Source organism: Mesorhizobium sp. WSM4836 (genome assembly GCF_055811815.1).
Genome location: NZ_JBVVQF010000006.1, coordinates 173,805 through 229,810 on the forward strand (window position 1 = coordinate 173,805; position 56,006 = coordinate 229,810).

Annotated in this window: 53 protein-coding genes, 2 tRNA genes and 1 pseudogene (2 of these 56 cut by a window edge); 27 read left to right on the forward strand and 29 right to left on the reverse strand. The window is 63.3% G+C overall.

Features of this window, described 5'->3' with window-relative positions:
• Together AC0L2P_RS10345 and AC0L2P_RS10350 are read left to right on the forward strand one after the other, a co-directional pair.
• Positions 1-1,611, forward strand: partial view of a sarcosine oxidase subunit alpha gene (locus AC0L2P_RS10345; RefSeq protein WP_473501121.1) — the 3' portion only. Its footprint begins 1,386 nt before the window's first position; the window shows 1,611 of its 2,997 coding nt (coding positions 1,387-2,997); its start codon lies off the left edge, out of view; it ends in the stop codon at positions 1,609-1,611.
• Positions 1,604-2,191 carry a sarcosine oxidase subunit gamma gene (locus tag AC0L2P_RS10350; protein ID WP_473501122.1) on the forward strand — a complete coding sequence of 196 codons (588 nt, stop codon included), beginning with the start codon at positions 1,604-1,606 and terminating at the stop codon, positions 2,189-2,191. Before AC0L2P_RS10345 ends, AC0L2P_RS10350 begins: the two co-directional genes overlap by 8 nt.
• Positions 2,192-2,207: 16 nt before the next feature.
• On the opposite strand, the gene AC0L2P_RS10355 is transcribed toward AC0L2P_RS10350, so the two are convergent.
• Complete coding sequence (locus AC0L2P_RS10355) at positions 2,208-2,906, reverse strand: nitroreductase (RefSeq protein WP_473501123.1); 699 nt, start codon at positions 2,904-2,906, stop codon at positions 2,208-2,210.
• A gap of 269 nt (positions 2,907-3,175) precedes the next feature.
• On the opposite strand from AC0L2P_RS10355, the gene AC0L2P_RS10360 reads away from it, so the two are divergent.
• From AC0L2P_RS10360 to AC0L2P_RS10375, 4 genes are read left to right on the forward strand one after another with little or no spacing between them, the layout of a single operon-like run.
• On the forward strand, positions 3,176-3,769 hold the full coding sequence (locus AC0L2P_RS10360) for a helix-turn-helix domain-containing protein (RefSeq protein ID WP_473501124.1): 594 nt from the start codon (positions 3,176-3,178) through the stop codon (positions 3,767-3,769).
• Positions 3,770-3,782: 13 nt separating this feature from the next.
• Complete coding sequence (locus tag AC0L2P_RS10365) at positions 3,783-6,236, forward strand: GcvT family protein (protein WP_473501125.1); 2,454 nt, start codon at positions 3,783-3,785, stop codon at positions 6,234-6,236.
• Positions 6,236-7,417, forward strand: coding sequence for a pyridoxal phosphate-dependent aminotransferase (locus tag AC0L2P_RS10370; protein WP_473501126.1), 1,182 nt, complete (start codon positions 6,236-6,238; stop codon positions 7,415-7,417). The genes AC0L2P_RS10365 and AC0L2P_RS10370 overlap by 1 nt, the downstream gene beginning before the upstream one ends.
• Entirely contained in the window at positions 7,414-9,873 is a 2,460-nt protein-coding gene (locus AC0L2P_RS10375) for a GcvT family protein (RefSeq protein WP_473501127.1), read from the forward strand. Before AC0L2P_RS10370 ends, AC0L2P_RS10375 begins: the two co-directional genes overlap by 4 nt.
• 6 nt (positions 9,874-9,879) lie before the next feature.
• Here AC0L2P_RS10375 and AC0L2P_RS10380 read toward each other — a convergent pair whose 3' ends face one another.
• Genes AC0L2P_RS10380 through AC0L2P_RS10405 form a run of 6 tightly spaced genes read right to left on the reverse strand, consistent with a single transcriptional unit; the run spans position 9,880 to position 15,850 of the window.
• Positions 9,880-10,461: an NAD(P)H-dependent oxidoreductase gene (locus AC0L2P_RS10380; RefSeq protein WP_473501128.1), complete on the reverse strand. Its 582-nt coding sequence runs from the start codon at positions 10,459-10,461 to the stop codon at positions 9,880-9,882.
• Complete coding sequence (locus AC0L2P_RS10385; protein WP_473501129.1) at positions 10,458-11,858, reverse strand: FAD-binding oxidoreductase; 1,401 nt, start codon at positions 11,856-11,858, stop codon at positions 10,458-10,460. The genes AC0L2P_RS10380 and AC0L2P_RS10385 overlap by 4 nt, the downstream gene beginning before the upstream one ends.
• Positions 11,855-13,150, reverse strand: coding sequence for a cytosine deaminase (locus AC0L2P_RS10390; RefSeq protein ID WP_473501185.1), 1,296 nt, complete (start codon positions 13,148-13,150; stop codon positions 11,855-11,857). The genes AC0L2P_RS10385 and AC0L2P_RS10390 overlap by 4 nt, the downstream gene beginning before the upstream one ends.
• A gap of 17 nt (positions 13,151-13,167) precedes the next feature.
• Positions 13,168-14,013 carry an ABC transporter permease gene (locus AC0L2P_RS10395; protein ID WP_473501130.1) on the reverse strand — a complete coding sequence of 282 codons (846 nt, stop codon included), beginning with the start codon at positions 14,011-14,013 and terminating at the stop codon, positions 13,168-13,170.
• The gene (locus tag AC0L2P_RS10400) at positions 14,000-14,842 is read right to left on the reverse strand and encodes an ABC transporter ATP-binding protein (protein ID WP_473501131.1); all 843 of its coding nucleotides are present in this window, start codon (positions 14,840-14,842) and stop codon (positions 14,000-14,002) included. Before AC0L2P_RS10400 ends, AC0L2P_RS10395 begins: the two co-directional genes overlap by 14 nt.
• A 3-nt stretch (positions 14,843-14,845) precedes the next feature.
• On the reverse strand, positions 14,846-15,850 hold the full coding sequence (locus AC0L2P_RS10405) for an ABC transporter substrate-binding protein (RefSeq protein WP_473501186.1): 1,005 nt from the start codon (positions 15,848-15,850) through the stop codon (positions 14,846-14,848).
• Positions 15,851-16,125: 275 nt separating this feature from the next.
• On the opposite strand from AC0L2P_RS10405, the gene AC0L2P_RS10410 reads away from it, so the two are divergent.
• Both AC0L2P_RS10410 and AC0L2P_RS10415 read left to right on the forward strand, forming a co-directional pair.
• Positions 16,126-16,509, forward strand: a complete 384-nt coding sequence (locus AC0L2P_RS10410; protein WP_473501132.1) for a RidA family protein — start codon at positions 16,126-16,128, stop codon at positions 16,507-16,509.
• Between the two features lie 107 nt (positions 16,510-16,616).
• The gene (locus AC0L2P_RS10415) at positions 16,617-17,420 is read left to right on the forward strand and encodes a creatininase family protein (protein ID WP_473501133.1); all 804 of its coding nucleotides are present in this window, start codon (positions 16,617-16,619) and stop codon (positions 17,418-17,420) included.
• A 78-nt stretch (positions 17,421-17,498) separates the two neighbouring features.
• Here AC0L2P_RS10415 and AC0L2P_RS10420 read toward each other — a convergent pair whose 3' ends face one another.
• Together AC0L2P_RS10420 and cobD are read right to left on the reverse strand one after the other, a co-directional pair.
• Entirely contained in the window at positions 17,499-18,008 is a 510-nt protein-coding gene (locus AC0L2P_RS10420; protein WP_473501134.1) for a tyrosine phosphatase family protein, read from the reverse strand.
• Positions 18,005-19,060, reverse strand: a complete 1,056-nt coding sequence (gene cobD, locus AC0L2P_RS10425) for a threonine-phosphate decarboxylase CobD (protein ID WP_473501135.1) — start codon at positions 19,058-19,060, stop codon at positions 18,005-18,007. Before cobD ends, AC0L2P_RS10420 begins: the two co-directional genes overlap by 4 nt.
• Between cobD and cbiB the strand changes: the two genes are divergently transcribed.
• From cbiB to AC0L2P_RS10445, 4 genes are all read left to right on the forward strand, one after another.
• Complete coding sequence (cbiB, locus tag AC0L2P_RS10430) at positions 19,059-20,030, forward strand: adenosylcobinamide-phosphate synthase CbiB (RefSeq protein ID WP_473501136.1); 972 nt, start codon at positions 19,059-19,061, stop codon at positions 20,028-20,030. The genes cobD and cbiB overlap by 2 nt on opposite strands.
• 344 nt (positions 20,031-20,374) lie before the next feature.
• A complete protein-coding gene (gene fumC / locus AC0L2P_RS10435) occupies positions 20,375-21,772 on the forward strand; it encodes a class II fumarate hydratase (protein WP_473501137.1) in 1,398 nt (465 codons plus the stop codon).
• Positions 21,773-21,900: 128 nt separating this feature from the next.
• Positions 21,901-22,335 carry a DoxX family protein gene (locus AC0L2P_RS10440; protein ID WP_473501138.1) on the forward strand — a complete coding sequence of 145 codons (435 nt, stop codon included), beginning with the start codon at positions 21,901-21,903 and terminating at the stop codon, positions 22,333-22,335.
• A gap of 120 nt (positions 22,336-22,455) precedes the next feature.
• On the forward strand, positions 22,456-22,881 hold the full coding sequence (locus AC0L2P_RS10445; RefSeq protein ID WP_473501139.1) for a DoxX family protein: 426 nt from the start codon (positions 22,456-22,458) through the stop codon (positions 22,879-22,881).
• Positions 22,882-22,985: 104 nt separating this feature from the next.
• Here the strand turns inward: AC0L2P_RS10445 and ppx are convergent, their stop codons facing one another.
• Complete coding sequence (gene ppx / locus AC0L2P_RS10450) at positions 22,986-24,518, reverse strand: exopolyphosphatase (protein ID WP_473501140.1); 1,533 nt, start codon at positions 24,516-24,518, stop codon at positions 22,986-22,988.
• On the reverse strand, positions 24,518-26,719 hold the full coding sequence (locus AC0L2P_RS10455; RefSeq protein WP_473501141.1) for an RNA degradosome polyphosphate kinase: 2,202 nt from the start codon (positions 26,717-26,719) through the stop codon (positions 24,518-24,520). The genes ppx and AC0L2P_RS10455 overlap by 1 nt, the downstream gene beginning before the upstream one ends.
• A gap of 149 nt (positions 26,720-26,868) precedes the next feature.
• On the opposite strand from AC0L2P_RS10455, the gene AC0L2P_RS10460 reads away from it, so the two are divergent.
• Entirely contained in the window at positions 26,869-27,114 is a 246-nt protein-coding gene (locus AC0L2P_RS10460) for a zinc-finger domain-containing protein (RefSeq protein ID WP_473501142.1), read from the forward strand.
• 19 nt (positions 27,115-27,133) lie between these two features.
• A complete protein-coding gene (locus tag AC0L2P_RS10465; RefSeq protein ID WP_473501143.1) occupies positions 27,134-28,369 on the forward strand; it encodes an FAD-dependent monooxygenase in 1,236 nt (411 codons plus the stop codon).
• Positions 28,370-28,459: 90 nt separating this feature from the next.
• Here the strand turns inward: AC0L2P_RS10465 and AC0L2P_RS10470 are convergent, their stop codons facing one another.
• Complete coding sequence (locus tag AC0L2P_RS10470) at positions 28,460-29,131, reverse strand: TIGR02117 family protein (protein ID WP_473501144.1); 672 nt, start codon at positions 29,129-29,131, stop codon at positions 28,460-28,462.
• 104 nt (positions 29,132-29,235) lie between these two features.
• On the opposite strand from AC0L2P_RS10470, the gene AC0L2P_RS10475 reads away from it, so the two are divergent.
• Both AC0L2P_RS10475 and AC0L2P_RS10480 read left to right on the forward strand, forming a co-directional pair.
• Positions 29,236-29,499: a metal-sensing transcriptional repressor gene (locus AC0L2P_RS10475; protein WP_473501145.1), complete on the forward strand. Its 264-nt coding sequence runs from the start codon at positions 29,236-29,238 to the stop codon at positions 29,497-29,499.
• Positions 29,496-30,527, forward strand: a pseudogene (locus AC0L2P_RS10480) (cation diffusion facilitator family transporter); the annotation flags it as partial. The gene AC0L2P_RS10475 and the pseudogene AC0L2P_RS10480, both read left to right, overlap by 4 nt.
• Positions 30,528-30,547: 20 nt before the next feature.
• Here the strand turns inward: AC0L2P_RS10480 and AC0L2P_RS10485 are convergent.
• Entirely contained in the window at positions 30,548-32,467 is a 1,920-nt protein-coding gene (locus AC0L2P_RS10485) for a multicopper oxidase domain-containing protein (protein WP_473501146.1), read from the reverse strand.
• A 650-nt stretch (positions 32,468-33,117) separates the two neighbouring features.
• Between AC0L2P_RS10485 and AC0L2P_RS10490 the strand changes: the two genes are divergently transcribed.
• Together AC0L2P_RS10490 and AC0L2P_RS10495 are read left to right on the forward strand one after the other, a co-directional pair.
• Positions 33,118-34,623 (forward strand): multicopper oxidase family protein, encoded by a 1,506-nt coding sequence (locus AC0L2P_RS10490; RefSeq protein ID WP_473501147.1) that lies wholly within the window; start codon positions 33,118-33,120, stop codon positions 34,621-34,623.
• A 13-nt stretch (positions 34,624-34,636) separates the two neighbouring features.
• A complete protein-coding gene (locus AC0L2P_RS10495; RefSeq protein WP_473501148.1) occupies positions 34,637-35,077 on the forward strand; it encodes a YqaA family protein in 441 nt (146 codons plus the stop codon).
• 123 nt (positions 35,078-35,200) lie between these two features.
• Here AC0L2P_RS10495 and AC0L2P_RS10500 read toward each other — a convergent pair whose 3' ends face one another.
• The 4 genes from AC0L2P_RS10500 to AC0L2P_RS10515 all read right to left on the reverse strand — a co-directional run bounded on the left by AC0L2P_RS10500 (position 35,201) and on the right by AC0L2P_RS10515 (position 39,461).
• Positions 35,201-35,950 carry an amino acid ABC transporter ATP-binding protein gene (locus AC0L2P_RS10500; protein ID WP_031194215.1) on the reverse strand — a complete coding sequence of 250 codons (750 nt, stop codon included), beginning with the start codon at positions 35,948-35,950 and terminating at the stop codon, positions 35,201-35,203.
• Between the two features lie 69 nt (positions 35,951-36,019).
• A complete protein-coding gene (locus AC0L2P_RS10505; protein WP_473501149.1) occupies positions 36,020-37,177 on the reverse strand; it encodes an amino acid ABC transporter permease in 1,158 nt (385 codons plus the stop codon).
• 4 nt (positions 37,178-37,181) lie between these two features.
• Positions 37,182-38,369, reverse strand: a complete 1,188-nt coding sequence (locus tag AC0L2P_RS10510; protein WP_473501150.1) for an amino acid ABC transporter permease — start codon at positions 38,367-38,369, stop codon at positions 37,182-37,184.
• A gap of 63 nt (positions 38,370-38,432) precedes the next feature.
• Positions 38,433-39,461: an amino acid ABC transporter substrate-binding protein gene (locus AC0L2P_RS10515; protein ID WP_473501151.1), complete on the reverse strand. Its 1,029-nt coding sequence runs from the start codon at positions 39,459-39,461 to the stop codon at positions 38,433-38,435.
• Positions 39,462-39,888: 427 nt separating this feature from the next.
• Between AC0L2P_RS10515 and AC0L2P_RS10520 the strand changes: the two genes are divergently transcribed.
• From AC0L2P_RS10520 to AC0L2P_RS10535, 4 genes are all read left to right on the forward strand, one after another.
• Positions 39,889-41,058, forward strand: a complete 1,170-nt coding sequence (locus AC0L2P_RS10520) for a cystathionine beta-lyase (protein WP_473501152.1) — start codon at positions 39,889-39,891, stop codon at positions 41,056-41,058.
• Positions 41,059-41,312: 254 nt separating this feature from the next.
• A complete protein-coding gene (locus AC0L2P_RS10525) occupies positions 41,313-41,984 on the forward strand; it encodes an RNA polymerase sigma factor (RefSeq protein ID WP_473501153.1) in 672 nt (223 codons plus the stop codon).
• A 104-nt stretch (positions 41,985-42,088) separates the two neighbouring features.
• The gene (locus AC0L2P_RS10530; protein ID WP_473501154.1) at positions 42,089-42,613 is read left to right on the forward strand and encodes a DUF4142 domain-containing protein; all 525 of its coding nucleotides are present in this window, start codon (positions 42,089-42,091) and stop codon (positions 42,611-42,613) included.
• Positions 42,614-42,627: 14 nt separating this feature from the next.
• Positions 42,628-42,939, forward strand: a complete 312-nt coding sequence (locus AC0L2P_RS10535; protein ID WP_473501155.1) for a cupredoxin domain-containing protein — start codon at positions 42,628-42,630, stop codon at positions 42,937-42,939.
• A gap of 10 nt (positions 42,940-42,949) precedes the next feature.
• On the opposite strand, the gene AC0L2P_RS10540 is transcribed toward AC0L2P_RS10535, so the two are convergent.
• The 3 genes from AC0L2P_RS10540 to AC0L2P_RS10550 form a co-directional block, all read right to left on the reverse strand.
• Positions 42,950-44,170: an anion transporter gene (locus AC0L2P_RS10540; protein WP_473501156.1), complete on the reverse strand. Its 1,221-nt coding sequence runs from the start codon at positions 44,168-44,170 to the stop codon at positions 42,950-42,952.
• A 59-nt stretch (positions 44,171-44,229) separates the two neighbouring features.
• Positions 44,230-44,306, reverse strand: a tRNA-Arg gene (locus AC0L2P_RS10545).
• A gap of 50 nt (positions 44,307-44,356) precedes the next feature.
• Positions 44,357-44,662 carry an ETC complex I subunit gene (locus AC0L2P_RS10550; RefSeq protein WP_023677641.1) on the reverse strand — a complete coding sequence of 102 codons (306 nt, stop codon included), beginning with the start codon at positions 44,660-44,662 and terminating at the stop codon, positions 44,357-44,359.
• A gap of 160 nt (positions 44,663-44,822) precedes the next feature.
• Here AC0L2P_RS10550 and AC0L2P_RS10555 point away from each other — a divergent pair.
• Positions 44,823-44,899, forward strand: a tRNA-Pro gene (locus tag AC0L2P_RS10555).
• A 140-nt stretch (positions 44,900-45,039) separates the two neighbouring features.
• Here the strand turns inward: AC0L2P_RS10555 and AC0L2P_RS10560 are convergent.
• Positions 45,040-45,867: an alpha/beta fold hydrolase gene (locus AC0L2P_RS10560; protein WP_473501157.1), complete on the reverse strand. Its 828-nt coding sequence runs from the start codon at positions 45,865-45,867 to the stop codon at positions 45,040-45,042.
• Positions 45,868-45,996: 129 nt separating this feature from the next.
• On the opposite strand from AC0L2P_RS10560, the gene AC0L2P_RS10565 reads away from it, so the two are divergent.
• Positions 45,997-46,998, forward strand: coding sequence for a GlxA family transcriptional regulator (locus tag AC0L2P_RS10565; protein ID WP_473501158.1), 1,002 nt, complete (start codon positions 45,997-45,999; stop codon positions 46,996-46,998).
• Positions 46,999-47,052: 54 nt separating this feature from the next.
• Here AC0L2P_RS10565 and AC0L2P_RS10570 read toward each other — a convergent pair whose 3' ends face one another.
• From AC0L2P_RS10570 to AC0L2P_RS10595, 6 genes are all read right to left on the reverse strand, one after another.
• On the reverse strand, positions 47,053-47,436 hold the full coding sequence (locus AC0L2P_RS10570) for a type II toxin-antitoxin system VapC family toxin (protein ID WP_473501159.1): 384 nt from the start codon (positions 47,434-47,436) through the stop codon (positions 47,053-47,055).
• Positions 47,433-47,690 (reverse strand): type II toxin-antitoxin system Phd/YefM family antitoxin, encoded by a 258-nt coding sequence (locus tag AC0L2P_RS10575; protein WP_473501160.1) that lies wholly within the window; start codon positions 47,688-47,690, stop codon positions 47,433-47,435. The genes AC0L2P_RS10570 and AC0L2P_RS10575 overlap by 4 nt, the downstream gene beginning before the upstream one ends.
• Before the next feature lie 247 nt (positions 47,691-47,937).
• A complete protein-coding gene (hdaA, locus tag AC0L2P_RS10580) occupies positions 47,938-48,639 on the reverse strand; it encodes a DnaA regulatory inactivator HdaA (protein WP_473501161.1) in 702 nt (233 codons plus the stop codon).
• A gap of 5 nt (positions 48,640-48,644) precedes the next feature.
• A complete protein-coding gene (locus AC0L2P_RS10585; protein WP_473501162.1) occupies positions 48,645-49,886 on the reverse strand; it encodes an AI-2E family transporter in 1,242 nt (413 codons plus the stop codon).
• Positions 49,858-50,415 (reverse strand): CDP-alcohol phosphatidyltransferase family protein, encoded by a 558-nt coding sequence (locus tag AC0L2P_RS10590; RefSeq protein ID WP_473501187.1) that lies wholly within the window; start codon positions 50,413-50,415, stop codon positions 49,858-49,860. The genes AC0L2P_RS10585 and AC0L2P_RS10590 overlap by 29 nt, the downstream gene beginning before the upstream one ends.
• A 517-nt stretch (positions 50,416-50,932) precedes the next feature.
• Complete coding sequence (locus AC0L2P_RS10595) at positions 50,933-51,109, reverse strand: hypothetical protein (protein WP_473501163.1); 177 nt, start codon at positions 51,107-51,109, stop codon at positions 50,933-50,935.
• Between the two features lie 65 nt (positions 51,110-51,174).
• On the opposite strand from AC0L2P_RS10595, the gene purM reads away from it, so the two are divergent.
• From purM to AC0L2P_RS10610, 3 genes are all read left to right on the forward strand, one after another.
• Positions 51,175-52,239 carry a phosphoribosylformylglycinamidine cyclo-ligase gene (purM, locus tag AC0L2P_RS10600; protein WP_473501164.1) on the forward strand — a complete coding sequence of 355 codons (1,065 nt, stop codon included), beginning with the start codon at positions 51,175-51,177 and terminating at the stop codon, positions 52,237-52,239.
• A complete protein-coding gene (gene purN / locus AC0L2P_RS10605; RefSeq protein ID WP_473501165.1) occupies positions 52,236-52,943 on the forward strand; it encodes a phosphoribosylglycinamide formyltransferase in 708 nt (235 codons plus the stop codon). The genes purM and purN overlap by 4 nt, the downstream gene beginning before the upstream one ends.
• A gap of 391 nt (positions 52,944-53,334) precedes the next feature.
• Positions 53,335-53,850, forward strand: coding sequence for a SixA phosphatase family protein (locus AC0L2P_RS10610; RefSeq protein ID WP_473501166.1), 516 nt, complete (start codon positions 53,335-53,337; stop codon positions 53,848-53,850).
• Positions 53,851-53,962: 112 nt separating this feature from the next.
• On the opposite strand, the gene AC0L2P_RS10615 is transcribed toward AC0L2P_RS10610, so the two are convergent.
• A complete protein-coding gene (locus AC0L2P_RS10615) occupies positions 53,963-54,232 on the reverse strand; it encodes a DUF680 domain-containing protein (protein ID WP_473501167.1) in 270 nt (89 codons plus the stop codon).
• Between the two features lie 378 nt (positions 54,233-54,610).
• On the reverse strand, positions 54,611-56,006 hold the 3' portion of the coding sequence (locus AC0L2P_RS10620; protein WP_473501168.1) for a cation:proton antiporter domain-containing protein. Its footprint extends 941 nt past the window's final position; 1,396 of the gene's 2,337 nt are visible here — the last part of the coding sequence; its start codon lies off the right edge, out of view — the gene reads right to left on this strand; the stop codon is at positions 54,611-54,613.

The following is a 56,006-nucleotide window of genomic DNA, read 5'->3' on the forward strand; positions in this document are numbered from 1 at the left end:
GCCGGCGCCTTCACCGGCAGTTTCTCCACCGCCGAGGCGATCGCCGAAGGCCGCGCCGCCGGCCTTTCCGCAGCGGGCGCAACCGCCACGCCGGCGGCCTTGCCTGCGATCGAGGCAGCACCTGGTGATCCCGATCCGGCGCCGGTGTTCGAGATCAAGGCCGAAGGAAAGAGCTTCGTCGACTTCCAGCATGACGTTACGGCGGATGACGTGCGGCTGGCGCATCGCGAAGGCTTCGTCTCGGTCGAGCATCTGAAGCGCTACACCACACTCGGCATGGCAACCGACCAGGGCAAGAGCTCCAACATACCCGGCCTCGCCATCATGGCCGAGGCGCTGGGCAAGCCGATCCCGGAAGTCGGCACGACACGCTTTCGCCCGCCTTTTTCGGCGGTGTCGATCGGCTCGCTTGCCGCCGAACGCTTCGGCGATCTGAAGCCCGAGCGGCTGACGCCGATGCATGACTGGCACGTCGCCAACGGCGCCACCATGTATTCGGCCGGCCTCTGGTATCGACCGATGATCTACGGCCATCCCGGCGAGACGATCGAGCAGGCCTATGTGCGTGAGGCGAGGGCCACGCGCGAGAGCGCCGGCATCGTCGATGTCTCGACACTGGGCAAGATCGCGGTGCAAGGCCCGGACGCTGGGGAATTCCTCGACCGCGTCTACACCAACATGTTTTCGACGCTGGCCGTCGGCAAGGCGCGCTACGGGCTGATGCTGCGCGAGGACGGTCTCGCCTTCGACGACGGCACCACGTGGCGCCTCGGCGAACATGATTTCCTGATGACCACCACCACGGCCAATGCCGGCAAGGTGATGCAGCATCTGGAGTATTTCCTCGACGTGATCTGGCCGGAGCTGAAGGTCCACGTCACCTCGGTGACCGACCAATGGGCCGGTGCCGCCATCGGCGGGCCGAAGGCCAGGCAAATACTGGCCGCTTGCGTCAGCGGCACCGCCGTCGACAATGCCGCCCTGCCCTTCATGGGCATCGTCCACGGCGAGATCGCCGGCGTGCCGGTGATGATCTGCCGGCTGTCCTTCTCCGGCGAAATGGCCTTCGAGGTCTATTCCGGCGCCGGTTACGGCACCCATGTCTGGGAGGCGCTGATCGAAGCCGGCAAGCCGTTCGGGCTGGTGACCTACGGGCTGGAGGCGCTGGGCACCATGCGCATCGAGAAAGGCCACGTCACCGGTGCCGAGATCGACGGCCGTACCACGGCACGCGACCTGCATCTCGACTGGATGCTGTCGAAGAAGAAGCCGTTCATCGGTTCGGCGATGATGGACCGCGAGGGGCTGATCGCACCCGACCGCCTGGAACTCGTCGGTATTGTCTCGCTCGACAACCAGCCGCTCAGTGGCGGCGCGCACATCGTCGAGGAGCTTGATGAAGCCAATCCGCACGGCTCGGTTGGCCACATCACCGCCTGCTGCTATTCGCCGGCGCTCGGCAAATATATCGCACTTGCCCTAGTCAAGGGCGGCAAAGCGCGGCGCGGCTCGCGCGCTTATGTCTCCGATCCGCTGCGCAACCGGTTCGGGCCGGTCGAGATCGTCTCCAACCATTTCTTCGATCCGGACGGGAGCCGCATGCATGGTTGAACGCCAATCACCGCTTGAGCCGGTGCTGCATCCGGGCTCGCACGGCAATTTCGAGCACGGCGTCGAGATCATCCTCTCCGAAACCAGGCCGGGGTCGATCCTGCAGCTCGCCGCCTGGCCCGGCGAGGAGAAGACGTTGATGGCTGGCATCCATACGGTCACCGGCCTGGCTTTGCCCGACGGCGCCGGCGGCGGTGTCACGGACGGCGTCAGATCGGTGTTCGGCTTTGCGCCGGGAAAGTTCACAATAGTCGATGAGGCCGAGGGATTGGCGCCGGCCTTTGCCAATGTCGTCACCCCGGCCATCGGTACGGTGACCGACCTTTCGCACGGCCGCACCGCGATCCGTATCGCCGGGCCAAAGGCCGAGTGGGTCCTGGCAAAATTCTTCGCCATCGACTTCGCGCTGCCGGCCTTCCCGATCGGCGCCGGCCGCTCAACCATGCATCACGACGTCTTCGCCCAGATCCAGCGCACCGGCGCCGATCAGTTCGACATCTATGTGTTCCGCTCGTTTGCCCGCTCGTTCTGGAAGGCGCTCTGCCACGCCAGCGAGGAAGTCGGCTACGAAGTGCAGTAGGCCGAGGCGCGTTGCGTCAGCTGGCGAACGTCACCCACTCTTCCAGCGGCGCGCGGTCGGTGCGGAAGGCGTTTTCGGGCTTGGACGTGTCCTCGTGGCCGAGCGCCATGCCGCAGACGACGATCTCCTCGTCGGGGATGTTGAGCACCGTCCTGATCTGCCGGTGATAGGGCGCGAAGGCAGCTTGCGGACAGGTGTGCAGGCCCCTCCCCCGCGCCGCGACCATGATGTTCTGCAGGAACATGCCGTAGTCGATCCACGACCCCTTGTTCAGCCGCCGGTCGACGGTGAAGATCATGCCGACCGGCGCATCGAAGAAGACGAAGTTGCGGTCGTGCTGGGCACGCATCCTGTCGACCTCGCGCCGGCCGATGCCGAGCACGCCGTAGAGGCCGAAACCGTTGGCCCGCCGTCGCGTCAGATAGGGTTCGAAGAACTGGTCGGGATAGTAGCGGTACTCGTCCCACTCGGCCTTTTCCGCGCGAACGCCCGAGCTGAGGATGGCGTCGGTGATGCGCTGCTTGACCTCGCCCTTGGTCACATAGACTTTCCAGGGTTGCATGTTGGTGCCTGAAGGCGCGCGCGCGGCAACGGCGAGAATATCGCGGATGGTCTCGTCGTCGACCATATCGGGCAAGAAGGCGCGTACCGACCGCCGCGAGGTGATCGCGTCATCGACGATCGCCGCCGCAATCCGGGAGTTCTTTTCCAGCATGGCCGTCCCTTTGCGTATGATCCCGAACCCGATTTTCCGGCAGAATCATGCGCCGACTAGAAGTGATGGAGCATCCTTGCGAGTTTCTACGAACGCTCGACGCCATATCCGCCTCGACCGGACGCCCCACTCGCCGCTCGTGCGCCGAGCCTTTGCCTGAACGGTCAAAATGGCGCAAGTAAATCTTGTAGGTGCGTGAAAATTCTCTTGATTTTTTCATGGACCTGCCATCACATGAAATTTGCAGGGAATTTTTCACCGAGACAGGGATGGCTTTGCCCTCGACCGCCGCCAGATCGGAACAGGAAAACAGCGAGCGGCTGCTGGCCGGCGACATTCGCGCGTTGCGCAAGGCGCGCGGCCTGACGCTTGCCGAAATCGGGCTGAAGCTCGGCCGTTCCGTCGGCTGGGTCAGTCAGGTCGAGCGCGGCCTCTCGATCCCGTCTCTCGGCGATCTCAGGGCCTTCGCCGAATTGTTCGGCGTGCCGGTCAGCCTCTTCTTCAGCCATGACGTGCCTGTCGAGAACGAACGCGGCGTGGTCGTGCGCGCCGGCAACCGGCGCACGCTTGGCACAAGCGATTCCGGCCTGGTGGAGGAGCTTCTGTCGCCGGATCTCGGCGGTAGCTTCGAGATGCTGCGTTCGGTCTTCGCCCCGGGTGCCGAGCTGAAGACCGAGGCGCGCCGGCCGACCGAGGAAGCCGGCTACGTCGCGTCCGGCAGCTTCGACATCGAAATTGCCGGCGTCTGGCACCGGCTTGGCGAAGGCGACTCCTTCCGCTTCGACGGCAAGCCGTTCCGCTGGCGCAATCCTGGAGCGGAACCGGCTGTGGTGATCTGGGTGGTTTCGCCGCCCGTCTATTGATCTGGAGAAGAACATGGCAGGTTTCCCGACCACGGCACGCGTGGTGATCATCGGAGGCGGTGCCGTCGGCGCCTCCTCGCTCTACCATCTCGCCAAGGCGGGCTGGACCGACTGTGTGCTTCTGGAGAAGAACGAGCTGACTTCCGGCTCGACCTGGCATGCCGCCGGCAACGTGCCGACGTTCTCCTCGTCATGGTCGCTGATGAATATGCAGCGTTATTCGACCGAGCTCTATCGCCGGCTGCCCGACGAGGTCGGCTATCCCATGAACTACCACGTCACCGGCTCGCTTAGGCTGGCCCATACGACCGAGCGTATGCAGGAATTCCAGCGCGCCAAGGGCATGGGCCGCTACCAGGGCATGGATATCGACGTAGTCGGGCTCGACGAGATCAAGCGCCGTTATCCCTTCATCGAGACGCATGAGCTGAAAGGCGCCCTCTACGATCCGAGCGACGGCGATATCGACCCGGCGCAATTGACCCAGGCACTGGCCAAGGGCGCCCGTGACATGGGCGCGAAGATCATCCGCTTCTGTCCGGTCACCGGCGTGCGCCGCGAGAATGACGAGTGGGTGGTCGAGACGCCGCAGGGCGAAATCCGCTGCGAGATCGTCGTCAACGCCGCCGGCTACCGCGCCGCCGAGGTCGGCAGGATGTTCGGCCGCGAGGTGCCGATGATGGTGATGAGCCATCAATACATCTTGTTTGAGGAAATCCCCGAACTGGCGGCGTGGTCGAAGGAACAAGGCAAGAAGCTGCCGCTGCTGCGCGACGTCGATACGTCCTATTATCTGCGCCAGGAAAAGAACGGCATGAACCTCGGCCCCTATGAGCGCAATTGCCGCGCCCACTGGGTCGGCCACAACGACCAGATGCCGGACGACTTTTCGTTCCAGCTGTTTCCCGACGACCTCGACCGGCTGGAACATTACCTGGCCGATGCTGTCGCCCGCGTGCCGATCCTCGGCACCGCCGGCCTGTCCAAGGTCATCAACGGGCCGATCCCCTATGCGCCGGACGGCAACCCGCTGATCGGCCCGATGCCCGGCGTGCCCAACGCCTTCGAGGCCTGCGTCTTCACCTTCGGCATCGCCCAGGGCGGCGGTGCCGGCAAGGTGCTGGCCGAATGGGTGACGCAAGGCCAGACCGAATGGGACATGTGGTCCTGCGACCCGCGCCGTTTCACCGCCTTTGCCTCGGCCCCGGATTATTGCGTCGCCAAGGGCATGGAAATCTACGGCAATGAATATGCCATCCAGTTCCCGCGCCATGCCTGGCCGGCTGGGCGCGACCGCAAGCTGTCGCCGATCCACGACCGCCTTAAGGCGCTCGGCGCCCGGTTCGACGCCTATAATGGCTGGGAACGCGCCACCTGGTATGCGCAGCCCGGCGACGACATCTCCGAACAATCCACGCTGACCTTCCGCCGCGACGGGCCGTGGCAGCATCGTGTGCGGGAGGAATGCCTCGCCGTGCGCGATGCCGCCGGCATTCTGGACCTGCCGGGGTTCTCCCGCTTCAATCTCGACGGTCCGGGTGCCGCCGAATGGCTGAGCCTGCAGGTGACAGGCCTGGTGCCGAAACCCGGCCGTATCGGCCTCGTCTATTTTGCCGACGACAAGGGCCGCATCGTCACCGAAATGTCGGTGGTCCGCCACGGCGAAGAGTTGATGACGCTGATCACCGCCGCGGTGGCTCAGTGGCATGATTTCGAATGGCTGAAGTCGCGCATGCCGAAGGACGCCACATTCAAGCTGGTCGACAGGACGGAGGAATACTCCACACAGATCCTCGCCGGCCCCAACTCGCGAAAAATCCTCGCCGAACTCTGCACAGCCGACCTCACGCTGCCCTGGCTGACGCATCAGGAGACCAGTATCGCTGGCCGCTGGGCAAAGCTGGTGCGTGTCTCCTTCGCCGGCGAGCTCGGCTGGGAAATCCACAGCAAGGTCGGCGATACCGCAGCCATCTTCGACGCCGTCTGGGCAGCCGGGCAGAGGCATGGCCTGAAGCCGTTCGGCATGTACGCGCTGGATTCGCTGCGGCTCGAAAAAGGCTACCGCACCTGGAAGGGCGACCTGTCGAGCGACTATTCGATCCTGCAGGGCGGGTTGGAGCGCTTCGTCAGATGGGACAAGCCCGACTTCCGCGGCAAGGCGGCGCTGCAGAACGAAAAGCAGCAGGGCATCAAGAAGCGCTTCGTCACACTGGTCCTCGAAAACCCCGGCGATTGCGACGCGCCCTACATGTCGACGCTTTGGCATGACGGCCGGATCGTCGGCGAGACGACATCCGGCAGCTGGGGTCATCGCATCGACAAGTCGATCGCGCTCGGCATGCTGCGCGCCGACCTCGCCGAGCCGGGAACCGCGGTCGAGGTCGAGATCTTCGGCGAACGTTTTCGGGCGGTCGTGCAGAAGGATGAGCCGTTATGGGATCCGAAGAACGAGAGGCTCAGAGCATAATGCCCAGACCATCATCGCGCATTTCCAGCATCGTGCCTTCGGGCAAGGATGGCTGGGAGGTTCATTCCGCTGCCTGGGCGCGCAAGCAGGCCGGCGAGGACATTATCATGCTGTCCGTCGGCGACCATGATTTCGATACGCCGAGCGAGACGATCGAAGCCTGCGTGACGGCGGTTCGCGCCAGCAATCACCACTACACGCCGCTTGCCGGCGTTCCGCGCCTGCGCAAGGCTATGGCGGCGGCCTCGACGCTGTGCACCGGCGTTGTGACCAATCCCGACCAGGTCATCGCCACGCCGGGCGGGCAGGCAGCGCTTTACGCAGCCATTCAAGCGGTTCTCGACCAGGGCGACCATGCGATCGTCGTCGCGCCCTATTACGCCACCTATCCCAACACCTTCAGTGCGGCGGGCGCCGCGTTCAGCGTCGTCGAGACGCCCGCCGAGGATGGTTTTCAGCCGCGCGCCGCCGACATCCGCGCCGCCCTTCGGCCGAACACCCGCGCCATCCTGATCAACACGCCCAACAACCCGACCGGTGCCGTCTATTCGCGCGAGCGCCTGGAAGAGCTGGCGCAAATCTGCCGCGAACATGACCTCTGGCTGCTGTCGGACGAGGTCTACTGGACGCTCGGCGGCGGCGAGCACATTTCACCGCGCTCGCTGCCCGGCATGGCGGAACGTACGCTGGTCATCAATTCCATGTCGAAGAGCCACGGTATGACCGGCTGGCGCATGGGCTGGCTGACCGGGCCGGAACCTATGGTCGCGCTGCTGACCGATCTCAATCTGGTGATGACCTACGGGCTGCCGGCCTTCATCAGCCTCGCCTGCGCTGAGGCGCTCGAAAACGGCTACGGCGTCAAGGAGATCGCCGAGCGCTATGCCGCAAGGCGCGCCGTCGTTCTCGATGCCATGCGCGGTATAAACAACGTCACCGTGCGCGGCTCCGAAGGCGGCATGTATGTCATGCTCGACATTTCGGCGATCGAGCCGGACGACGAAAAATTCGCCTGGGCCTTCCTCCACCAGGAAAAGGTCGGCGTCATGCCCGGCTCGAGCTTCGGCGAGGCTGCAGCCGGCCACATCCGCTTCAGCCTCTGCCAGCCTGAGCCGGTACTGATGGAGGCTGCCACGCGCCTGCGCCGCTTTGCCTCGAGCTATCGCCGCGAGGCCGCATGAACGCCTTGCCCCTGAAAGCCGTCCCCACCAAAGCTAGGGCGGTCATCATCGGTGGCGGCGTCTCCGGCTGCTCGGTCGCCTATCATCTGGCCAAGCTCGGCTGGACCGATGTCGTGCTGCTCGAGCGCAAGCAGCTGACGTCGGGCACGACATGGCACGCCGCCGGCCTGATCGGCCAGCTGCGCGGCTCGCAGAACATGACCCGGCTGGCGAAATACTCGGCCGACCTCTACGTCAAGCTCGAGGCCGAGACCGATGTTGGCACCGGCATGCGCCAGGTTGGCTCGATCACGGTGGCGCTGACCGAGGAGCGCAAGCACGAGATCTATCGGCAGGCGTCTCTCGCCCGCGCCTTCGATGTCGATGTGCGCGAGATTTCGCCTGGTGAAGTCAAGCAGATGTACTCGCATCTCAATGTTTCCGACGTGGTCGGCGCCGTGCATCTGCCGCTCGACGGCCAGTGCGACCCGGCCAACATCGCCATGGCGCTGGCCAAGGGCGCGCGCCAACGCGGTGCGACGATCGTCGAGAATGTGAAGGTCACCAAGGTCCACACCAAGGCCGGCCACGTCACCGGCGTCTCCTGGGCGCAAGGCGACGAGCAAGGCCTGATCGAGGCCGATATCGTCGTCAACTGCGCCGGCATGTGGGCACGCGAACTTGGCGCCCAGAACGGCGTCACCATCCCGTTGCACGCCTGCGAACATTTCTATCTTGTCACCGAGCCGATCCCCGGGCTTTCCCGCCTGCCGGTGCTGCGCGTCCCGGACGAGTGCGCCTACTACAAGGAAGATGCCGGCAAGATGATGCTCGGCGCCTTCGAGCCGGTGGCCAAGCCTTGGGGCATGAACGGCATAAGCGAGGAGTTCTGCTTCGACCAGTTGCCCCAGGACATGGACCATTTCGAGCCGATCCTCGAAATGGGCGTCAACCGCATGCCGATGCTGGCGACGGCAGGCATCCACACTTTCTTCAACGGCCCCGAGAGCTTTACCCCCGACGATCGCTATTATCTCGGCGAGGCGCCGGAGCTTTCCGGCTACTGGATGGCAACCGGCTACAATTCGATCGGCATCGTCTCCTCCGGCGGCGCCGGCATGGCGCTGGCGCAATGGATCAATGACGGCGAAGCGCCCTTCGATCTCTGGGAGGTCGACATCCGCCGCGCCCAGCCCTTCCAGAAGAACCGCCGCTATCTCAAGGAGCGCGTTTCCGAAACGCTCGGCCTGCTCTATGCCGATCATTTTCCTTACCGGCAGATGGTAACGTCGCGAAACGTCCGCCGTTCGCCGCTGCACGAGCATCTGAAGGCGCGCGGCGCCGTCTTTGGCGAGGTCGCCGGCTGGGAGCGCGCCAACTGGTTCGCTAGGCCCGGCCAGAAGCGCGAATACCGCTATTCCTGGAAGCGGCAGAACTGGTTCGACAACCAGCGCGACGAACATCTGGCGGTCAGGAAAGGCGTTGGCCTATTCGACATGACCTCGTTCGGCAAGATCCGCGTCGAAGGCCGCGACGCCTGCGCCTTCCTGCAAAGGCTCTGCGCCAATGACATGGACGTTACGCCGGGCAAGATCGTCTACACCCAGATGCTCAACCAGCGCGGCGGCATCGAGAGCGATCTCACCGTGTCGCGGCTGTCCGAAACCGCCTTCTTCCTCGTCGTGCCCGGCGCAACGCTGCAGCGCGATCTGGCCTGGCTGAGAAGACACCTTGCCGACGAGTTCGTCGTCATCACCGATGTGACCGCGGCCGAAGCCGTGCTTTGCCTGATGGGTCCGGATTCGAGAAAGCTGATCCAAAAGGTCAGCCCGAATGATTTCTCCAATGACAACAATCCGTTCGGAACGTTTCAGGAGATCGAGATAGGCATGGGCCTGGCCCGCGCCCACCGCGTTACCTATGTCGGCGAACTCGGCTGGGAGCTTTATGTCTCGACCGACCAGGCCGTCCATGTCTTCGAGGCGATCGCGGAGGCAGGCACGGATGTCGGGCTAAAACTATGCGGCCTGCACACGCTGGATTCCTGCCGTATCGAAAAGGCTTTCAGGCATTTCGGCCACGACATCACCGACGAAGACAATGTGCTGGAGGCTGGCCTCGGCTTCGCCGTGAAGACGGCCAAGGGCGACTTTCTCGGCCGCGATGCCGTGCTGAGGAAGAAAGAAAGCGGATTGAACCGGCGGCTGGTGCAGTTCCGCATGAAAGACACGCAACCCTTGCTCTTCCACAATGAGGCGATCCTGCGCGACGGCAAGATCGTCGGCCCGATCACCTCGGGCAATTACGGCCATCATCTCGGCGGCGCCATCGGGCTTGGTTACGTGCCTTGCAAGGGCGAGAGCGAGGCGGATGTGCTGTCGTCAAACTACGAGATCGAGATCGCCGGCGAGCGCTTTGCGGCGGAAGCGTCGCTCAAGCCGATGTACGATCCAAAGGCCGAGCGAGTACGGATATAGCCTTCATCAGAACGCGTCCATCCTGGCCGCGACCTTCGCCACGAACCTCGTCCGCGTCTCGTCGGTCGACAGGTTCATCGAGTAAAGCGCGAGGTAGGAAACCGACCCGCCGGGCTTGATGGTCGCACGCAGCACCCGCTTGACCAGCTTGCGCGGCGGATCGCCCATCAGCATGGCTCGGAACCGGCTGCCGCCATAGGTCGTGACCGCGACCACCTTGCGGATGTTGTTCAGCGACGGCTGCACCTTGCCGTCGACCAGCTTGAACGACACACCGGGCAGGAAGACGCGATCGAAAAAGCCTTTCAAAATGGCCGGATAGCCGAAGTTCCACACCGGAAACGACAGCACCAGCGCCTCGGCTCGCAGCAAGCGCTCGACGTAAGCCGACGCTGGATCGCCGTCACTGCGCACTTTGTGATAGAACAGCCGTTCGGCCCGCGTCAGCCTGGGATCGAAACCCTCGGCATAGAGATCGCAATCGTCGACCGCATGGCCGGCCGCCTTCAGGCGCTCGACGATGGTCCGGTGCAGGCCGGCATTGAAGCTGGTCTCGACCGGATGAGCGTAGAGAACGAGGATGTTCAACCCGCCTTCTCCAGCCCCTTGAACAGGAACGACTTGCCCGAGCGGTAGTCATAGTCCGGGTTTTCCCAGGCGATCATCTTGCCGGGGTTGAGCAGCCCTTGCGGGTCGGTCTCGCGTTTGAAGGCAAGCTGCACCTCATCCGTCCGTTTCATGCCGCCTTCTTCCAGCGTGTAGCGGTGCGGGTTGAAAATCCAGCAGCCATTATCCTCGTGGATGCGGATGATCTCGTTCAGCCGCTCTGCCGTGGTGAAGCGCACCAGCGGCAGCCCGGCGATGCCGATCGCGCCGTCGAAGCGGATGAATTCAAGATGCGCCGGCACCTCGTCGCCGAAGCGGTCGACCATCGCCTTGACGTGACCGAGGTGGTCCGGCGACGGGTAGCGGGTCTGCAGATAGGTGATCGTCGGATCGACCCGGATGGCACGCAGCGTGGTGTGGTTCCAGGTCAGCTCATAGGCCGGCGGCAGCCCCTTGAGATCGGCCTCCTTGTCGGCGCGGAAGACGATCTCGCCCTTGCTGCGCGCCGAGAAGGCAAGGAAGGCATCCATCGCATGCGGCGCGATCATCAGGACGACGATGCTTTGGCCGCGCCGGAAAAACCGCTGGTGACGTTTGAAATAATCGTAGGGGATGGGTGCGGCGATCGGCGTGATGAGTTTCGCCAATATGCCGTCCTGGATGGCCAGGTCGTTGCCGAAGCCGGCCGCATCCATGAAATCATCGAAGCCGACGATGACGTCGATCCAGTCATAGCTCGCGGTCAGCGGCATCTCGACTTCGGTGATGATGCCATTGGTGCCGTAGGCGTGCATCACCTTCAGCACGTCCTCGCCGGTGAGCTCCATGACACGCGGCTCAGCCTCCATCGTCACGGTCCTCAGTCGGATGACGTTGCCGAGGTCGCGCAAGCCGCCCCAGCGGATCGAGCCGATACCGCCAGAGCCGCCTGCGACGAAACCGCCGATCGATGCGGTGTTGTAGGTCGACGGCGACATACGGAGCTCCTGGCCGGAATGCGCCCGCGTCGCTCTGTCGATGTCGGCGAGCACGGCGCCGGGGCCGGTGACGACACGGCCCGGCGCGATCGTCTTGATCGCGTTCATCTCAGCGAGATTGAGCACGACGCCGCCCGACAGCGGCATCGCCTGCCCGTAATTGCCGGTGCCACTGCCGCGCGGCGTCACCGGCACGCCATGCCGGTGGCAGGCGGCGAGAATGCGGACGACCTCGTCTTCGGTTTTCGGCGTCACGATCAGGTCACCGGTGACGTGCTCGAGCTGCTGCTTCAACACCGGGCTGTACCAGTAGAAGTCGCGGCTCTTTTGCTGGACGATCGCCGGATGGTCGTCGATCTTCAAGCCGTCCAGGTCACGCTTGAGCGCCGCAATATCCATCATTCCACCATCAGATCATCGAGTTCGGCATAATCGGGCAGCTGGCGCTCGATCGCCTGGCCGTCGCGCACCACGATGCGATCCGATTCGGGCCGCGACAACAATTCCGTCCAGCTCCGCCCCCTGAAGACGACGAAATCGGCCGCCTCTCCCGCGGCAAGCGTGCCGAAACCGTCGAGCCGCATCACCTTGGCCGGCGTCGCGGTCACAGCTTGCGGCCAGTCGGCGACGGGATGGTCGAGATGCAGGATGCGCGTCGCCATGCGATAGACCTCCAGCATGTCGAGATCGCCATAGGCGTAGAACGGGTCGCGGGTATTGTCGGAGGCGACGGCGACGGCAATGCCGCGCGCCTTCATCTCGTGCAGCAGGGTCACCCCACGCCAGCGCGGCGTGGTGTTGTCGCCGCGCCGGTCCTGCAAATAGAGATTGCACATCGGCAGCGACACCACCGCCAAGCCGGCCTTGGCGACCTTGTCCAGCGTGTCGAGCACGTCGAGATCGGGCTGGCGCGCCAGCGAGCAGCAATGGCCGACCAGGGTGTTCCCGTCAAAACCGTTCCAAAGGGCGGCTTCGGCGATTTTCTTCAGCGAGATCGCCGCGACATCGTCGGTCTCGTCGGCATGGAAATCGAGGTCGAGGCCGTGCTCGATCGCCTGCGCAAAGACCTGGTCAAGCAGTTCTTCGAGATCCGGCACCATATAGGTGACGACGCCGAGCACGCCCTTGGCGGCAGCCACCCGCTTGGCCAGCCTCTCGAACCAGTTCTTGTCGCGCACGCCCTCGATGCCGAGCAGGCAAGCGCCCTGCAGTTCGATGCGACCGCGCCATTTCTCCCGCATCGTCTCGAACACCGGCCAGGAGATCTCTTCCTGCGGCGCAACGCTGTCGAGATGCGTGCGCAGCGCCTTGGTGCCGTGCGCATAGGCCGAGCGCAGTGAAAAATCCATGCGGCGGGCAACGTCGTCGGCGCTCCAGCGCGCCGCGCGGTCGGCGCCGGTCGCATTCAGGGCGGCCATGAAGGTCCCGTCCGGGTTGGGCTTTCGAGGCCAGATATGGCCCTTGTCGATATGGGTGTGGCAGTCGACGAAGCAGGGCAGCACGATCCGGCCGCCGAGATTGGTGGCATCTGCATTGGATCGGCGGTGCGGGACGATGCTGGAGATTTTTCCTTCTACGACGACGATATCGGCGAGTGCAAAACCGTTGGTGTCAAAGGCTCCAGCAAAGCCCGGCGTCAGTGAGGCATGGAGCCGGACGTTGGCAAGATTGTAGGAACCAGAGGCTGGTATCAAGGCGGCGCTGTCCTCCATCACCGCTCCTGCCTCAGCGCGCTCTCGTGCCAGCGCCGCAAAATGAGATGCGAAATCAGCGACAGCACCAGGAAGATCAGGATGCCCGTGAGCGAGATCAGGATCAGGGCCGCGAACAGTCTTGGCGCGTTGAGCCGGTAGCCAGCCTCGATGATGCGCGAGGCAAGGCCGGACGACTGGCCGGTGGCGCCGGCGACGAACTCGGCCACCACCGCGCCGATCAGCGACAGGCCGCCGGCGATCTTCAGCCCGCCGAGGAAATAAGGCATCGCCGCCGGCAGCCGCAGATAGCGCAATTGCTGCCAGCGGGTCGCGCCGTTGAGCTTGAACAAATCGCGCAGATTGCGGTCGACGGAATTGAGCCCGAGCGTGGTGTTGGACAGGATCGGAAAAAAGGCGACGATCCAGGCGCAAAGCAAAAGCTTCGTCGTCTGGTTGTCGACATAGATGTTGATCAGTGGAAAGATCGCGACGATCGGCGTCACCTGCAGTACGATGGCGAAGGGAAAGAACGACATCTCCACCCATTTCGATTGAGCGAACAGCACCGCCAGCCCGACCCCGCCGACCACGGCTAAGAGAAGGCTGAAGAAGGTGATCCTGAGTGTCACCAGCAGCGAGGAGAACAGCAGGCCGGCATCGTCGTGCAGCGTCTGCAGCACCACGCCGGGGCGCGGCAGGATATATTTCGGGATGTCGTTCCAGACGCAAATGCGGTCCCACAGCCAGATCGCCAGGATCATGATCGCCAGCGGCAGCAGCCATTTGCCGATGCGCTCGAACCGCTCCTGGCGAACGCGACGCGCCTCCTCCGGGTCGAGCGCCAGGTCTTCAATGGCCGTCATGATGCGGTCCGCCGGTTGAGTTGATAGCGCCGATCAGCACGTCGGATGCCTGGCGGCAGAGCGCGGCATAGTCGGGCGAGGTGCGAAACGCCTCGTCGCGCGGATAGGGTGCATCGACGCCAAGCTCGGCAAACACCCGACCCGGCCGCGCTGCCATGACGACGATCCGGTTGGAGAGGAATACGCTTTCGAAGACGCTGTGGGTGACGAAAACGACGGTGAAACGCTCATCCTGCCACAGCTCCAGAAGATCGTTGTTGAGCTTGAAGCGGGTGATCTCGTCGAGTGCCGCGAACGGCTCGTCCATCAGCAGAATCCGCGGCTTGGTCACCATGGCGCGGGCGATCGAGACGCGCATCTTCATGCCGCCCGACAGTTCGCGCGGCACCGCGTTCTCGAAACCGGTCAGGTGAACCCGCGCCAGCATCTCCATCACCGCCGGCGCCGCCTTGGCCCGCGACACGCCCTTCAGCCGCAGCGGCAGCCAGACATTGTCGAAGACGTCGGCCCAGGGCAGCAGCGTCGGCTCCTGGAAAACGAAGCCGATATTCGAACGGTCGCCGCCATTCGAACGATCGGGGGCGCCGCTGCCGCGCCAGTCGAGCACGCCCGAGGTCGGCGTCGACAGGCCGGCAATCAACCGCAGCGCCGTCGACTTGCCGCAGCCCGACGGTCCGAGCAGGCTGACGAAATCGCCCTCCCGGATCGTCAGTTCGACATTGCTGAGCGCGGTGACGCCGTTGGAAAAAACCTTGCCGACGCCGCGCAGCGCCAACAGCCTCGGCCCCGGTACACTTCCTGGCTGCTGCGCCACTTTCTCCAGCTTCACGGCCTACTTCTTCAGGTCGAGCCCGACGCTCTTGTTGACGAAGGCCAGCGTGTAGGCCTTCTTGATGTCGATGCCCGCCGGCGTGACCTTGGCCTTGACCATCTTGTCGTAAAAACTCTGGATGCGCGCATCGGTCATGGCGCCGATGCCGAGCTTTTCGCTGTCGCCGGAATCGACCACGCCGAACTTCTTCAGCTGCTCGATCGAGAAGGCGATCTGCTCATCCGTCATATCCGGATTTTCCTTCTTGATCATCTCGTTGGCGGCCTTGTTGTCGCCGTAGAGGTAGTTGTACCAGCCCTTGGCCGAGCCATCGACGAAGCACTGGACCACCTCGGGCCGCTTGTCGATCGTCTCCTGCATGGTCTCGACCGTCGTTGCATATGTGTCCCAGCCAAAGTCGGCCAGCAGGAACTGGTTCGGCGTGAAACCGCCCTGCTTCTGCACGGCGAATGGCTCGGAAGTGACGTAACCCTGCTGGATCGACTTCTTGTTGGCGATGAACGGCGCCGGGTTGAAGGTGTAGGGCACGCGTTTTGCGGCATCGAAGCCGAGGTCGGTGACCATCCACTGGAAGAAGGTCTGCGCACCTTCGTCGCCGAGGATGTACTGGTCGGCGTTCTTCAGGTCTTCCCATTTGTCCAGCCCCTGGCCGGGATGCGACATGATGACCTGCGGATCCTTCTGGAAGTCGGCGGCCACGACGCGCATCGGTATGCCTTGCTGCACGGCATCGAAGGCCGACAGCAAATTGCCGCCCATGTAGAAATCGATCTTGCCGGCCAGTAGCAGCGGCCGGCCGCTGACCTGTGGGCCGCCCTGCATGATCGTCACGTCGATGCCGCAGGCCGTATAGGTGCCGTCCACCACCGCCTGGTAGTAGCCGCCATGCTCCGGCTCGGCCAGCCAGTTGGTGCCGAAGGTGACTTTTTCGTTCGCTGCCGCGGCAAGCGTACCTGCGCCAAGCAGCACGATCACGCCCGCCGAAATCTTGAGCCTTCCGTACACCACACCACCCTTTGTTCGCTCCGGCGCGTCACGCGCCGGGCTCGACACCATTGTTTCAAGAAGCAAGACACATGCCACCGGCGCGTTGCGCCGGGACCGCCCGCTTGTGCAGTGCCCGCCTGTGCAATGGCGGCGCGAAGGCCGGACGGGTCATGCTGTACGAAAGGCATCGTGCCTATTTTTTGGTCGCCTGTCCACAATCGCCCTCGTGACATGCACCGCCACCTTGATGCGCGCCTCGATCCGGCTTTACGCTGCGGAGAACGGAGATTGCCATGTTCAAATTTCTCACGCCGAAGTCCATCAAGCCCCCCTTCGCCCGCTACAGCCATGGCGTCGAGCTACCGCCCGGCAAGCGGCTGGTTCTGTGTTCCGGCCAGGTCGCGATCACAGCGCACGACCAGATCCCGGAAGAGGCCGGCGCCCAGGCCGAGCTCTGTTTCCACAACATATCGGCGATTCTCGGCGAGGCCGGACTCGGCCTTTCCGACATCGTCCGCATCAACGCCTACGTCACCGACCGCGCCTTCCTGCGCCCCTACATGGAGGTTCGCGACCGGCTGTTCGCCAGCCCTGCGCCCGCCTCGACGCTGATGATCGTGTCCGGTTTTGCCCGGCCGGAATTCAAGGTCGAGATCGAGGTCATCGCGGCGGGTTGAGCAGCTAACCGGAGGGTACGAATCGACAGGCCGATGATCTCAAGTTACACGACAAAGATTGGCGCTGCCCCTCATCAAGCGCGGATCCAGTCTCTTCGAGGTTCAAAATGGCCGCAACACAAAAACGCGTATGGTGGGGTGACTACCGGACCACCGAATATGCGACCGTCGATCCTGAGGCAACCATTGCCGTTCTGCCGCTGGCGGCGATCGAACAGCACGGGCCACATCTGCCGGTTTCGACCGACACCTCCATCATGAACGGCATGCTGGAAACGGTGATCGCCCGCCTCCCCGGCGATCTCGACATCCGCATCCTGCCGGTGCAGGCGGTGGGCAAGTCGAACGAGCATTTGCATGCGCCCGGCACCCTCACTTTGCCCGCGACGACCTTGGTCGAGGCGTGGACCGAACTCGGCTTGTCGGTGGCGCGGGCCGGCGTCCGAAAACTGATTGTCGTCAACTCGCATGGCGGCAATGAGGAGATCATGGGCATCGTCACCCGCGAATTGCGCGTGCGGGCAAAGATGCTGGCGGTAAAGACCAGCTGGCAGCGTTTTGGCCGGCCGGCCGGCATGTACACCGACCTCGAAGACCGCCACGGCATCCATGGCGGCGACGTCGAGACCTCGCTGATGCTGCATTTCCGGCCCAACCTCGTCGACATGGCCAAGGCCGACAATTTCGTGTCCAAGGTCGCGCGCGCCGAAAAGGAATTTTCGCTGCTGCGCCACACCGGAACGCACGCCTTCGCCTGGATCGCTAGCGACCTCAACCCGAATGGTGTGGTCGGCGACGCCAGTATAGCCACCGCCGAAAAAGGCCGGCTCACCGCCGAACATCAGGCCGACGGCTTCATCAGCCTGCTGAGGGACCTGCGCAAGGCCAAGCTGGCGGATTGGCTGGCGTAAGAGGCTATCCGCCAGCGCCGCGACATCGGCAATATTCTCCGGCGATCGCCACACCATCAGGGCCTATAAGACCGGGAATCACCCCTCTATCCTGAGCGCAAACGGCGTGCCCTCAAACGCTTCGGCGCCGCGCCCGATCTTCTCGACGGCGCGGCTCATGCGGCCGTTGCGCTTGAGCAGTGCGTCGGCGATGGCGATCAGCCGCGGATTGGGCGTTGCCGTAGGCGACAGCCTGCGCAAAGTCTCGGCCAGTTCGGCCTCGTCACGCTGCGGCGCCAGCGCTGCCGCGATGATGTAGGCCGAGGCGGTCGAACGGCTGATGCCGGCATAGCAGTGCACCACCAGCGGCCGCGAGCGGTCCCATTGGCGGGCGAAATCGAGCAGGTTCACGACATGGGCCTCGCCCGGCATCGTCATGCCCTCCTGCGCTACCGCAATGTCGTGCATGACCAGATGCAGATGGTTTTCCCTGGTGATCGAGGCCGGTCGCACCACCTCCGTTCCGGCGGCAAGCAGCGAAAGCAGCCGCCCGGCCCCTGTCTTCGTTACCGTTTCCTCGACCTTGGACAGCGAGCAGACGTGGATCATTGAGTTTCTCCCTTGGCATCATCGTCGCGCCGCGAGGCCCGGCCGGCAAGTGCGGATTCGAGCCGCCGCCATTCTTCGTCGGCCCCCGGCAGGCCGGCGCGCAGCACATCCGGACGATCGGCGAAATGCCGAAGCAGGATGCCGCGCTGGCCGAGCACCGAAAACAGGCCGGCGGCGCCCGCCAGCCTGATATAGCGGAACAGCGCGGTGCCACCGGCGACAGGCACGCCAAAGCGGGAAAACAGCGTATCGAGCCGCGCGGAATCCTCGGCCAGACGGCGCCGCATCCCGGCCTGCCAGCCGGTGTCGGCAAGCGCCCTTATGCCATATTCGAGCGCCGGCCCGGCAACCGCCCATGGCCCCAATTGCGCCAGCAGCCGCTCGACCGTCAGCGCGTCGGCCAGTGCAAAGCCAAGCCGCAGGCCAGCCAGGCCGAAGAACTTGCCGAACGAGCGCAGCACGACAATGCCGCCCTGGTCGACGTCGCCGGCCAGGCTTTCGCTGCGCGGGCCGACATCCATGAAGGCCTCGTCGACGACCAGCAGCCCGCCTCTGGCGCGCAATTTTGCGGCAAGTCGAAGCAATCTTTCGCGCTCGACGACGCGCCCGTCCGGGTTGTTGGGATTGACGACGACGGCGAGGTCGACCGCCGCCAAGGCTTCGAAATCATCGACTTCAGCCGCCGCATGGCCGGCGATCGCCGCTGCCCGCAAATGCTCGGCATAAGTCGGCCCGAGCACCAGCGCCTTGCCCGGGCTGACCAGCGAAGCGACGCGCGGCAACAGGATCTGCGTGCCGGGCGCCGCAGCGACATCCGCCGCCGACGGGGCGCCATAGGCGCTTGCCGCGACCGCGGCCAATTCACGGGCACGCGCGGCTTCCGGCAATCGCGACAGGACGGTGGCGGGCAAATCGAAAAGCGGATAGGAGTGCGGATTGATCCCGGTCGAGAGATCGACGAAAGGCAGTGGCGCGTGAGGGAAAAGCGCCCTCGCCCGGCCAAGGCTTCCGCCGTGATCCACTGCCGCCGTCACTCCATCAAGAGACTTCATGTCGATCCTGATCACCTTTCTGTCGCTGGCCATCGAACTTGTACTCGGCTACCCGGCCCCGCTCTTCGATGCCATTGGCCACCCCGTCACCTGGTTCGGCAGGCTGATATCCTTTCTCGACCGCAGGCTCAACCGCGCCACTGATTCCGACGCCGACCGTCGCCGCTGGGGCGTCGTCGCGCTGCTGGTGATCGTCCTGGTGCCGGCCGCCGTCGCCCTCTGGCTCGAAACCTTGCTTTGGAGCATTCCCCTCGGCTTGTTGATCACCGCAATTCTGGCGACGTCGCTGCTGTCGCAGAAGAGCCTGGCCGAGCATGTCGAAGCGGTGGCCGACGCACTCGACAGCGGCGGACTGGACATGGGCCGCATTGCCGTCTCCAGGATCGTCGGCCGCGACCCGGAAAAGCTCGACAGGGCCGCTGTCTGCCGCGCCGCAATCGAAAGCCTGGCCGAGAATTTCTCCGACGGCGTCGTCGCGCCGGCGTTCTGGATCGGTATTGGCGGGCTCGCCGGCGGCGTCGCCTACAAGGCCGCCAACACCGCCGATTCGATGATCGGCCACCGCACCCCGCGCCACGAAGCCTTCGGCTGGGCGGCGGCGCGCTTCGACGACTGGATCAACCTGCCGGCGTCGCGGCTGACGGCGCTGCTGATCGTACTCGCCGCTTTCCTGGTCAAGGAAGCCGACGCCAAGGCCGCCTGGCATGCCGTGCGGCGCGATGCGAAAAAACACCGCTCGCCGAACGCCGGCTGGCCGGAAGCAGCGATGGCCGGCGCGCTCGGCCTGGCGCTCGCCGGCCCCCGTTCCTATGACGGCGTCATGGTCGAAGACGCGGCGATGGGCGAAGGCGGCCGTCGCGACGACGTCGAGAGCACCGACATCCGGCGGGCGCTGAAACTCTACCGGGTCGCCGACTTGCTGCTGATCGGGCTGTGCGGGGTGGTCACAGTGGTTGTTATCTTGGCGTGACCTGCGCTCGAGATCGAGCGGAAACAAAAAACCCGCCAAGCGGCGGGTCGTTGGAGCCAATTAGCACCATACCCAAATTAGTAGCATAGCTGCCGGCACAAAGCAAGAACAAAATAGGGCTACGCCTCAAATAATCGCTTCAGCTCGGCGCTGCCTCATTGCAGGCCCTTAACGTTCGAAGTTGGCGAAAGCCGAAGCGGCATCCAATCTCCCCTCGTGGGTCCCTTGCGGGGGAGATCGGCCGTCCCTTCAACCGATTTGCATCCCCATCGGCCGCAATCTCCGCTTGAAGGCGTTTGTGCAACGCGATACGCCGTTTGCAAATTGCAACCCGGAGAGACCTCGTGAGCGTGCCAGAGACCAGAACCGAAACCGATACGTTCGGTCCCATCGAGGTCGCTGCCGACCGTTACTGGGGGGCGCAGGCGCAGCGTTCGCTGGCCAATTTCAAAATCGGCTGGGAGAAACAGCCGGCGTCGATCGTGCGGGCGCTGGGCATCGTCAAGCGGGCCGCCGCCGAAGCCAATATGGAGCTGAAGCGGCTCGATCCGGCGATCGGCAAGGTTATTATCGAGGCCTCCCAGGAGGTCATCGACGGCAAGCTCAACGAGCACTTCCCGCTGGTCGTCTGGCAGACCGGCTCGGGCACCCAGTCTAATATGAACGCCAATGAGGTGATCTCCAACCGGGCGATCGAGCTTCTGGGCGGCGTCATGGGGTCGAAGAAGCCGGTGCATCCCAACGACCATGTCAATATGAGCCAGTCGTCGAACGACACCTATCCGACGGCAATGCACATCGCCTGCGCCGAGCGCATCATCCACGATCTGCTGCCGGCGCTGGGACATTTGCATGCGGCACTCGAGGCCAAGACGAGCGCTTTCGCCCACATTGTCAAGATCGGCCGCACCCATACGCAGGACGCCACGCCGCTGACGCTGGGCCAGGAATTCTCGGGCTACGCGGCGCAGGTCGCCTCGTCGATCAAGCGCATCGAAATGACCCTGCCCGGCCTGCAGGAACTGGCGCAGGGCGGCACCGCGGTCGGCACCGGGCTCAACGCGCCGGTCGGTTTTGCCGAAAAGGTGGCGGCGCGCATCGCCGCGATCACCGGCATAGATTTCGTCACCGCGCCGAACAAGTTCGAGGCGCTGGCCGCGCATGATTCCATGGTCTTCTCGCACGGCGCCATCAATGCCTGCGCGGCGGCGCTGTTCAAGATCGCCAACGACATCCGCCTGCTCGGCTCCGGCCCGCGTTCGGGCCTCGGCGAATTGTCGCTGCCGGAAAACGAACCAGGCTCTTCGATCATGCCGGGCAAGGTCAATCCGACACAATGCGAGGCGATGACGCAGGTTTGCGTGCAGGTGTTCGGCAACAATGCGGCGATCAGCTTCGCCGGCAGTCAGGGCCATTTCGAGCTCAACGTCTACAATCCGCTGATGGCCTATTGTTTCTTGCAATCGGTACAGCTGCTGGCCGACGCTTCGGTGTCGTTCACCGACAATTGCGTCGTCGGCATCGAGGCCCGCGAAGACAACATCAAGGCAGCGCTCGACCGTTCGCTGATGCTGGTGACGGCGCTGGCGCCGACGATCGGCTACGACAACGCCGCCAAGATCGCCAAAGCGGCGCACAAGAACGGCACAACGCTGCGCGAGGAAGCGCTGGCCACCGGGCTGGTCAGCGAAGCCGATTATGAGCGGCTGGTGCGGCCGGAGGACATGACGCACCCAGGGTAAGTTGATCGCGAAAACGTTACCCCGGTGAACAATCCGTAACCAATTTGACGTCTTTGGTGAACAGTCGGCATGCGCTAACTGAACGGCTATCCCAAGCCGTTTGGCCAAACCCTTCTGGAGAGTTACGCATGTCCACCAACACGTCCACCAACACTTCGTTTGCCGGTTCCGGTACCGCCTCCGGCGCCTCGGGCACGATCCTGCTCGGCCGCATCCTGCTTTCCGCCATCTTCTTGCTTTCCGGCTTCGGCAAGCTGACGGCGATTGCCGGCACGGCCGGCTATTTCGGCAGCCTTGGCCTGCCGCTACCGATGGTGACCGCCATTGTCGTCGGCCTGATCGAACTGCTTGGCGGCCTCGCCATCCTCGTCGGCTTTCAGACCCGGATCGTCGGATGGGTGATGGCGATCTTCACCGTCGCCACCGCACTGGTCGCCCACACCGGCTGGGCCGATCAGATGCAGATGATCAATTTCATGAAGAACCTCGGCATCGCCGGCGGCTTCCTCGTGCTCGCCTCGTCGGGCCCAGGCGCCTATTCGATCGACGCCAAGCGCGGCTGAAGCAGATCCGGCATTTCCTGAACAAAGGGGCGCGGAATTTTCCGCGCCCCTTTTTCGTTGTCGGTTTATATCTGCTGGCTGGAACTCTGCTAGGATCGGCCGCCGACATCGGAGGAGACCATGCCTCGCAATGCGCTGCTCTTGCTGTCCCGGCTGCTGCTCGCCGCGCTGTTCGTGCCCTCCGGCTCCCATGCGCTTGCCGATATCGCCGGCACATCAGGCTATTTCGCCGGCCTCGGCCTGCCGCTGCCGACGCTGGTGGCTTGGGCGACAGGCCTGTTCGAGCTGATCGCGGGGCTGCTCATCCTCATCGGATTCAAGACTCCGATCGTGGCGCTGCTGCTTGCCGCCTTCTGCATCGCGACCGCCTTCATCGGCCACTATGGCCAAGGTGGCGACGACCCGATGCTGGCCTTCCTGCATTCACAGATGATGATGAAGGACATCGCCATATCAGGCGGTTTTCTGACGCTGGCAATGACTGGCGCAGGTGCATGGTCGATCGACGGACGGCTGACCAGGGCAATCGTTTCACGCAAAAGCTAGCGCTCGATTCATCCACCTGCAGAGGTCGGCGCCGCCCCTCATCTGCCTGCCGGCGGCAATGAGGGGCGGCGCAGACCTGAAGCGATTGCCTTGGCCGAGGCAGTCTACTTCACCGACATGCTAGGCCCGCCCTCGACCGCCAGTACCAGCCGGCGGTTGGTGACCCTTGCCAGTTGTGCCAGCCGGCCGGCCGGCCGCTCGCCATAGAGATCGGCCAGCGCTGCCGGCAGCACCAGCGCCAGCACGCCATTGCCGCGGTTTTCCCATTTCAGCCGCGGCATGACGCCGGGCATTGCCGCGCTCAGCAAATAGACGACGCGCAGCAGCGCGGCCAGCACGCGGGCCCGCTCGAGATAGCGCGGTGTCGCCAGCCCGCGGATTTCCGGAGCGGCTTCATTGAACACGCCCTCGTGGCGAAACAGGCTGACAAGCGCCAGAAAGGCGCGGCCGGGATGGTCGACGCCGATGAACGAGGCGTGGGCGATGATGTTGAGCGATTGCTTGCCGCGATATTCCGGATGGGCGCGCCAGCCAACATCGGCGAGCAGGCAGGCGGCGTGGCGGTAGCGCGCCTCATCCCTGGTTTCGTCGATTCCGAAGGCGGCGAACGCCTTGCCGGTCCATTCGACAAGCTCATGCGCGTGGTCGACCGAGCGCGAGCGCAGGCGGGCAAGCTCTTCCGCCGCCGAGATCAGGGGATCGGCTTTCTGCTCGGTCTTGTCGAGCAGCGAATAGAGAAAGCCCTCGCGCACGCCCAGCGCCGAAACGATGATCTTCGAGGGCTGCATCGCCGCCATGATCTCCTGCAGCACGATGGCGCCATAGGGCAGCAGCGAGCGGCGGTTCTTGGAGACGCCCTCGATGCCTTTGATCTTGTCGATCTCGGCTTTGGCGACCTGCCGGAGGAAGTTTGCGGCACTTTCGATGCCGATCTCGTAATGATGCATGACGCCGAGCGGGTAGTTGGTCATTTCCATGTGCAGCCTGGCGAGGTTTCGCCAGGTGCCGCCGACCGTGTAGAAGGCCCTGCCCTGGCCGCCCTTCAGCAATTTCGCCCGCGCCAGTTGCTCGCGCGCGATCTTTACCGCCTGGGTCAGCGAGTTCTTCGCCATGTCCTGCAGGCGCAAGCCGCCCAACGGCAGCGTGATGCCGTCACCGATCGTTTCACCGTCGATATCGATCAGTTCGAGGCTGCCGCCGCCAAGATCGCCGGCGATGCCGTTGGCCGGGTGGAAACCGGAGATGACGCCGAGCGCCGAATAATGGGCTTCCTCGCGGCCGCTCAGCACCTGGATCTCGGTCTTGAGCACATCCTCGGCGCGGTGGATGAAGTCGGGGCCGTTGACGGCCTCGCGAGCGGCGGCGGTCGCCAGCACATACATGCGCTCGGCGCCGGCCTGGTCGGAGAGCGCGCGGAAGCGGCGGAACTCGTCCATCGAACGCGTCACCGCCTCGGGATCGAGCTTTCCGGTCGAAACGATGCCGCGGCCGAGGCCCGCCAACATCTTTTCGTTGAACAGCAAGGTCGGCGAGCGCGCCAGCCCTTCATAGATGACAAGACGGATCGAGTTCGACCCGATATCGATGATGGACAGCGGTCGGCGGTCCTGAAGCCGGCCCTGGGACGCTGAAATCATCAGCCCGTCGCTGCGTTCTGTTTCTTGCGGCGCTTGAACTGCGCGATGCGCTTGGGCGCATGCGACTTCAACGCATCGCCCCGTCCGGACAGGCTCGGATTGGTCATGAAATATTCCTGCGCGTTGAACGGTTCTTCGCCCTCCTCCAGCACGACGCGCCGGGAGGTTCCGTCAGCCAATACGTCGAAACTTTGCTGGTTGTCCATGATGTTGCCGAGCATGATCTGGCCGAGCACTTGTTCGTGCACAGTTGGATTGGTGATCGGCACCATGGTCTCGACACGGCGGTCGAGATTGCGCGGCATCAAATCGGCCGAGGAGATGTAGACGATCGCACCGTCCGATGGCAGGCCGTGACCGTTGCCGAAGCAGTAGATGCGGCTGTGCTCGAGGAAGCGGCCGACGATCGACTTCACCCTGATGTTCTCCGAAAGGCCGGGCACTTGCGGTCTCAGGCAGCAGATGCCGCGCACGACGAGATCGATCTCGACGCCGGCGCGGCTGGCATCATAAAGCGCATCAATGATGATCGGATCGACCAGCGCATTCATCTTCATCCAGATGCGAGCCGGCCTGCCGTCCAGCGCGTGGCCGATCTCGCCCGAAATGTGCTTGAGGATGCGGTCGCGCAGCGTGAACGGCGATATGGCCAGCCGCATCTGCTCGGCCGGCTCGGCGTAGCCGGTGATGAAGTTGAACAATTGGGCGACATCGCGCGCGATGGTCGGGTCGGTGGTGAAGAAGGACAGGTCGGTGTAGATGCGCGCGGTGACCGGATGGTAGTTGCCGGTGCCGAGATGCACATAATTGCGCAGCCTGCCGTCCTCGCGCCGCACCACCAGCGACATTTTCGCGTGGGTCTTCAGTTCGAGGAAGCCGAAGACGACCTGGACGCCGGCGCGCTCGAGATCGCGGGCCCAGCGGATGTTGGCCTCCTCGTCGAAGCGGGCCTTGAGCTCGACCAGCGCCGTTACCGACTTGCCGGCCTCGGCGGCGTCGACCAGAGCGCGTACGATCGGGCTGTCGTTGGAGGTGCGGTAGAGCGTCTGCTTGATCGCCACCACTTCCGGATCGGCCATCGCCTGGCGCAGGAACTGCACCACGACGTCGAAGGATTCGTAAGGGTGGTGGACAATGATGTCCTTCTCGCGGATTGCGGCAAAGCAATCGCCGCCGTGCTCACGGATGCGCTCGGGGAAGCGCGGATTGTAGGGCGTGAACTTCAGATCGTCGCGGGCGACGGCGACGATCTCCGAGATCTGGCTAAGCGCCAGCGGGCCGGTAAGCACGCTGATGCGGCTGGCTGAGACGCCGAGCTCGCCGGCGACGAAATCGCGCAATTCGGCCGGCATCAGCCTGTCGAACTCAATGCGGATGACCGATCCGCGGCGTCGCCGCTTCAGCGCCGTCTCGAACAGACGCACCAGATCCTCGGATTCTTCCTCGACCTCGATATCGCTGTCGCGAATGATGCGGAATGTGCCGGAGCCCTTGACCTCGTAGCCGGGGAACAGCTTGCCGATGTAGAGACTGACCGCCTCTTCGAGCGGAATGAAGCGGACATGATGCTTGCGATCCGGCAAGCGGATGAAGCGCCTCAGCGCCACCGGCAGGCGCAAAAGTGCGCTCATTTCCTCGCCGTTCTTGCGGTGGCGCAATTGCAGCGCCATCGAGAAACCGAGATTGGGAATGAACGGGAACGGATGCGCCGGGTCGATCGACAGCGGCGTCAGTACCGGAAACACCTGCTCCTGGAAATGGTCCTCGAGCCAGGTCTTCTCGTCCTTGCTCAGCGCATCGCGCGTGATGCTCTCGATGCCTTCCTTGTTGAGCTGCAGCATCAGCGCCGAAAGGCTGTTCTGCTGGTCCTCCTGCAGGCGCTCGACCTCGCGCAGCAACTGTTCGAGCTGTTGCTCGGGGGTGCGCCCGTCCGGGCTCTTCAGCACGATGCCTTCGCGCACCTGGCCGGCAAGACCGGCGACGCGGACCATGAAGAACTCGTCCAGGTTGGCTGCCGATATCGACAGGAAGCGAACGCGCTCGAGCAGCGGATGGTTGGCGTTCAGCGACTCTTCGAGCACGCGCCGGTTGAATTGCAGCCAGGAAAACTCGCGGTTGACGAAGCGGTCGGGATTGCCGCCTTCGGGGCTCGCCGCCTCGACGGTGATAAATTCGCTTTGCACCGGCTTCAGTTCGTTCATGGTTCCTGCTCTTCCTACACCGGCCGTCGGCGCCAGCCTTAACCGGCTTAACTTATCCTCTGACAGGCTTTTGCGACAGTTTCATTTCATCGATCTTGCAAAGAGACGGGTTATGATCCAGATGCAATCGACAAGATCAGGAGACGACGATGGCAGGCGGTTCCATTCCCCATTTCCAGAACGATGCGGGCTATCCGGCAATCGACATCGGCGTCAAGGAATTCATGTGCACCGGCGCCAATCCGCCTTTCGACCACCCGCATGTATTTCTCGACATGGGTGACGACAATGAAAAGGTCTGCCCCTATTGCTCGACGCTCTATCGCTATTCGCCGAGGCTGAAGGGGTTGGAAACGCAGCCGCCGGGCTGCCTTTATATCGACAAGGCCGCCTGATTCTTCCGCGACAAGCCTGATGCGAGAAATGCAGTCCCGGCAGGTCGTCGTCGCCGGGGCGGGCATCGCCGGGCTAACCGCGGCACTGGCCTTCGCCGAGCGCGGCTTTCGGATAAAACTGTTCGAACAAGCTGAGCACCTCGAGGCTGCCGGCGCCGGTATCCAGCTTTCACCCAACGCAACGCGCATCCTGCGGCAGCTCGGCGTACTCGATCGGCTGCTGGCGACGGCGGTGCGGCCGGAGGCGGTCGTGCTCAAGGACGCCGCCACGCTGCGCGAGCTGGCTCGCGTGCCGCTTGGCCAGGCGGCCGAAACGCGCTGGGGGGCGTCCTATCTCGTTGCCCACCGCGCCGATCTGCAGTCAGCGCTGATAGAGCGGATAGCCGAGCGGCCCGAGGTCGAACTTGTCACCGGCGCCCGCGTCGGCAGCGTCGCCACCGGACCAAATGGCATCACCGCAACAATCGAGATTGCCGGCACGGCCATCGCGCCGGAAGCATCGTTGCTGGTCGGCGCGGATGGCGTCTGGTCGTCGATGCGAGAAAGGCTTGCCCGCAAGGCGACCGAATTCAGTAGGAGCCGGTTTTCGGGCGAGCTTGCCTGGCGCGCCACGGTGGCCGCCGACAGCCCCGCCGGACAAAGCTTTGCAGCGATCGGTGCGGCCGATTGCGTTACCGCCTTCCTCTATCCCGGCTTCCATATGGTCGCCTATCCGGTCAGCTGTGGCACTGCCTTCAATCTCGCCGCCTTCACCAAGGGCGAGCGCATTGCCGAAGGCTGGTCGGGGCATGCCGACCCAGCCATCCTGGCCAGCGCCATGCGCGGCACCGCGCCGGCGCTGAACCGTCTGGCGAGCGAGGCGGCGCCGTGGACGGCATGGCCGATCCACACCGTCGAGCAGCGGCGGTGGATGACGCCGGAAGGCATCGCGCTGATCGGCGATGCGGCGCACGCGATGACGCCGTTTGCCGCACAGGGAGCGGCGATGGCGATCGAGGACGCCGCGACGCTTGCCGGCTTCGTTGCCGCGTCGCCGGCCGATCTTGAGGGGGCGCTTGCCGCGTGGGAACAGGCGCGGCGGCCGCGCGTCGCCCAGGTCGCCCGCCGCGGCGCCGTCAATCGCCTCGCCTGGCATGCGGCCGGGCCCGTGGCGATGGCCCGCAACTTGTTCCTGGCGATGCGCTCGCCCGACAAGCTCGCCGCCGATCTCGACTGGCTCTATGGCTGGCGGGCATTGGATGGTGGCGCGCGATGAAAGCTCGATAGGCCGGCGGGACAGCACCCCCTCTGTCCGGCAGGACAGGGGGGCGCGAAGGATCTCGGCGTTGATCAGGCGGAACCCTCTTCAATTGTAAAGCCGCATTGACAGGCCGAGCGACGCCGGCAGTGGGTTCCACCAGCCGGTGCGCAGGCCGGCCGTGCGCAGTGCCGCCGCCGTCCAGGTGTTGCAGCCGATCAGCGCATTGAAATAACCATTGGCTTCGAAGAAACGATCGAAGCGGGAATAGGCCGCATTCTCGATCGGGATGGCCCCGTTCGGCCCCTGCCGGAAACTCGCCGCAACGAAATCGAGCAGCGCCGCAAAGCGTTTATCGCCGATGTCGAAGCCGGCGACGTCGGGATACGGCTCGGCAATGTCGCCGGAAACATCGACATGCATCACCGAGGCATCGACGGTCAGCGCCTTCATCACCGGCATCGGCTTCAGTTCCGACCAGGTCGGCGTCTCCAGATAGAAGGCGCGGCCGCCCCAGCCGAAGACGATGTAGCGGACCTCCGCCATGTCGGCAGGAATGCCGGCATCGACCAGGAAATGGAAGCGCCGGCGCACATCGTCGTCGACGGGGATGGCGATGTCGGTGTGGATCGGATTTTGCAGCACCAGGATGCGGTGGCTTGCGCCGATCGGGTCGGCAACGGCCGCCGGCCAGAGCGGGCGCGGCAGCAACGTGCCCAGCATCACCGCAAAGACTGCTGCAACGACCAGCAGGCCAAGAAAACGGGCAAGCTTCTTCATGGGAAAGGCATAGAACAAGCAATGCTCAAGGTGAAGCCTCCGCTGAGGTTGCACAGCTGACTTAGAGCTTGACGCGTATCCCCCCCGGGAGGATATGCTCAAGCATGTCAGATCACCTCCACGCCTCGCATCCTTCCATCATGAAGCGCCTGAAGCGCGCGCAAGGCCACCTTGCGGCGGTGCTGGCCATGATCGAGGCGCATCGCCCGTGCCTTGATCTGGCGCAGCAGCTTCACGCCGTCGAACGGGCCATCAGCAGCGCCAAGCGCGAGCTGATCAACGATCACATCGAGCACTGCCTGACGGACAGCGTGGAAACCGGCGGCAACTCGCTGGCGGAACTCAAGCAGCTGGCGAAGTATCTATGAACAAGGTTGTGGCCCGCATTCTGGACTGGTTTGGTTTCGGCTTGCGCGATCGCGCCTCACATGCCCACAGCAATGGCGATCACGGTCCGCACGGTCACACTCACGGCGTCATCGATGCGACGATTGCCACCACCGACCGGGGCATCTGGGCAATCAAATGGTCGTTCGTAATCCTGGCCATCACCGCGGCACTGCAGATGGTCGTGGTTGTGCTGTCGGGGAGTGTGGCATTGCTGGCCGACACGATCCATAACATCGGCGATGCGACCACGGCGATCCCGCTATGGATTGCGTTCGTGCTGGCGCGGCGCAAGCCGTCGCGGACCTTCACCTATGGCTTGGGCCGGGTCGAGGATCTGGCCGGCATCATCATCGTGCTCATCATCCTGTTCAGCGCTGTTGTCGCCGGCTACCAGGCCATCGACAGGCTAATCAATCCACAAGTGGTGACACACCTCGGCTGGCTGACGGCGGCGGGCATTGTCGGCTTCCTCGGCAACGAGGCGGTTGCCGTGTTCCGTATCCGCGTCGGCCGCGAAATCAACAGCGCGGCACTGATTGCCGACGGCTACCACGCCCGCACCGACGGGCTTACCAGCCTTGCCGTGGTCATCGGAGCCATCGGCGTCTGGCTTGGCTTTTCCTTGGCCGACCCGATCGTCGGCCTGCTGATCACGATTGCGATCTTCGGTATCGTCTGGCAATCGGCCCGCTCGGTGCTGACCCGCATGCTAGATGGAATCGAACCCGGTGTGATGGACGAAATCCGACATGCCGCCGAGCATGTTCCTGGCGCACGCATTGTCGATGCCAAGGCGCGCTGGATCGGTCATAGATTGCACGCCGACATCGCAATTGCCGCGGACGAAACACTGCCGCTGTCGGAAGCGACCAAGATCGCGGCTGCGCTGAAGGACGAACTGTCCCAGCATATGCCAGCTCTGGCTGAGGCCAATGTGCGGTTTTCAACCGAATATGGAGAGAACGACCATCCTCGCGGGCACGCGCATGACCACGGCCACATGCACTGACGCTCCTTTTAGGCGGCTCACGTCACATCGATTACGACCATCAACCCGCCGCCGCCCTTCTCCTCGACATTGTTGTTCGTGGTGTGATGCGGGATGTGGCAATGGATCAGCCATTTGCCCGGACGCTGCGCCTTCCAGATCACGTCGTAGCGCTGACCCGGCCCGACATTGACCGTATCGGCAAGGAAACGACCCGCGGCAGGGATCGTCTCGCCGTCGCGGGCAACGACCTCGAACGGTCCGCCATGGATATGCATCGGATGGATGAAGCCGTTGTTGGTGCCGATGAACCGCACCTTGAGCGTCTCGCCGACCTTCATCGGGACCGTCTCGCTCGAGGGATAGGCCTTGCCGTTGATGGTGAAGAAATTCGGCATGCCGCCGTCCATCGGCATCGACGGGTAGGTCAGCCCTTCCCGCACCAGCCATTCCTGAAGCTCGATGACATAATCCTGGTCGGCCGCGACCTCATCGGCGGGATTGGCGGGATCGATGATCAGCGCACCGTAGAGGCCGAGCGCCTGGGTCCGGTCCGGCTTGGCATGGGGGTGGTAGAAATAGGTTCCGTGCTGGCTTGCGGTGAATTCGTATGAATAGGATTGGCCGGGCTCGATCGGCGCCTGCGTGATCTCGGCCGGCCCATCCATCTGGTTCGGCAAGATCAAGCCATGCCAATGCACTGTCGTTTCCTCAGGCAGGCCGTTGGTGACATTGATCCTGACCCGATCGCCCTGGCGAATGTGAATTCGCGGGCCGGGAATCTGGCCATTATAGGCATAGGCGTCTACCGCGACATTCGGCAGGATCTGCCAGCGGACCACTGAAGGCCTGAGCTCGAACACCTTGATGCCGTTCTCGATCCGAAACGGCAGGTCCTGGTCGCCCTTTGCCGGCAGGCCATAAGAGGCGGTCACGAGGCGCGGATCGGTAGCGGCCATGTCGCGCATCGCGTCGGCCGGCGTGTCGCGATCCATGATCATGCCGCGCGGCATGATCACCCCGCCGACGTCGCGTGCCGACAGCGTCAGGTTCAGCCAGTTCGCCGGCGCGACCATGCCGATGGCGAGCGCAAGCAGGGAGACGGCACCAAGGGCAGCGACCTGCGGGGTCGTGGCATCCGTCTCCATGTGATGACCGGCGCCGCCTTTGCTTTTATGGGAAGCCATATCGTGGTGCTGCCCGTGATGGCCACTGACGTCGGCCTGCTGCATTTGCATCTGCGCATGTTGCCTCGCGGCAGGCTGCTCCCGACCATCGATGCCAGCTGCCTGCGGGCGCTGCGTCATCAGCCCATGTTTCAGGCCGCGGACGACCAGCCAGACATTGGCTGGGTAGGCAAGCGCAAAGCCGGCGATGACGCCGATCGACATCACGCCCCAGAACAAAAGCTCCGTCGGCTCCATTGCGCGCATGTCGCGGCCCATCATCAGAAAACTCATGACCGGCGCCATGCCGGCCATCATGAAGTTCATTGAGATGAACTCGGGCAGGAAGCTCTTGCGCACGTTCTCCCAATAGGTGCCGCCCATCATCGATTTCATGAACAGCGATTGGAAGATGAACAGGCCGAAGGCAAAGCCGGCGAGATATTCAACGATCAGGTCGATCCACATCGGCAGGCCGAGCGCCGCCGTGACGGCGGCGGCAAGAATGATGCCGGTGGCATCGCCGGCGACGCAGTGGATGGTGGAGCCGACGCCCTGCTTCCAGAGCGGCTGGGTGAAGCGTTCATGCTCGCCCGGCCGGGGCTCCTTATCGGCGAGCACGTAGAGCAGCAAGCCGAGCGGCCCCATATAGAGGGTAACCAGGATGAAGCCCCATTTCATCACCACCGGCTCGGGATTGTTGCGATATTGGTCGAAGCCGACATAAAGCGTCGAAGCCAGCGCCAGCGCGAACCAGACGACGAGGAAATAATCGATCGGTTGGATGAGCATCAGGATGAACCCTTTACCTGCCGCCGCACGCGCCCACGCGGCTCGCTATACAACTCCCAATGGCAATGAACGCAGCCGGCGCGCTTATGATCCGTGCCGGCCGTATGCTGTTCAGACGGCCTGTCTTCGTTGTCGTAACCGACTGACCTGATGCCAGCCGAAATTGCGGTTTCGTCTGCCTTGCCTTCTGCCGCGACCGTCGATGATCCAAGATCGCAGCTTGTTTCCGGAACTTTCAGCCTTATCATTGCGGGTTTCCTCTAGTGAGGTTGTTATGAGGCTTCCCATCACGGGAAGGTCAAGGGCTTTTGAGCCAGCACAGATCATCGCTGCCGTGCCGAAGCAGGACATCGAAATTTGCCTCTTGACCTTCCCGTGATGGGAACCTTTATGTCGTGTGGCAACTGCCCGCTTGGAGTTGCAAAACCGTCACTGCCATCACTCCTCGAATCCCAGACGAGCCTGTTTCCGCTCCCGCGATTCAGATTGGCTCCGAGGGGCATGACCTTGCGCCTCCTGCGCCGCACGCTTGAAAAGGCGCTGAAGACGATGGCATGGCTGACCGAGGCCAATGTCAATCTGGCTACGGAGCGTGCCACCTGAGTTATACCGCGTGCGGACGCGCGTGACCTTAATCTCGGAGACAACACATGAATCGACGCAGTTTTCTGGCGGCAAGCGTTGCCACGGTTCTCGCTAGTCCGCGAGCCGTCGCCCAGATGAAGATGGACGAGATGCCCGGCATGGATATGGGGCACGCGGGCCTCGACATGGGCGCGGCGCCAAAAAGCGCAGCCATGCTGGCTGAGGGCCAAGCGCTGCGCGAGTTGCCGCTGCTAGCCAATGAAGCCAATACGAGCCGCCTGTTCAGAGCGAACCTCACGGCTGAACCCGCCATGGTTCGCATTGCAGAAGGGCTCGACACGCCAATCCTTGGGTACAATGGCATGAGCCCGGGGCCATTGATCGAGGTGACTGAAGGCGACCGTGTCGAGATTGCGTTCACCAACCGAATTCCTGACGAGACGAGCACCGTCCATTGGCATGGCGTGCCCGTTCCGGCTGACCAGGATGGCAATCCGATGGACCCTGTTGCGACGGGCACGGAGCGCACCTACAGCTTCGAACTGCCCGAAGGAAGCGCGGGGTCGTACTGGTATCATCCGCATCCGCACGGCAAGACGGCCGAGCAGGTCTATCGCGGACTTGCCGGCGCGTTCGTGGTCAAGCCGAAGGCGGACCCGATCCCGGCCGAGTATGGCGACACTGTGCTGGTGTTCACAGACCTTCGCCTTGCCGCCGACGGCACCATGCCGGACAATACCATGATCGATTTGATGAACGGGCGGGTCGGCGATCACGTGCTGGTCAACGGACAGAAAAATCCCGTGCTATCGGTCTCGTTTGGAACAAAGCGGCGATTTCGGTTCTACAACGCGACCAACGCGCGCTTTTTGCGGCTCTCCTTCGATGGCGCACCCATGACGATCATCGGCACCGATGGCGGTCTGCTGGCGGCGCCGGTGGCAGCCAAGGATGTCCTGCTCAGCCCGGCGGAACGCCTTGAACTGATCGTCTCGTTTGAGAAGCCCGGCCCCGTCACCCTGAACACGCTCGACTACGATCGCGGCTGGATGGGCGCAGGCCGCCCCGCCGATGCAGGCCTGACATTGCTTACGGTCAATGTTTTGGACACGCCTGCAGAGGCGTTTCCTCCGCTGCCGGAAAAGCTTCGGCCAATTGCGCAACTTGGCACCCCTGCCGTCAGCCGGCGTTTCGTGTTCACCGAGACGATGACGATGAGCGCGACGGATATGCAGATGGGCTTCCTGATCAACGGCGCGGCGTTCGACATGGGCCGCATCGACGTGGTATCGAAAACAGGGCAGGTCGAGCTCTGGGAAATCGTCAACAAGGCCGACATGGACCATCCGTTCCATGTCCACGGGACGCAGTTCCAGGTGGTCGAGCACGAACGTGGTGGGCAGGTCTCGAAACCGGCCTATCTCGCCTGGAAGGACACGGTCAACGTGGCGCGCGGCGAGACGGTGCGGCTCTTACTTCGCCAGGATCAGCCCGGGCGGCGGATGTATCATTGCCACATCCTGGAGCACGAGCAGCTCGGCATGATGGGCGTCGTCGACGTGCAGGCATAGCCGATAGTCCGACGTGGCTGCACTGGCAATCTATGGCGCCCTGTTCACCAGCGCATTCCTCGCCGCAACCATCTTACCGGTCTCGTCGGAATTGATGCTCGCCGGCTTGATCGCCAGCGGCCGTGGCGATCCGGTGCTACTGCTTGCGGTCGCCACAATCGGCAACACGCTCGGCTCGGTGATGAACTGGACGCTGGGGCGGGGCATCGATACGCTGCAATCCAAGTGGTGGTTTCCTATCACTCGTGAACGATACCAGCGGGCGAGCAGGACCTTTCGTCGCTTTGGCGCGTGGTTGCTCCTATTCGCCTGGCTGCCGGTCGTCGGGGACGCCTTCACCGTCGCGGCAGGCGCGGTCCGCATGCATCTCGGCGTATTCGTGATGCTTGTCGCATTGGGCAAGGCTGCACGATATACGGCAATCGTCGCAGGAGGATTGTGGGTGCTGAGATAGTTGCCGATGCTCGCCATCGACCTGGGCAAATCCTCCCGAGCATCACCGGTCGTCGAATACGCGTAAGGCCCGAGCAAGACAGAGAGCCCGGTCCGCCGCTCTTGTCCGAACCGACGTACTGGATCAGTGCAGGATCTGCGACAGGAACAGTTTCGTGCGCTCGTGGCGCGGGTGGTCGAAGAATTCGGCCGGGGTGTTCTGCTCGACGATCTGGCCCTGGTCCATGAAGATCACCCGGTTGGCGACCTTGCGCGCAAAGCCCATCTCGTGGGTGACGCAGAGCATGGTCATGCCCTCCTCGGCCAGCCCGACCATCGTCTCCAGCACTTCCTTGATCATTTCCGGGTCGAGCGCCGAGGTCGGCTCGTCGAACAGCATGATACGCGGGTTCATGCACAGCGAGCGGGCGATCGCCACGCGCTGTTGCTGGCCGCCGGAAAGCTGACCGGGATATTTGTTGGCCTGTTCCGGGATCTTGACGCGCGTGAGGAAATGCATGGCGATTTCCTCGGCCTGCTTCCGCGGCATCTTACGCACCCAGATCGGCGCCAGCGTGCAATTTTCCAGAATGGTCAGATGCGGGAACAGGTTGAAGTGCTGGAACACCATGCCGACCTCGCGGCGCACCTCGTCGATCTTCTTCAGATCGTTGGTCAGTTCCTTGCCGTCGACGATGATCTTGCCCTTCTGGTGCTCCTCCAGCCGGTTGATGCAGCGGATCATCGTCGATTTGCCGGAGCCCGACGGGCCGCAGATGACGATGCGCTCGCCGCGCATCACCTTCAGATTGATATCCTTCAGCACATGGAATTCGCCGTACCATTTGTGCATGGCAATGATGTCGATGGCGACATCGGTAGTGGAAATGTGCATCTTAGCGGCATTGACCTTGATCTCTTCCGCGCTGACGGCGTTTTCTATGACCATGACAAGGTCCCCTTTTTAGCGTTTGTGGCCGGTGTCGAGACGGCGTTCCGTGTACATTGAATAGCGCGACATGCCGAAGCAGAACAGCCAGAAGATGAAGGCCGCGAACACCAGGCCGGATCTGGCCGTCTGCGGCGTCGCCCAATTCGCGTCGGAGAAGTTCTGCTTGACGATGCCGAGGAGGTCGAACATCGAGATGACGATGACCAGGCTGGTGTCTTTGAACATGCCGATGAAGGTGTTGACGATGCCGGGAATGACCAGCTTCAGCGCCTGCGGCATGACGACCAGACCCATCTTCTGCCAGTAGCTGAGGCCGAGCGAATCGGCGCCCTCATACTGGCCTTTGGGGATCGCCTGCAGGCCACCGCGCACCACTTCGGCCATGTAGGCGGCGGCAAACAGCGACACGCCGATCAACGCGCGCAGGAACTTGTCGAAGCTGACGCCGGCCGGCAGGAACAGCGGCAGCATCACGCTGGCGAAGAACAGCACCGTAATCAGCGGAATGCCGCGTACCGTCTCGATGAAGATCACGCACAGCAGCTTGACGATCGGCATGTTCGAGCGCCGGCCGAGCGCCAGCACGATGCCGATCGGCAGCGATACGGCAATGCCGACGAAGGACAGGCTGAGTGTCACCAGCAGCCCACCCCAACGCGACGTTTCGACATGCGGCAGGCCAAACATGCCGCCGACCAGCAGAACGAAGGCGACCACCGGCAGCGCCAGGAAGAGAAGAATGGCGTTCAGTCCTTTGCGCGGCACACGCGGGATGAGCAAAGGCACCAATAGCGCCACGAACAGGATGGCCACCAGGATCGGCCGCCAACGCTCCTCGATGGGATAGGTGCCGAACATGAACTGGCCGAACTTGGCGTTGACGAATGCCCAGCAAGCCCCGGTCCAGCCATCCGGCTGGATGCCGCCTTGCGCCACGGTGGCGCAGACCGTGCGGTCCGGTCCGGTCCACTGGGCGTTGATGAACGCCCAATTGACGATTTGCGGCACGATCATAGCGACCAGCGCGATGCCGACGATGGTCAAGATGGTGTCGCCCGTGGTGGCAATCAGGTTCTTGCGGACCCAGGCGGTGAGGCCACGCTCGCTCGACGGTGCCGGCTGCGCCAGCGCCATCTCCGTCCGCACCCAGGACATGTCGTGTTCCTGCATGGCCCTACCTCTCCACCAGCGCCATCCTGGCGTTGACGACGTTCATGATCGCCGACGTGATCAGGCTGAGCGCGAGATAGACAGCCATCATGATCACCACGCCTTCAACCGCCTGCCCGGTCTGGTTCAAGACAGTGCCGGCGGTCGCCGTCAGATCCGGATAACCGATGGCGATGGCGAGCGAGGAATTCTTGGTCAGATTGAGATACTGGCTGGTCAGCGGCGGAATGACGATGCGCATCGCCTGCGGCACGACGACAAGCCTGAGGATCGATCCCGAGCGCAGCCCGAGTGCCGCGGCGGCCTCGGTCTGGCCCGTGCTGACGCCCCTGATGCCGGCGCGCACGATCTCGGCGATGAAGGCGGCGGTATAGCAGGACAACGCCAGATAGAGTGACAGGAACTCGGGCCTGACCTGAAATCCGCCGACCAGGTTGAAGGTCGATTGTTTCGGGAATTCGAAGCTCAGCGGAAAGCCGCTCAGCGCGTAGGCGAGCAGCGGCAGGCCGACGATCAAGGCTATTGATGTCCAGAGCACCGGGAACGGCTGACCTGTCGCCATCTGCCGCTGCCGCGCCTTGCGGGCGACGAACCAGGCCATGGCAATGCCGAGGAGCAGGGCGACCAGGATCAGCCAGGAGCCCTCGCCCCATACGGCGCGCGGAAAATAGAAGCCGCGCTGGTTGAGAAAGGAGCCGAACGGCAAATTGATGCTCTCGCGCGGCGGCGGCAGCACGGCGAGCACGCCGGAATACCAGAAGAAGATGACCAGCAGCGGCGGGATGTTGCGGAAGACCTCGACATAGACCGTGCAGATCTTCCTGATCAGCCAGTTTCGCGAAAGCCGGCCGATGCCGACGATGAAACCGATGATGGTGGCGGTGACGATGCCGACGACGGCAACGATCACGGTGTTGATGAAGCCGACCAGGATGGCTCGGAAATAAGTCGAATCCGACGAATAGGCGATGGCGCTTTCGCTGATGTCGAAACCAGCGCGGCCCCTGAGGAAGCCGAAGCCGGAAGCGATGTGCAAGCGCGTCAAATTGACGAGGACGTTGTGGGTAACCCACCAGACCCCTGCTACCAGCAGGACGAGGACCAGTGCTTGAAAGAAAATGCCGCGGATACGAGGATCATTGATGAGGGAACCGCGGCTTGGCTCCTCGCGAAGAACTTCCTGCGATGCCATTCGACAGTCCCCTGGAAAGAGAGACCGGAAGGCAGACGATCTGCCTTCCGGATCCATTTTCGATCAGCGGATCGGCGGAGCGTATTGCAGACCACCCTTGGTCCACAGCGCGTTGATGCCGCGCGCGATCTTCAGCGGGCTGCCGGAGCCGACATTGCGTTCGAACATCTCGCCGTAATTGCCGACGGCCTTGACGATGTTGACGACCCAGTCATTGGAGACGCCGAGATCGGTGCCAATCTTGGTGTCGGCTTCCTGGCCGAGCACGCGCTTGATCTCGGGACTGTCCGAGTTCTTCATCTCCTCGACATTGGCCTTGGTGATGCCGAGCTCCTCGGCGTCGAGCAGCGCGAAATAGGTCCACTTGACGATGTGGTACCATTGGTCGTCGCCCTGGCGCACGGCCGGCCCAAGCGGTTCCTTGGAGATGATCTCGGGCAACACGACGTGGTCGGCCGGCGCACCAAGCGTCAGGCGGATGCCATAGAGGCCCGACTGGTCGGTGGTGTAGACGTCGCAGCGGCCGGCGTCATAGGCGGCGTTGACCTCTTCCAGCTTTTCGAAGACGACCGGGTTGTACTCCATCTTGTTCGACTTGAAGTAGTCGGCGAGGTTGAGCTCGGTCGTGGTGCCGCTCTGCACGCAGACCGCCGCGCCCGAAAGCTGCAGCGCCGAGTTCACGCCCGGAAGCTTTTTGGCGTTGATCATGAAGCCCTGGCCGTCATAATAAGTCGTGCCGATGAAGTTCAGGCCGAGTGCGGTGTCGCGATTGATGGTCCAGGTGGTGTTGCGCGACAGGATGTCGATCTCGCCCGACTGAAGAGCGGTAAACCGCTCCTTGGCGCTGAGCGGGGTAAACTTCACCTTGGTGCCATCGCCGAACACGGCGGCCGCCACGGCGCGGCAGAAGTCCGCGTCGATGCCCTGCCACTCACCCTTGTCGTCCGGCGCCGAGAAGCCGGCCAGACCGGTCGAGACGCCGCACTGGATGAAGCCCTTCGCCTTGACATCGTCGAGCGTGGCTGCCGAAGCCGCCGAAGCCGCGAATCCAAACGCGGCGGCGCCCAAAATGCCGATTGCAATGTGTTTCATGACCCACAGACCCTTTTCTGTTTTTTCCAGGCGAACCTGACTTTTTCCGTGTGAACGCAGCTATGTATCCCGGCCCGTTACCGGAATCCCGCATCGTAACCGACGCGCTGCCTCCCATTCACGAACAACATCGAAGGCGATTATTCCTGTGAGGTCAAGGGAAATGACCGAATCCAAACGACTTTGAAAACCCGCCGCCTGAAATGCCTGAAATTGCAGATAAACGCGCTCGCAAATTGGTCAGCGCGCCAATAAAGCCGGCAAAGTCCGACCGTGACTTGCCAAGCGCACCTGGCAGCCGTCCCGCCGATCCACGACGCAATGCTGAATTGGCACATTCAAGAGCTTGGCCTGGCGGCTGCGGTGCGGTTGCGCGGCCAATGCCGCCGCACTATGGCTAACGACCTTACCCATGGGACGAAAAGCAATGGCAAAAGACGGCAGCGAGATGGGCATCAACACGCGGCTTGCCCATTCCGGCAACAACCCGCATGACTATTTCGGCTTCGTCAATCCGCCGGTGGTGCATGCCTCGACCGTGCTCTATTCCAACGCGGCGGCGATGGCTTCACGCAGCCAGAAATACACCTACGGAACGCGCGGCACGCCGACCACCGATGCGCTGAACAGCGCGATCGATGCGCTGGAAGGCTCCGCCGGCACGGTCGCGGTGCCGTCGGGCCTTGCCGCGGTGACGCTGCCGCTGCTCGCCTTCCTGTCGGCCGGCGATCATCTTTTGATCGTCGATTCCGTCTATCATCCAACCCGCAACTTCGCCGACACGATGCTGAAGCGGCTGGGCATCGAGGTCGAGTATTACGAACCGCGCATCGGCGCCGGCATCGCGGCGCTGATCAAGCCCAACACCAGGGTGGTGTTCACCGAATCGCCGGCCTCCAACACCTTCGAGGTGCAGGACATACCGGCCATCGCCAAGGCAGCACATGCCGCCGGCGCCATCGTCATGATGGACAACACCTGGGCGACGCCGCTCTACTTTCGCCCCCTCGACCATGGCGTCGACATGTCGATCCATGCGGCGACGAAATACCCGGCCGGCCATTCCGACGTGCTGCTCGGCACGGTGTCGGCCAATGCGGACTGCTGGAAGCAGCTTTGCGAGACGTTCAACACGATGGGCTGCTGCGCCGGGCCGGACGACGTCTACCAGGTGCTGCGCGGCCTGCGCACCATGGGTGTGCGGCTGGAGCACCATCAAAAAAGCGCGCTTGCCCTCGCCGGCTGGCTGGAGAGCCAGCCGGGCGTGGCGCAGGTGCTGCATCCGGGGCTGCCCAGCCATCCCGACCACGCTTTGTGGAAGCGCGATTTTTGCGGATCGAGCGGCATCTTCTCTATCGTCCTTGCAGGCGGCGGACAGAAGCAGCAGCACGCCTTCCTCGATGCGTTGAAGTTTTTCGGCCTCGGCTATTCCTGGGGCGGCTATGAGAGCCTTGCCGTGCCGGTATTCCTTGGCGACCGCACCGTCGCCAAAGGCCCATACGACGGGCCGCTGGTGCGCCTGCAGATCGGGCTCGAGGATGTCGAGGATTTGAAGGCCGACCTGGCGCGCGGCCTGGCTGCGGCCGCTGAGGCCTGAGCCAGCACCTTTCCAGGCCGAGTCAGGAAATCGGCGTAACAGCCTGGAAAACTTGCGATCCTGAGCGATGTGATGGCGGCCGATCGGCCGATGAAAGCGGTACCTACAAAATAGAGACGCCGCTGTGGTGGAGGCGATAGAATAGCCTCTGCCGGCGCTTGATACGGATCGAGGCTGGCCGGCGGATTCGTCGGGAACCTTTTGGCGGCCGATGCATCCAATGTCGCGATGAGAAGCCTATCAGGAGATCGGCCATGCCTGCTGCGTTGACGGCAATCCCCGCCGCCTCCGGCGACATGCAGCTTGTCGGCCGCGCGCTGGCACGCGATGGCGATGCATTCCGCACCATCATCAAGACGCACAATCAAAGGCTCTACCGCATCGCCCGCGGCGTGGTGCGTAACGACAGCGAGGCCGAGGACATCGTCCAGGAGGCCTATGTCAGCGCCTTTGCCCATCTCGAGGCATTTCGCGGCGATGCCTCGCTCGCCACGTGGCTGTCGCGTATCGTCATCAACGAAGCGCTCGGCCGCTTGCGCAAAAGGCGGCGAATGGTAGCGATGCCTGAAAACCCGCAAGCCGAAATCATCCGGTTTCCCCTCAACCCGAGCGACGATCCGGAGCGGACGATGGCGCAACGGCAGATCCTTGAGCTTGTCGAACGGGCAACCGACAGTCTTCCCGATGTTTACCGGTTGGTGTTCGTGGCGCGCGTCATCGAGGGATTGAGCATCGAGGAGACCGCCGAACTGCTTGGCGTGCGACCAGAAACCATCAAGACCCGGCTGCACCGCGCCCGTGCGCTGGTGCGCAAGGCGCTGGACGACCAGATCGGCCCGGTGCTGCTCGATGCCTTTCCGTTCGCCGGCCGGCGCTGCGAACGGCTGACCAATGCCGTGATGCAGCGGCTTGGTCTTTCCGGGTAGGTCGCGCCGATTTTCGCGGGAACGTTTGCCGGCGACCTGCATCCAATGAGCGTCACTGAAAACGAAGCCCGATGCAGTTCCGCGTCGGGGTGAAGGAGAGCATCATGTTTATTAGATCGACCACGGCATTGGCCGCAGTTTTCCTGCTTGGCGCAGCGCCCTTGTCGCAAGCTGCCGACAAGCCGACCGATCCGCAGATCGCACATATCGCCTACACAGCGGGCGGGCTTGACGTCGAAGCGGCCAAACAGGCGCTGAAGAAATCGAAAAACAAGGAGGTCGTGGATTTCGCCAAGGACATGGTGCGAGATCACGAGGCGGTCAACAAACAAGCTCTCGACCTGGTCAAGAAGCTCAAGGTCACGCCTGAGGACAATCCGACCAGCAAGGCGCTGACCAAGGCGGCGGCCGAGGAACGTGCCAAGCTTGCCAAGCTCAATGGCGCAGCGTTCGACAAGGCCTATGTCGCCAGCGAAGTGGCCTACCACAAACAGGTCAATGGCGCGCTCGAAACACTGCTGATTCCGTCGGCCAGCAATGCCGAGCTGAAGAGCCTGCTGGAAACCGGCCTGAAAATATTCCAGGGCCACGAACAGCACGCCGAGCACGTCGCCGGCATGCTGAAGTGATGATTGGGCCATTGATGTCGAGGCCGCATCTGTGGATTGCGCTGGCACTAGCCATCGGCGCCACGCCGGCCAACGCCGAAACCGTCGAGGTGACGATCGACAAGCTTGTGTTTTCGCCGGCAAAGATCGAGGCAAAGGTCGGCGACACGATCAAGTGGGTGAACAAGGACGTGTTTGCCCACACGGCAACCGTCAACGGCGACTGGGAAGTGATGGTCCCGCCGAAGAAGGCGGCGAGCCTGACGGTGAAAAAGGCGGAATCGGTCGATTATTTCTGCCGCTTCCATCCCAATATGAAGGGCCACGTGACGGTGACTTCGCCCTGACTGGCTAATTTTAGGCCGCCAGCCAGGCCGTTCCGGCAAGAAGCGTGACCAGCGTCAACGGCAGGCCGACCTTGAAGAAGGCGATGAAGCCCAGCGGTTTGCCGGAGACCCGCGCGTGCTCGGCAACGATCAGATTGGCGACCGAGCCGAGCAGCGTGAAATTGCCGGCCAGCGTCGAGCTCATGGCGACGACCAGCCAGGCCCGCTCGGGATTTTCCAGTCCGGGCATGAACGGCTTCAGCGCCAGCACGGCCGGGACATTGCTCATGATGTTGGACAGCACCGCGGTGAAGCCGGACAGCCGCCAGACATCGTTCAGCCCAAGGTCTTTTGCCGAAGCGACGATGTCGGGCGTCAGCAGCGTCTTCTCCGCGCCGGCGACCACGATGAACAGCCCGGCGAACATGAACAGCAGCGGCCCGTCGATCTCGCGATAGATGCGCTCAGGCTTGATGGCGCGGGTCAGCAACAGAATCGCGCCGCCGATCAGCGCCGCCTTGGCGACGGGAACGCCGGCAAAAAAGGCGAGCGCCAAACCGATACAGACGACCACCGCCTTCAGCACCTGCCCCGGCAGCATGCGGCCGCGATAGACTTCGGGGCTGAGCTCGGCCTTGCGCGAAAATTCGGCGCGGTAGACGATGCGGATGATGACGACGACGGCGACGAGGCCGAACAGGGCCACCGGCGCAAGCGCCGCCGAGAAGGCCGGATAGGAAATCCCCGACAGCGCGCCGATGACCATGTTCTGCGGATTGCCGGTGATGGTGGCGACGCTGCCGCAATTCGATGCCGTCGCCGTGGCGATCAGGTAGGGAACCGGGTTGCGGTTGATGACGCGGGTGACATGCACGACGATCGGCGCCATGACCAGGCAGATGGCGTCGTTGACCAGGAATGCCGACAGGACGCCGGTCAACAGCGTCACCATCACCAGCAGCATGAACGGCGCATGCGCATGCTCGATGGCGAACCCGCCGAGCGCGCGAAAGGCGCCGGACACTTTCAGATGCGCCACGACGATCATCATGCCGAGCAGAAGCGTGACGGTGTCGAAGCTGATGGCGCGGTAGGCATCTTCCATGTCGAGCGCGCCGATGGCGATCATCGCGGCACCGCCGAGCAGAGCGATGCCTGCCCGGTCGAGGCGCAGCCCGGGTATCCTGCCGATTGCGACGCCGGCATAGGTCAGGACCAGGATCAGCAATGCCGCCGCGCCCATCGCTTTCATGTTTCGGAAATCCTGTGCGACGGGCGGGTGAACCTGTCCAGAATGGACCTGGAAAATATTGGCGATCCCGACAGGATTCGAACCTGTGACCATCGGCTTAGAAGGCCGGTGCTCTATCCAGCTGAGCTACGGGACCGCTGGCCGGCCGCATGACCGGCGGATTGTGCCGGCAGGGCCGGTATGGGATCAATGCGTCCAGGGCGTTCTGCGGTCATAGCGGAAATTCTCCGCATAGGAAATCTGGCGGCGCTTGATTTCCTTCGGCTCCTCGACCCGGAAAGCCAGCCCTTCCTTCTCGGCATAGGCGACCGCCTCTTCTCTGGTGTCGAAGGTCAGCCTGATCTGGCTTCGCATGTCGCCGGACGTGGTGTAGCCCATCAGAGGATCGATCTTCTTGCGCTGCTCAGGATCGAATTCCAGCACCCAATAGCCGGTCTTGGCCTTGCCGGACTGCATCGCGGTTTTGGCTGGGCTGAAAATGCGGGCTGACATGACCACCTCATTGCTGGTTGCAATCACACGACCCCGAGACCACATTACTGCTCTCTGGCCATGCACTAGCCCGTCATTACTGCGCAATGCCGCCGGCAGCAAGGCCGATGGCTTTTTACGCTTGCTTTGACGGGCCGAAATCAATAGGCAACAGACCGTTCGGAGTGTAGCGCAGCCTGGTAGCGCATCTGGTTTGGGACCAGAGGGTCGGGAGTTCGAATCTCTCCACTCCGACCATTCATCAAGCAAATCTTGTCTCAGGCGAATCTCGTCCGCAGCGCGAGCGGATCACGCTCGAGTGTGTCTCCCGTCGCCAGTCATGCTTAAGCGACGGACGGACAGCACGAGCCCGCGCTGCCCGTCCGATATGCAAGCCGTCAGCCCTGGATGAAGGCCAACAGATCCGGATTGATGATCTCCGGATGGGTGGTGCACATGCCGTGCGGCAGGCCTTTGTAGACCTTAAGCGTGCCGTGCTTCACCAGCTTGGCCGCAAGCAGCGCAGAATCGGCGATCGGCACGATCTGGTCGTCGTCGCCATGCATGATCAGGACCGGTACGTCGATCTTTCTGAGATCGTCGGTGAAATCGGTCTCCGAGAATGCCTTGATGCAGTCGTAATGGGCTTTGGCTCCGCCCATCATGCCCTGGCGCCACCAATTGTCGACGGCGCCTTGCGAGACCTTGGCGCCCTCGCGGTTGAAGCCATAGAACGGGCCGGCCGGCACCTCCCTGTAGAATTGGGCCCGGTTAGCGGCCAGAGCCGCGCGAAAGCCGTCGAAGACTTCGATCGGCAAGCCCCCGGGGTTGCTGTCGGTCTTGACCATGATCGGCGGCACGGCGCCGATCAGCACCGCCTTGGCAACACGGCCGCCGCCGCCATAAAGCGCGACGTAACGCGCCACCTCGCCGCCACCGGTCGAGTGGCCGATGTGGATCGCATCCCTGAGATCGAGATGCGCCGCCAGGGCCGCAACATCGGCGGCGTAGGTGTCCATCTCGTTGCCGGTTGCGGTCTGCGACGAGCGGCCGTGCCCGCGGCGGTCATGTGCAATGACGCGATAGCCCTTTTCGAGGAAGAACAGCATCTGGTTGTCCCAGTCGTCTGAGCTCAGCGGCCAGCCGTGATGGAACACGATCGGCTGGCCCTTGCCCCAATCCTTGTAGAAAATCTCGGTGCCGTCATGGGTGGTGAATGTGCTCATCGTTCTACTCCTTGGTGGAAAAGTCGGGGGTAACGGGGAAGCTTTTAGCCTCTTCAGCTGGACAAATTATAACAGTGCGGTCAGGGTGAGCATTGGCAAAACGGACATTCAACGTGGCAAAACTGACAAATGACGGCAGCGTGTGATCTGATCGAAATCGGCCTTGTCTTATATCCCGGTGTGCAGGAAGCAGCCGTGCTCGGCCTGACCGATCTTTTTATGCTGGCAAACCGGCTGGCTGTCGAGCGGTCGCCGGACGCGGCGAGACTTCGCGTCAGCCATTGGCAATTGGAGGACGCCGGCCACACCGTAATCCGCACCTTCGACAGCGACCCCGGCGCCGACAATGAACCAGCCATGGTTATCCTCCCGCCGACCTTGGGAGATCCGGTTGCTCGGGAAGCAGCCGCGCCCTATGCCGGCTGGCTCAGGGACCGCCACACGGCAGGCGCGACGCTCGGTTCGATCTGTGCCGGCGCTTTCGTGCTTGCCGAGACCGGCCTGTTGTCCGGCCGTGCGGCGACGACGCACTGGGCCTATCGCGACGCGCTGGCGCTACGCTTTCCAGACATCCTGCTCGACGCCGACAGGCTGGTCATCGACGATGGCGATATCATTACCGCCGGCGGCTACATGGCCTGGACCGACCTCGGCCTGAAGCTGGTGGACAGGGTGCTCGGGTCAGCCGTCATGATGGACACGGCGCGTTTCATGCTGGTCGACCCGCCGGGCCGCGAGCAACGTTTTTACAGCCCGTTTGCGCCGCGGCTGACGCATGACGACGAAGCGATCCTCAAGGTGCAGCATTGGCTGCAGGCGAACGGCGCGCGCGACGTGACGCTTGGCGCCATGGCCGAGCATGCGAGGCTGGAGGAGCGGACCTTTCTGCGGCGCTTCCGCAACGCCACCGGCCTGAAGCCGACCGAATATTGCCAGCACCTGCGCGTCGGCAAGGCGCGCGAGATGCTGGAAAGCACGATGCGATCGATCGACCAGATCGCCTGGGAGGTCGGCTATGACGATCCCGGCTCCTTCCGCAAAGTATTCGCCAGGATAACCGGGCTGGTGCCCGGCGATTACCGCAAGCGCTTCGGCACGGAACGAGCTGTGATTGTGGGCCGAGAGAGCTGAGGCCCGGCAGTGGCGGCGCCCGCACGACCGGGCAGAAACGCTATATTGCCTTTCCTAGAGGGCGCTTTCCATGTCAGTCTTTGAAAAATCGTCACCGACATAGAGCAAACGGCAGCCATGTTCTTTCGCCACCTCATAGGCGAAGCAGTCGCCGAAATTGAGTGCGGCTGGGTGGATGCCCTTCCCCCATCGTGCGTAGGCCTCGGCGATACGGCGCGCGGAGGCCGGCGTCACTGCGGCGATCTCGAAGCCAAGCCCCTCGATGAGGCCGGACAGCTCTTCGCCGACATTCCGTCGCGCCGCGACGATCAGCGCTTCCGCCACGGTGCCGGCCGAAATCAGAATGTCGTCCTCGGCCTCGAGCGCCGCGATGCAGGCCCCGGCTTTTGGCTCATCAAGGACGATGGCCATCAGCGCCGAAGTATCGACCACGATCATTTGGGCACGCCATCGTCACCGTATAGGAAGTCCTGGCTTCGCGCTGCGGATGACCCAGCCTTTGCCTTTGCGGCGCCGGAGGCGCGCATCGCCTCTAGCAATGCCCGGCGGCTTTTCCTGTCCGGCACCGTCTTCACGGGGACCAGACGCACGGCCGCATGACCATGCCGGGTCAGGATGATCTCGTCACCTGCCTCGGCTCGGCGCACCAGCTCGGTCAGCTGCCCCTTGGCGTCTGTAACGGATACCTGCATCGGCTCGCTCTTTTATGGACCATATTCCGAGGTCCCTACCTTGGTGATAGATAGACCATCCAATGGTCCATTGCAATGCATCTGACGGCAAGCTCGCCGGGAAGAGAACCCCAACCACCCCATCTCCCGGCGAGCCTACTACCTGATTTGATACGCAACCAGGACCGGGATTAGCCGGCAAGCTCTTTGCTGCAAGACAGATGCCAGCCTTTTTTCTCGAAATGGGACAGTGGCTGAACTGGAAGCGTCAAATCTCGAACTCCCCCTGCCCTTCGTCCATGGCGCTGACCGTCTCGGCTGCCAGGGCGCGGGTGATCGGGGTCTTGCGCTCGAGCGCGGTACCATCGAGCCGTTCGACCACCCGCATGGCAGTGGCCAGCGAGCGCTCGATGCGGCGCACCAGATATTGCACGACATGCGGCTCGACCTCGATCTGGCGGTCGGCGAACAGCTTTGTCATGACGCCGGCCAGCAGAAGATCGTCGGGTTCGTGGATCTCGACGGTCGCCGCGGCCTTGAGCCGCGACGCCAGGTCGGGCAGCCTGACGCCCCAGGCGGAGGGGAAGCGCCGCGCCGTCAGCAGCAAGCTCGAGCCGGCGCCGCGCACCGCGTTGATCAGGTGGAACAGGCCGTGCTCGTCGATCGGGACGGCATCGATATCGTCGATCAGTGCCGGGCGCGCGCCGAGGTTTTCGATGCAGTCGCCGATGCGGCCCGCTTCCACTTTCACGGCGTCGGCGCGGGCCCGCCAGATCGAGGCCAGATGGGTTTTTCCCGAGCCGGCCGGCCCGGCCAGCACGACGACCGGCGACGGCCAGTCCGGCCAGCGGTCGACAAGCGCCGCCGCCTGGCTGTTGGTGCTGGAGACGACGAGCTCGTCGCGCGAATAGCCGGTGCCGTGGCCTAGATCGAGCGGCAATTGACGCGGCGGATCGACCCTGTCCGGCATCTGGCTCAACCGCGCGCGCCCCCGCGGCGCCGCACCCGCAGCGGCGGCACCGGCTCGTCGGCATGGCCCTTGTAGAGCGGCGATTCGAGATAGCGCGCGATGGCGAAGCGCACCAGAACGGCAACGGCGGCGGAAGCCGGCACGGCGATCAGCAGGCCGACGAAGCCGAACAGCGCGCCGAAGGCAAACAACGCAAACATCAGCCATACCGGATGCAGGCCGACGCTTTTGCCGACCAGCCTGGGCTGCAGGATGTTGCCCTCTATGAACTGGCCGACGAAGAACACGCCGGCCACTGCCGCGACCATGGTCCAGTCCGGCCAGAACTGGACGAAGGCGACGCCGACGGCCAGCACCAGGCCGGTCAGCGAGCCGACATAGGGGATGAACGAGATCAGCCCGGCGAACAGGCCGATGAGGATGCCGAAATTCAGCCCCGTCAGCGTCAGCCCGGTGGCATACATGGCGCCGAGCACCAGGCACAGCGTGCCCTGGCCGCGCACGAAGCCGGCGGTCGCCGTGTTGATGTCCTTGGCGATCGTCCTGACGGTCTTGACGTAATCGCGCGGCACCCAGCTGTCGACGATTGCCACCATGCGGTCCCAGTCGAGCAGCATGTAGAAGGCGACGACCGGCGTCACCACGAACAGGCTGACGACCGAGACCAGCGCCACGCCGGAGCTCCAGATCGAGGTGAAGACGGTCGTCAGGAGGCCGAAGCCGGAGGTCAACAGCGAGTTCAAGCCTTCGCGCAGCCCGTTGGCGTCGACGCCGAATTTCTCTTCCAGCCATTTCGGGTCGAAACTGGTGATCAGGCCCTGCAGCCGGGTCAGATAGTCCGGCAGCTTGCTGGCGAAATCAGCCATCTGCGAGGCGAGCACCGGAACCAGGATGACGACGGCCAGCACCAGGACGACGATGAAGGCTATGAGGATGACCACCGTCGCCATCAGCCTGGACAGGCCGAGCCGCTCCAGCCGGTCGGCGACAGGATCGAGGAAATAGGCGAGCACCATGCCGGCGACGAAGGGCAGAAGGATGCCGCTGAAGACATAGAGGAAGACGGCGAGGATGATTGCGCTGACCAGCCAGAAGCGGATCTGGCGGCGAAACGATGCCGATGCCGCAGCTTCCGCTGCCGCGGCTTCGGCCTCGGCGTCGATGGACCGTTCGTCAGGTGCCCCGTGTTCAGGTGCCCCGCGTCCGGGTGCCCCGCGTTCAGGTGCCGGGTGTGGAGCCTTCGCCATAGCCGCTCATATGCCTCAGCCAAGCCACGAGATAGGCCGCGGCCGAAGCCACGGTCAAGACCCCGGACAGCAATATGAGGGCCGGCCTCAGCGGATCGAGACGGATGTCGAAGGCGAGTTCGCCCAGCACGACTGCCGCCAGCACGATCTGGATCGCGGTGTTGGCCTTCGACACCAGGAGCGGCTTCATCTCGACCGGATGCGCCATGACGGTGGATAAAAGCACGGCGCAGACGATCAGTGCGTCGCGCGACACCATGGTGACGACCAGCCACAGCGGCAGTTCGCCGCTGAAGCCCAGGACCACGAAAACCGAGACCAGCAGCAGCTTGTCGGCCATCGGATCGAGATAAGCGCCGAGCCTGGAAAACTGATTGAAATGGCGGGCGATGAAGCCGTCGACGCCGTCGGAAATGCCGGCAATGAGGAAGCCGGCAAAGGCCCAGTCCCAGCGTTCCTGCAGCATCGTCAGCACCACGGCCGGCACCAGCACGAAGCGCATGATCGTGATCATGTTGGGGATGGTCAAACGCATATCCCGTCGCTCTTGTTTGTCGATACATGATGGAGATGGAGGGTTACGGCAAGGACCAACTTGTTTCATTCTTCGATGTTGGTGACTGGCGAGAGCGGCCATGACGGCCAATGATCGAAGTTCGAAGCAACTCCGCTTTTATAGGGGCAAAAGTCCCGCACCGGCCAATCATCCTTGCGAGGCGCGGCCGTCCATGCGAAGAGCCCGGAAGCAACAGCTTAGCTGTAAACTGCCGAACGATGATGACACAGAGTATCACAATCGCTTGGCGAGTAACGCTTTGCTATCTGCCGGACTGACAGAAAGTCTTCTGGCTTTCGCATCTTTCGGGGTCCCGCACCGCAACATAGCGACGCAAGATCTTCTGTGGGCCTTCGCTCCTGAACTGGCCGTGGGCGTGGCCGTCTCTTGGCCCCTTTGGCTGGCCGCCGTTGTCGTCGCGTTGGTTTTCGCACGGTCGGTCGCCGCAAATCTGTGGGCTGCCGCGGCGACGTTGATCGCCGCCGGCTTCTCACATGGAACCCTGCCCTTCGACGGTGAAATCAGGTCTCTTGCAACCGTCGGTGGCCTCGCCGCAATTCTGGCAGGGATTTCTTTTTTCTGTTGGAGTGTATCGCGCCTGGCTCCGCCCGTATGCAAATGAAAACGCCATCATCGCGCGCTTGCCTTGCGGGGCAAAACCGTTCATGCGAAGAGCCCGCACGCGAGTGAAAACAGCGACAGGCAAGCGCAACAGATGGGCAGGCGCCGAAAATGAGCAAGCGCAAGAACGGGCTCACCTATGCCGAAGCGGGCGTCGATATCGATGCCGGCAATCTCATGGTCGAGAAGATCAAGCCGCTGGTGCGCGCCACCCGCCGGCCGGGGGCCGATGGCGAGATCGGCGGCTTCGGCGGTCTGTTCGACCTCAAGGCCGCCGGCTTCACCGATCCGGTGCTGGTGGCCGCCAATGACGGCGTCGGCACCAAGCTGAAGATCGCCATCGACGCCGGCAAGCACGACACGATCGGCATCGATCTCGTCGCCATGTGCGTCAACGACATCGTCGTGCAAGGCGCCGAGCCGCTGTTCTTCCTCGACTATTTCGCCACCGGCAAGCTTGATCCCGACCAGGGTGCTTCGATCGTCGGCGGCATCGCCGCCGGCTGCCGGCAGGCCGGTTGCGCGCTGATCGGCGGCGAGACGGCGGAAATGCCCGGCATGTATCATGACAAGGACTACGACCTTGCCGGCTTTGCCGTCGGTGCGGCCGAACGCGGCCAGTTGTTGCCCACCGACGACATCGTCGAAGGCGATGTGCTGCTCGGCCTCGCCTCGTCGGGCCTGCATTCGAACGGCTTTTCGCTGGTCCGCCGCATCGTCGCGGTAAGCGGCCTTGGCTGGGGCGATCCGGCGCCGTTCAATGACGAGGCGACGCTGGCCGAGGCGCTGCTCGAGCCGACCCGCATCTATGTCAAGTCGATACTCAAGGCGATCCGCAACACGCACGGCATCAAGGCGCTGGCCCACATCACCGGCGGCGGCTTCCCCGAAAACATCCCGCGCGTTCTGCCCAAGGATTTTTCGGCCGAGCTCGATCTCGGCGCCATCGAGGTGCCGCCGGTGTTTTCGTGGCTGGCCAAGACCGGCGATGTCGCGCCGGAAGAGGTGATGCGCACCTTCAATTGCGGCATCGGCATGATCCTGGTCGTCGCCTCGGGCCAGGCGGCGCAGGTCGCCGCCGTGCTGCAGGAGGCGGGCGAGACGGTGACGCCGATCGGCCAGATCGTGCCGCGCCGCGATGCCGGCGTCATCTATCGGGGCACGATCGGCCTATGACCAGAAAGCGCACCGTAGTGCTTATTTCGGGGCGCGGCTCCAATATGACGGCGCTGATCGCGGCGGCGAGTAACCCGGCCTATCCGGCCGAGATCGTCGGCGTCATCTCCGACCGCGCCAATGCCGCCGGTCTCGGCATCGCCGCGGCGCGCGGCATCGCCACCAGGGTGATTTCGCGCTCCGACCATGCCAGCAAGGAAGCGCATGACGGGGCGATCGATGCGGCGCTTGTCTCTTTCGGCGCCGAGATCGTCGCGCTGGCCGGCTATATGCGCATTCTCGCCGCACGTTTCGTCGAGAAATGGCAGGGCCGCATGATCAATATCCACCCTGCCCTGCTGCCTGCCTTCAAGGGGCTGGATACGCACGCGCGAGCCATCCGCGCAGGCACGCGCATCCATGGCTGCACAGTGCATTTCGTCACGCTAGACATGGATGATGGGCCGATCATCGCCCAGGCCGCCGTGCCGGTGATGGTCGGCGACAATGAGGATACGCTGGCGGCGCGCGTGCTCAAGGCCGAGCATCAGCTCTATCCACTGGCACTGGGGCTGGTCGCCGAAGGCAAGGCGCGAATGGAAGGCGGCCGCACGGTATTTTCGCGCTTCGCCGACGATGCTGATAATGCGACGTCGGTGGTGATCGCGCCCGACCCGCTGCGCGAAGAGACCGATCTCGAGCACCTGGCGCGGATCACGCCGTAAGCGTCCGTAGAAAAAGCCAATAAATCGTCGGGTCGGCAGAAATAGACCAACGGATGTTTTCGACAGCGCGATCCGGACAAAGCGTGATCTGGCCGGCGTCTTCGAGTACGACCAAGGCGACGATCCGAAAAGTGCCACGGCATATTTTTATCTCTGTCGGATCGAGGACGGGCGAGCAGGTCCCGTCCTCAGTGCAATTCACGTTCGATCGGGCGATTGGGCCATCACTGAAGCAGACATTTCGGTCAGATGGGATAAAGATGAACGGCGCGTAGGCCTGTTTATCTTTGGTGCACTTTGGGCGAGCTTTGACACCGCCACGGGTGCAAGACATGGCGGCGGATATGGCAAAGACTTTCAGCCCGACATCCCTTGGACTTGAATTGAAACCATGAAGCAGCTTCTGCTCCTGCGTCACGCCAAGTCGAGTTGGGACGACCCCGGTCTCATGGACTTCGACCGGCCGCTGTCCGCGCGTGGGCTGAAGGCAGCACCGCTGGTCGGCCGCGAACTGGCCCGGCGCGGCTGGCTGCCGGAGCTGGCGCTGGTATCGCCGGCGCTGCGCACCCGCGATACGTGGCGGCTGGTCTCGGCGGAATTGCCGGCGAAGGTGCAGGCCAAATTTGCCCAGGCGCTCTACGAGGCAGCGGCGGCGGATATTCTCGCCAAGGTGCGGCAAGTAAAGGCCGGGACCGGAACGCTGCTGGTGCTTGGCCACAATCCCGGGTTGGAGGAATTCGCGCGCGGGCTTGCCGGGGCCGGATCGGACCAAGCGGCGCTGAAGAAGCTGGCGGAAAAATTTCCGACCGGGACCTTGGCTCGGTTCGAGGTCGATGGCGATTGGGCCGGTCTCACTTTCGGCAGCGCCCGGCTGACGCACTGCATTTGGCCGAAGGATCTGCGTTAGGGATTTACCAACAGGCCGGGGAAAGATCGCCGATTCTTTCGACCGACCAGCTTCGCACAAACAAGAGCGGCGGGCCAGGCCCGCCGTTCTTTGTGCTCCGGGGTTTGACGAACTATCGGCCCCAGTTGCCCCGGCCAGATTGGGGCACTACGGGCTGATCCGTGCCGAACCGGGTCGTCGCCTTGGTGTCGACGGCGTTGTGCTCAGCCGCCAGAGGCTCGCGGATGGAACCGGTAAAGCCGCTGTCGATCGTGCCGACAGGCGCATTGCCAACAGGCGCGGCCGGCTGGTTGACGCCGTCCGAACCATAATGGTCGCTGCCGGCAAAGGCAGTGCCGGTGGCAACAAGGATGGCGGCGGCGGTAAGAGCGATCTTGGTCATTTCAGGTACTCCGGTATTTCTTTGTTCTGTCCGTCAAGTAGCGTGCCTTGGGGGGAATTCGCGTCGCTCGGACCACCCCGAGATGGGTCGGCAAGCCTGTCGTTTCCAATCACGAAAATTTTGTACGGGTGCGCCAAACTGGCCGCTTGAAATTCGACATGCGGCTCCTTCCGCCACAATTTTCTTCTTTATTTTCAATTTGTTATGCGATCATTGGTGATTTGCGGGGCGAACATTCCGTGAACCGACGTTCACCGTTTCCTATATGCTCCGTCAACCGAATCGAACCGTTCGGTTCGAGTTCTTCTACGTTTGGCTGATCAGCGCTTTTAGAGCCTCGATCGACATTCCTGTCGACGGATCAGTGCGCCATGAAAATCACGCTGCCAGCTCAGTGCCAGCAGCGTCATGCTTGGGCCGCGCGCTGGCCAGAAGCACGACAGGGCAGTTGCAGGCGGCTAAGACAGCGCCGGCGGTTTCGCCGAAGAACAGGTCCTCACCCGGACGTTGGGTGACGCCCATCACGACGATCGCCGCGCCTTTGGCCGCCTCCCGGGTGATCGCCTTGTCGGGTGTGACACGGGTATGGAACGCTGTGTCGATATGCAGGCCGTAGCGGCCCGCCAGATCAGCGATATCTTTCAGGACGGCCTCTTCGCGGCTATGCGACACCGATGTCGCCCTGCGGCCCTTGGCTGCCCTTTGCGAGACGTAGAGAACCTTGATCCGCGCCCGGTTTGGACGGGCCAGCGCCAGCGCCAAGTCGGCGGCGCGGCGCGCCACCTGGGTACCGTTGACGGGGACGAGAATGCTGGTGCCGGCCTTCAGCGTTGGCATCTTTTCGGCAGCATTGCCGCCGTTCAGGACCAGGCAAAGCGGGCCGTCAAATCCCCCGGCTATGTCGTTGAGGGCCGGCGCAAAGGCGCCATCGGAGGTCAGCACATTGTCAAGGCCGACCAGCAACAGGCCGTATCCCTTGCGGGCCTCCTCGGCGATCGTCTCACCCGTTGCCTCCAATTCGGTGCGGGCCGTCAGGTGGACTTTGTCGACAAGCGTATCTTCGATCCGTTTCACCGCCTGAGCGCTTTTTCTTGCACCCTTCTTGATTTCCTGCAGGGCGCGCTCCTGTCCCTTGCGGTCGGTCGACGTGTCAACTCGGCCGTCTTTCGGCTGAAGCAAGGTGGTGGGCAGGCGAAGCAAGGTGGTGGGCATGCCGCTGCCTCCGCCGACCAGTCCGGCGAGATAGGCAGTGAATTTGCCGATCCTGCTGTCGTCGACCAGCACCAGCAACCGCTCCAGCCTGGAAATGAAGCCGTATTCGTCCAGCGCCTCGCGCTCGACACGCTGCTGCTCGTCGTGCCCAACCGGCAGCCGGCCGAGCGCCCAGCGCAGCATCGGCGGCATGGCCAGCGTGGTGATCACGGCCATGGTGACGATCATGGTGAAGAGATTGTGCGACAGGATATTCATCGACAGGCCGATGCTGGCGACGATCACCTCGGTCGAGCCGCGCGCGTTCATTGCACTGCCGACGGCGATTGCTTCCTTGAACGACATGGCGGCGAGCTTGGCGCCAATGAACGCGCCGCCAAACTTGCCGATACTGGCGATGACCACGAGTGCGCCCGTCAGCATGGCAAGCGTCGGATCGGCGAGCACGGTGAGATCGGCGGAAAGCCCCGCCATGCCGAAGAAGATCGGCATGAACAGCGCGGTGATGACGCCGCGCAGTTGGCCTTCGATATGGCTGGAGAGGATGGGTGATTCACCAACA

Excerpts from the sequence above, each read along its gene's own strand:
- hdaA (WP_473501161.1), bottom strand. The coding sequence starts at position 48,639 with ATGCCGGACAGGGTCGATCCGCCGCGTCAATTGCCGCTCGATCTAGGC.
- AC0L2P_RS10420 (WP_473501134.1), bottom strand. The coding sequence starts at position 18,008 with ATGATCCACGTCTGCTCGCTGTCCAAGGTCGAGGAAACGGTAACGAAG.
- AC0L2P_RS10445 (WP_473501139.1), top strand. The coding sequence starts at position 22,456 with ATGCCTCGCAATGCGCTGCTCTTGCTGTCCCGGCTGCTGCTCGCCGCG.
- cbiB (WP_473501136.1), top strand. The coding sequence starts at position 19,059 with ATGTCGATCCTGATCACCTTTCTGTCGCTGGCCATCGAACTTGTACTC.
- AC0L2P_RS10515 (WP_473501151.1), bottom strand. The coding sequence starts at position 39,461 with ATGAAACACATTGCAATCGGCATTTTGGGCGCCGCCGCGTTTGGATTC.
- AC0L2P_RS10395 (WP_473501130.1), bottom strand. The coding sequence starts at position 14,013 with ATGACGGCCATTGAAGACCTGGCGCTCGACCCGGAGGAGGCGCGTCGC.
- AC0L2P_RS10440 (WP_473501138.1), top strand. The coding sequence starts at position 21,901 with ATGTCCACCAACACGTCCACCAACACTTCGTTTGCCGGTTCCGGTACC.
- AC0L2P_RS10350 (WP_473501122.1), top strand. The coding sequence starts at position 1,604 with ATGGTTGAACGCCAATCACCGCTTGAGCCGGTGCTGCATCCGGGCTCG.
- AC0L2P_RS10615 (WP_473501167.1), bottom strand. The coding sequence starts at position 54,232 with ATGACCAAGATCGCTCTTACCGCCGCCGCCATCCTTGTTGCCACCGGC.
- AC0L2P_RS10475 (WP_473501145.1), top strand. The coding sequence starts at position 29,236 with ATGTCAGATCACCTCCACGCCTCGCATCCTTCCATCATGAAGCGCCTG.
- ppx (WP_473501140.1), bottom strand. The coding sequence starts at position 24,518 with ATGATTTCAGCGTCCCAGGGCCGGCTTCAGGACCGCCGACCGCTGTCC.
- purN (WP_473501165.1), top strand. The coding sequence starts at position 52,236 with ATGACCAGAAAGCGCACCGTAGTGCTTATTTCGGGGCGCGGCTCCAAT.
- AC0L2P_RS10485 (WP_473501146.1), bottom strand. The coding sequence starts at position 32,467 with ATGCTCATCCAACCGATCGATTATTTCCTCGTCGTCTGGTTCGCGCTG.
- cobD (WP_473501135.1), bottom strand. The coding sequence starts at position 19,060 with ATGAAGTCTCTTGATGGAGTGACGGCGGCAGTGGATCACGGCGGAAGC.
- AC0L2P_RS10415 (WP_473501133.1), top strand. The coding sequence starts at position 16,617 with ATGGCCGCAACACAAAAACGCGTATGGTGGGGTGACTACCGGACCACC.
- AC0L2P_RS10505 (WP_473501149.1), bottom strand. The coding sequence starts at position 37,177 with ATGCAGGAACACGACATGTCCTGGGTGCGGACGGAGATGGCGCTGGCG.
- AC0L2P_RS10595 (WP_473501163.1), bottom strand. The coding sequence starts at position 51,109 with ATGAACGGTTTTGCCCCGCAAGGCAAGCGCGCGATGATGGCGTTTTCA.
- AC0L2P_RS10525 (WP_473501153.1), top strand. The coding sequence starts at position 41,313 with ATGCCTGCTGCGTTGACGGCAATCCCCGCCGCCTCCGGCGACATGCAG.
- AC0L2P_RS10510 (WP_473501150.1), bottom strand. The coding sequence starts at position 38,369 with ATGGCATCGCAGGAAGTTCTTCGCGAGGAGCCAAGCCGCGGTTCCCTC.
- AC0L2P_RS10585 (WP_473501162.1), bottom strand. The coding sequence starts at position 49,886 with ATGGCGAAGGCTCCACACCCGGCACCTGAACGCGGGGCACCCGGACGC.
- AC0L2P_RS10375 (WP_473501127.1), top strand. The coding sequence starts at position 7,414 with ATGAACGCCTTGCCCCTGAAAGCCGTCCCCACCAAAGCTAGGGCGGTC.
- AC0L2P_RS10570 (WP_473501159.1), bottom strand. The coding sequence starts at position 47,436 with ATGATCGTGGTCGATACTTCGGCGCTGATGGCCATCGTCCTTGATGAG.
- AC0L2P_RS10560 (WP_473501157.1), bottom strand. The coding sequence starts at position 45,867 with ATGAGCACATTCACCACCCATGACGGCACCGAGATTTTCTACAAGGAT.
- AC0L2P_RS10490 (WP_473501147.1), top strand. The coding sequence starts at position 33,118 with ATGAATCGACGCAGTTTTCTGGCGGCAAGCGTTGCCACGGTTCTCGCT.
- AC0L2P_RS10455 (WP_473501141.1), bottom strand. The coding sequence starts at position 26,719 with ATGAACGAACTGAAGCCGGTGCAAAGCGAATTTATCACCGTCGAGGCG.
- AC0L2P_RS10500 (WP_031194215.1), bottom strand. The coding sequence starts at position 35,950 with ATGCACATTTCCACTACCGATGTCGCCATCGACATCATTGCCATGCAC.
- AC0L2P_RS10355 (WP_473501123.1), bottom strand. The coding sequence starts at position 2,906 with ATGCTGGAAAAGAACTCCCGGATTGCGGCGGCGATCGTCGATGACGCG.
- AC0L2P_RS10365 (WP_473501125.1), top strand. The coding sequence starts at position 3,783 with ATGGCAGGTTTCCCGACCACGGCACGCGTGGTGATCATCGGAGGCGGT.
- AC0L2P_RS10465 (WP_473501143.1), top strand. The coding sequence starts at position 27,134 with ATGCGAGAAATGCAGTCCCGGCAGGTCGTCGTCGCCGGGGCGGGCATC.
- AC0L2P_RS10535 (WP_473501155.1), top strand. The coding sequence starts at position 42,628 with ATGTCGAGGCCGCATCTGTGGATTGCGCTGGCACTAGCCATCGGCGCC.
- purM (WP_473501164.1), top strand. The coding sequence starts at position 51,175 with ATGAGCAAGCGCAAGAACGGGCTCACCTATGCCGAAGCGGGCGTCGAT.
- AC0L2P_RS10540 (WP_473501156.1), bottom strand. The coding sequence starts at position 44,170 with ATGAAAGCGATGGGCGCGGCGGCATTGCTGATCCTGGTCCTGACCTAT.
- AC0L2P_RS10370 (WP_473501126.1), top strand. The coding sequence starts at position 6,236 with ATGCCCAGACCATCATCGCGCATTTCCAGCATCGTGCCTTCGGGCAAG.
- AC0L2P_RS10410 (WP_473501132.1), top strand. The coding sequence starts at position 16,126 with ATGTTCAAATTTCTCACGCCGAAGTCCATCAAGCCCCCCTTCGCCCGC.
- AC0L2P_RS10360 (WP_473501124.1), top strand. The coding sequence starts at position 3,176 with ATGGCTTTGCCCTCGACCGCCGCCAGATCGGAACAGGAAAACAGCGAG.
- AC0L2P_RS10610 (WP_473501166.1), top strand. The coding sequence starts at position 53,335 with ATGAAGCAGCTTCTGCTCCTGCGTCACGCCAAGTCGAGTTGGGACGAC.
- AC0L2P_RS10575 (WP_473501160.1), bottom strand. The coding sequence starts at position 47,690 with ATGCAGGTATCCGTTACAGACGCCAAGGGGCAGCTGACCGAGCTGGTG.
- AC0L2P_RS10520 (WP_473501152.1), top strand. The coding sequence starts at position 39,889 with ATGGCAAAAGACGGCAGCGAGATGGGCATCAACACGCGGCTTGCCCAT.
- AC0L2P_RS10460 (WP_473501142.1), top strand. The coding sequence starts at position 26,869 with ATGGCAGGCGGTTCCATTCCCCATTTCCAGAACGATGCGGGCTATCCG.
- AC0L2P_RS10530 (WP_473501154.1), top strand. The coding sequence starts at position 42,089 with ATGTTTATTAGATCGACCACGGCATTGGCCGCAGTTTTCCTGCTTGGC.
- AC0L2P_RS10470 (WP_473501144.1), bottom strand. The coding sequence starts at position 29,131 with ATGAAGAAGCTTGCCCGTTTTCTTGGCCTGCTGGTCGTTGCAGCAGTC.
- AC0L2P_RS10565 (WP_473501158.1), top strand. The coding sequence starts at position 45,997 with ATGACGGCAGCGTGTGATCTGATCGAAATCGGCCTTGTCTTATATCCC.
- AC0L2P_RS10550 (WP_023677641.1), bottom strand. The coding sequence starts at position 44,662 with ATGTCAGCCCGCATTTTCAGCCCAGCCAAAACCGCGATGCAGTCCGGC.
- AC0L2P_RS10385 (WP_473501129.1), bottom strand. The coding sequence starts at position 11,858 with ATGATGGATATTGCGGCGCTCAAGCGTGACCTGGACGGCTTGAAGATC.